Below are 56561 nucleotides of genomic sequence, written 5' to 3'. Positions count from 1 at the left end.
GCCCGAGCGCGAGCACGCGCCCGGCGAGCGCCGGCATGCCACCCGACACGCCTCCGACGAGAATCGAAAGCGGGCTGCGCCGCTTCAGCCACGCGGTGTAGACCACGAGGTCGAAGAAGAGGCCCGCACCGACCACCGCGAGGAATGTTGCAGAGATCATGCCCGCGAGCACGAGCCCTGCCGTAGACATGGAGGCCCCGAGAACAACGGCCTGGGACGCCGAGACCTCCCCACGAGGCAGCGGCCTGGACGCTGTGCGGTCCATCTTCGCGTCGATGTCGCGATCGAGCACCATGTTGAGGACCGTGCAACCGCTGATAGCGAGCGCGAGGGCGGAAATCCCGGTTACCAGCCTCGGCGCGTCCAGCGTCGGCGCGGCCGTCAGCACGTACGCACCCACCGCGGTGACGAGCAGAAGACCAGTCTGCTTCGGTTTCGTGAGCGAGAGCAGCGCCAGCACAAAGCGCGAGCCCGCCGCTGATTGCGAGGCCTTCACGACAGCTTGCTCGGTCTCTCCCATCCCGCTTCCCTCACCCTGCGTCACGCCGTGACCAACATCTCGTCGCGGACCGCCATGCACGGATGCGGCCCATCGTCGATGAGAAGCGCCTTCTCGTCAGCAGGCAGCAACGAGCGCTCGACGTCGCGGATGTCGTTGTTCGCGGCGAGCGACTCACGCATCATCACGAGGAGAAGATAGCGCCCTTTCGGGCTCAGCACCATCGTCTCAGCGTCCTCGTGGGCAATTGCGCCAACGGCCTTGAAGAAAGCGACCTCCCCCGCCAGCCCGAGCGACACGGGCACACCGAAGTCCCGCCTGAACGCCTGCTTGTCGAGCGAGAGCCCGAACAGCTCGCCCATGAACCGGTAGCGCATGCGGGCGAACCGCCCGAACGGCCGGCCCGCCTTCGCCACCGACATCCTGCCCTCACGGATCCTGCGCTCATAGTCTCTGAGCGAGAAGGTGTTGTGGTACACACGCCCGCCGAGAAAGGACATCGCGCCCGACCCGATGCCGAGATACTCCTCCGTATCGACGATGTACTCGTCGATCATGCTGTCGACGTCCTTGGAGAACGTCCAGGCGGACGACGGTTGGAACTCCGGAGCCAGCCCTTCGCACACGATCCTGTAGTAGTCCACCTCACGGACCAGATCGACCCTGCCGATGGTACGCTCGAGTTCGTGGCGCATCTTCGGCGAGACCATGAGCGGGTAGAACGTGGTCTGGTTCGCCCCTGTCGCCTTGACCATCTCGATGTCGCGCTCGAGGATCTCGCGCGTCTGAGACGGGAAGTTGAAGATCATGTCCACATTGAGCGAGTGGAACTTCCCTGCAGCGCGCTTCACGTGTTCGAAGACGACCTCGCCGCACCCGTACTTGTCGTAGCGCGCCATCTGGTGCAGCAGCGCGTCGTCGAACGACTGCACGCCCACCGACAGCCGTTGCACACGCGACCGCAGCGCCTCGATGTTCTCGTCTGTGATGTGGTTAGGGCTCGTCTCCGCAGAAACCTCACGGATGCCGGGGAAAAGTGTGCGTGCAAGATCTATGGTCTCGCACAGTTCGTCCACCAGTATGGTGGGCGTCCCGCCGCCGACGTATAGCGAGCAGAAGTCGTACCCGAGGTCCGCAGCCATCCGCATCTCCGCGCGCAGGTGCCGAAAGTAGCTGCGCGCGCGCTCCTCAGCGAACAAGAAGCGATTGAACGAGCAGTACGGGCACAGGCGTTCGCAGAACGGCACGTGCGCGTACAGGGTGTACCGATGCCCCGGCTCAGGCAGCGGCAGCCTCGACAGCTCGACCGGCTCGGTGCGCAGGTACGCCGGGCTCAAGATCCGCATCACAGACGTGAGAACGCGTTCAGATAACACGATGACCAGCCCCCAGATCCAGCCACGTGTCGGTGGCAGACGTCTCTTCGGGTGCTTTCGCCGCTACAGGCACCTTCCCTGCACGACGAGACACGGGGCGACATGGTACACCATGCCGCCCCGCTGCTGATGCTCATGGTCTACGCTACTCTGAAGGCGCCTCTTCAGCCGGTGGTTGCTCTGCAGCGAGACGGTCCTTCAGCTGCTGCTTGATGGTCGCGACCATCTCGGCCTGTGCCGGATCCTGCTCGCGAGCAGCCGACGTGAACTCGCCCAGCTTTTCGGTGGCCATGAGCGACATCAGCAGCCCGAACGCGTTCAGGCTCGCCACACCGCCTTCGCCTTCCTCGCCACCTGCCATGTTCACGACCGTCGACGGGACGATCGGGACCTTGGACGCCTCGATCGCCTGAGCGAGCTTCGACATGACGTCCTGGATGAGCTGGAGCTGCGGACCGCCGTATGCGCGCACCTGCTCGTCGATAGCGATGGCCTTTCCCACACCGACTTTCGCTTCCTTCTCCGCGTCCGCTTCTGCAAGCATCTTCACCCTGAGCGCGTCCGCTTCGCCGAGCTTCTTGACGCGCGTCGCCTCCGCTTCGGCCATCACCTGGACCTTCTTGGCGTCGGCTTCCGCTAGCAGCTTCACCTTCTCCGAGTCGCCAGCAGCAAGCGCCTTGACCCGGTCGGCGTCCGCCTTCGCGAGCGTGCGCACCCGTTCGGCGTCCTGCACGGCACGCTGCAGATCCGCGCGGGCCCGGTTCTCCTGCACCTGGATGTTGATCTGCGACTGGGTGAGCACCGTCTGCTGCTCGGCTGCTCGGCGACCGCTTGCGCTTCTCTCAGCTCGCGCTCCTTCTCTGCCGCAGCACGCTGCTTCTCGAAGGTCTCGAGCTTCTCGAAGGCGATCTGCCGGTCTCGCAGCTGCACGAGGATAGCCTCGATCTTGTCGTCACCTGGCTGCGAGTGCGGCGTTCCGATGAGAACCTCTTCGAGCTCCAGGTTGTAGTGCGCGAACTTCTCCTTCATCTCCACGGAGCTCGTGCGCTGGATCTCGGAGCGCTGCTGGATGAGCTCGATGAGCGTCTTGGTCTTCCAGAACGCAACATTGGCATCGCTCATCAGCCTAGCGCACGCCGCTGACATCTGAACAGAAGGCGTCAGGCGAGCCACCTGGCGACGAGGTATCCGACCGCTGAGACCGCGGCAGTGAGCGTCGTGCCCCACGCCAGGTCGACCACCGCGATCACAGCAGGCCACCCGGGAATCGTCGCAAGGTTCGTGATGTCGTAGGTTCCGTAGGCGACGAAACCGAGCAGCGCACCTCCCAGCACTGCCTTGCCAAGAGACCCCGCGTCCGCCGCTGGCATGACGACGAGCACGAGCGCACCGACGACGTAGATGAGATAGAAGAGCAGCGCGACGCCGAGATTCGGTGAGTCAGACATGAGAGGGCCGAGCTGCCTTCGATAGAAACGGTTCCCCATCGTGGTCAACCACACGAGATCGATGCCGAGCAAGGCGAGCAGCGAAACCACGTAGACGACGGCAAGCTTCCAGAAGGACATCTCGATCTCCTCTCAGACGAAGGACTCTTTCTATCTACCCGACAGGGTTGTTCAGGGAATGCCTCTCTCAAGAATCGACCGAGGCGTCTGGATCGCTGATTATTGGGTACTAAATCTGTAGACATTTAGAACATTGGAGGCGATAACGATGGCGCGGAACAACAGGCTCTTCGGGAAGCTTCCCGGACGTGTGTTGGCCGCCGTCCTCGCATTCCTGGTCGTATCGGCGTTCGCAGTGCCATCGTGGGCACTGCTCACCGTGCTGCTGCATTCAGCTCACGTCGGCGCGTCAAGCGAGACGTTCGCCTGGGGCTCCGGCAATGGCGGCCTGAGCGATCAGGTCGTGTGGCATTTCGTGCTGAACGGCATGGATCGCTCGACTCCTGAAGCGCAGCTCACCGTCACATTCCAGAGCGCTGGAACCAAGACGGTCACCGCGAGGAATGACGGTCAGACACAGCACTTCTACGTGGGCACTCCTGGCCACGACGTGCTCGTGAGCGGTTTTGCCGTAGCGGCGACCACGCAGGTGAACAACCTCGTGCTCAGCCACGTGTGGTACGACCGTAGCGAGGAGCCGGGCGATCCGGGCGACGGCGACACCGGCGAGGAGCCGGGCGACCCGGGCGACGGCGAGGAGCCGGGCGATCCGGGCGACGGCGACACCGGCGAGGAGCCGGGCGATCCGGGCGACGGCGACACCGGCGAGGAGCCGGGCGATCCGGGCGACGGCGAGGAGCCGGGCGATCCGGGCGACGGCGACACCGGCGAGGAGCCGGGCGACCCGGGTGACGGCGAGGAGCCGGGCGATCCGGGCGACGGCGACACCGGCGAGGAAGACTTCCTCCCGTTCACCGAACAGCAGCCCGGGAACGAGAACGAGGACTTCCTGCCCTTCACCGGCGGCGAGATCGCGCTGCTGCTGGCTGCGGCTGGAGCCGCAGCGCTCAGCGGAGCCGGGCTCCGCAGGCGCCAGAAGTCCGGTCGCTAGCGAGATCGTCGCACGTACAGAGAAAGGGCGGCCGCCAGGCCGCCCTTCGTTTCTTTGGTGCGGGTGAGAGGAGTTGAACCTCCACGGGGTTGCCCCCACATGGACCTGAACCATGCGCGTCTGCCATTCCGCCACACCCGCATCGTGAGTGCCGGAGCATAGTAGCACACTGATCGGGGCTGGTGAACAGGTTTCACGTAGCGCTTCTGCGCCTCGAACGCGCCTCTTACACAGAACGCGTGCTTGCGAGAGTGCGCACAAGGTCGTAGCATGGCGTCGTGGAACGCTATTTGCAGCGAGGGGACACGTGAGCAGGTCGCATCTCCCGAGAGCATTGTTCGCAGCGGCGTGCCTCATCGGCGCGCTCTTTGCGTCTGCCTCTCCTGCGCTCGCCTATGACGAGACCACTTCGACGATCCCCCCGCAACGAAGCGAGGAGAACTGCGGCGGATGCCATCAGCCGTACTTCACGGTCGGCACGGGCGTACACGGCAGTTACACCACCACCACGAGCAAGTGCCGCATGTGCCACACGGTGCACTTCGCGCCCGCCGACGGCGTGCTCCTGCTCCCAGCATCTACCGTCCAGGGGACCTGCTTCACCTGCCACGATGGAACCGGCGGCAAGGGCGTGTACGGCGCGATAGCGGCCCGGGGGCTTTCCGTCGGAGGCACGCATCGCACCGAGACCACGAGCACGGTCCCTGGCGGCGATCCTTCGACCGGCGGCAGCGCCGTGGAGTCCTTCCGAGGCCAGGGCGGGACCATGACGTGCACTGACTGCCACTCGCCACACGGCTCCGAGATCGTCACCGCGTTCCCGGGCGATCGACGGAGGGTCTCGGAAGAAGGGTACCCTCCGCTGACTCTCACGCGCATGCTTCGCCAGCGGCCTGGCGAGGCCACGCAAGCCGTTGCGGAGTACGGCTCGGACTGGTGTCTCGCGTGCCACCGGGGAAGGAGCTCTGCGCTTTCCACCACCCACAACCACCCGGCCGAGTCGGCTGCGACCACGAGCAACCCGTACGTGTACAGGAGTGCGGCGATCCTGGCCACGGACGCGCCGACCTCAGCTGTCGTGATCGGCGCCGTGGGTCAGACGAACCGCGGCTACCTTATGCCGTATCCGCGCCCCTCCCTGATGCAGGGCCGCTACCCGATCTGCCAGCAGTGCCACGAAGATACTCGCTACGTGGGCGAGCTCGTCTCCAACGGCACGCAAGGAGACGCCGCCACCTGGACGGTCAGCCAGGCCGATGGGACCGTGTCGACGGACAACCCGCGATTCCAGAACTTCCCACACGAGACGACCGGTTACCGCTTGCTCGTCGAGGCGACCACGACCGCCTACACCGACGACCTGTGCCTCAACTGCCATCCGCTCGAGCAGCTGCCGTAGCCCCGCGTCCGCCGGCGCCTGCTGCGCTCGCGCTACACTAGCGCGGGAGGCCGCTGATGGACGAACCCCTCATCCTCGATCGCTACCGACCGCTCGCCTCTCTTGGAGAAGGCGGCCACGCATCTGTCGTTCTCGCATTCGACACGAAGATGGCGCGGCGGGTCGCGGTGAAGCGCTTCTCGCTTTCTGGCGGAGGCGGACGACGTGGCGCCCTCGGCCTTGCAGAAGCGCGGACCGCAGCGATGCTCAATCATCCGGCCATCGTGACCGTGCACGAGTGGGAACCCACCCAAGACGGTGCGGTCATCGTCATGGAGCACGTGGACGGGGCGTCGCTCGCGGAGGTGCTCGACGAGCTCGACGGCCCGCTCGACCTCGACGAGGCGGCCGCGGTGGTGCAGGCGGTCGCGGACGCAGTCGCCTTCGCGCACGCCAACGGCGTCCTGCACCTCGACCTCAAGCCTGAGAACGTGCTGGTCGACCGGCGTGGTCTGGTGAAGGTGGCGGACTTCGGCATCGCGGCGCTCACGGGCGCGGACCGCGCAGGCCGCGCCCGCGGCGGCACGCCGGGCTACATGGCGCCCGAGCAGATCCGCGACGAGCCGGTGGACGAGCGTACCGATGAATGGGCGCTCGCAGCGCTCGCCTACGAGCTCGTGACCGGCATCGCGCCGTTCGACGCGGAGACCCCGGAGCGCTCGCTCGTGCGTATCGAAAGCGGCCGCGTCGAGCCGCCGAGCAGGATCGCTCGCGGGCTGCCCTCAGGCGTCGATCTCGTCCTCGCGCGCGCCCTCGCACCTGATCCGGCCGACCGCTATCCCGGCGTCGCGGCGTTCGCCACCGCGCTGCTCGACCACCTCGGCGACCCGCGCGCAGGCCGGGAGTCGCTCGCGGAGATCGTTGAGGACATCGTTGCGGACGAGGATCTCGCGACGGCTCGGTCCGGCGCGTGGGGCCTGCTCGGCGTCCGTGCGGCCTGGCTCGCGCGCAGTGCGGCCGCCGCGGCCTGCGCGTGGGCCGGGTGGGTCGGAGCGGCGCCTGTCGGCGGCACCGCTGGCGCAGCCGCCGCGGCGGGGCTGTGCGCAGTCGCGGCTGCCATCTCCCCGCCGCTCGGGCTCGCGATCGCGCTTCTCGCCCTCGCCGTCGGCGCGGGCGCCGCGTTCGGCCTCGCAGCAGGCGCAATCGCGGGGGCCCTTGCGGCTGCGTGGTGGTTCGGCGTCGCCCGCATCTGGCCGGAAGCCGGCTTCGCGCCTGCGGTGTCGCCAGCGCTCGCCGCCGTTCGAGCCGGAGCCGCCGCTCCTCTGGTGCTCGGCCTGCTCGCGGAGCCCGCGCCCGCCGCCCTCGGTGGTGCGGCCGCTGGAGCCGTCACAGCGCTGGCGTCCGCGCTGTCCGCGAACCCGCCGTCTGCGGCATCGGTCCCGCTCGGCTTCTTCGCGGACCCGTGGCGTACGCTGGATCCCGGGAGGATCGCGGGCCTCGACCTGCGGTTGCTGGCCGCGCTCACGGCCTCCTGGGGGATCGCCGCCCTGGCTGCCTCGCTCGGCGCACGGCGCAACACACGCGGCGGCGCGCTCGCGGGCGGCCTTGCCGGGCTCGTGCTCATGGGCGCTTCGCTCTTCGCGCTCTCGCCTCAGGTCCTCGCCGCCTGCGCCATCGACCTCGCCGTCGCCGGCGCTGCCGTGGTGCTCGCAGCGCGGCTTTTCGCGCCTCCTCGCGCCTGACGGCGTGACAGCCAGGCGACGGACGCGCGAGGTGTGGATGCTCCCTGCTATCATGCTTGTGCTGCCAGTGCATCGGAGGATGCGGCGATGGGCGTCCTAGCAGACTTCGAAGACCGCATAGCGCGAAGCATCGAGGGGCTGTTCGCGGGCGCGTTCAAAGCCCCCGTGCAGCCAGTGGAGATCGCAAAGGCCCTGGCGCGCGCGATGGACGACGGCCGCGTCGTGGGAGCAGGCGCCGTGTACGCGCCGACGTCGTTCACCGTGGCGCTCTCGGAGGAGGACGCCGACGAATTCGGCGAGTTCACGGCGACCCTCGCTGGAGAGCTCTCCACCTACCTCGCTGACCACGCGCGAGAGCAGGGATATCGGCTGCAGGGCAGGCCAGCGGTGCGGTTCGTCACGCACGAGGACCTCCGGCTGGGCAGGTTCCGCGTGGCTGCATCGCTCGCTCCGCATGAGGAGGCTCCCGCTCACGAGAAGCCGCGGTGCGCGCCTGGTCTGGCGACCGTGACCGTGGACGACTTCGACCACGACATCGTGCTCGACGGCGAACAGGTGCTCGTCGGTCGCCTCAAGGAGTGCCAGATCCAGCTCGACGACGCGAATGTCTCTCGCCGGCACGCTGCGTTCATCCGCCTGCCGGACGGGTGGGCCATCGAGGATCTCGATTCGACGAACGGCACGCGCGTGAACGGCCGGTCGGTCAGCCGTGCTCGGCTGCACGACGGGGACGTCATCGAGGTGGGCCTCTCGCGCCTCGTGTACCACGAGCCAAAGGAGTGAGCGGTGGCAGACGTCGTGCTGCTGTTCGGGCGGCTGCTCTTCTTGGCGCTGCTCTACCTGTTCCTCCTCGCGGCGGTGCGGACGGGGGTGGGGCTGGTCGCACCCGCACGCACCGCGGCCGCGCGCGGCGGGCTCGCCCTTGAGGTCGTCCGTGGGCCGAAGGAGCTTGCAGGCGTGCGCGTCCCGCTCGACGGACCGGTGATCATCGGCCGTTCGCCTGACGCCGACCTCGTGATCGCCGACGGCTTCGTCTCAGCGCTGCACGCCCGCGTGACCCCGGACGGTTCGGAAGCGCTCGTCGAGGACTTAGGGTCCACCAACGGCACGCTCCTCGACGGCCAGCCGGTGACGCGTCCGCTTCGCGCGCGCGCGGGCTCGCGCATCACGCTCGGCCAGAACGAAATCGCGGTGGTGGCATCGTGAACGCGGCGCGCCGACACGAGTGGTACGCGGGGGCGAGCGACATCGGGCTCGTGCGCGCAGACAACGAGGACGCGTACCTGATGGAGCCGCCGCTGTTCGCCGTCGCGGACGGCCTTGGCGGCCACCAGGCGGGCGAGGTCGCGAGCACCGTGGCGATGGAGACGCTGCTTGCGCACGCGCCGAAGCGGGCCGACGCGAAGGGGCTCGCGCGCGCCGTCCGCGCCGCCAACGCGGCCGTCATCGACGCAGCCGAGCAGGGTCGTGGCCGCGAAGGTATGGGGACGACGCTCACCGCCGCGATGGTCGAGGGCACCCGCATCGCGGTGGCGCACGTGGGTGACAGCCGCGCATACCTGCTGTCGCGAGGCGCGCTTACGCAACTGACGCAAGATCACTCCCTCGTGGCCGACATGGTTCGCTCGGGCACGCTTTCGCCCGAAGCGGCGCGCCGACATCCGAACCGCAGCGTCATCACTCGCGCGCTCGGCTCCGACCCCAACATGGTCGCGGACGCCTTCGAGGTGCAAGCCGCGGCCGGCGACCGGCTGCTGCTGTGCACCGACGGGCTTACCGGCATGGTCGAGGACACCGCGATAGCCGATATCCTCAGGACCGCACCGTCGCCGAGCGCGGCGGTGACGCGCCTGATCGCCGCTGCGAACGAGGCAGGCGGCCACGACAACATCACGGTGGTGGTCGTCGACATCCCAGCAGATGCGCAGCGCGAGCACGAGCCCGCCGGCGGGAGTCCGGGAGCGGCTGTGGGATTGCGGCGCGTTCGGGCAGCACGGCTGGCGTGGGCACTCGCGCTGGTGGCCGTCGTCGTCGCGAGCGTGCTCGGTGCGCGTGCGTACGCGCGCTCGCAGGCGTACCTCGTCGACGAGGGCGGCCGAGTGGCCGTCTACCGCGGCGTGCCCGGCGAGTTCGCCGGCGTCCGCCTGCGCTGGCTCGAGCAGGTGACGGACGTGCCGGTCGCCGCCCTCGATCCCGTCACGGCGGCCCGGCTGAAGCGAGGCGTGCGCGTCGAGGACCTTGCATCCGCGTTCGAGCTCGTCAGCGTCTACCGCGCACGGGCTTCTGTGGGGACCTCCCAGCCAGCGGAGCCAGCGCCCTCAGACTGAACGAAAGGCGTCCATGCGCTCTCGGCGTGACACAGAGCTCCTGCTCCTCCTCGCGGCGGCGCCCCCGGTGCTGCTCCTCTTCGCGCTCGTCAAAGGCGCGTCCGGCGGTTCGCTCGCCGTGCGCGACCTCGCCGTTCCAGCGGGGCTCCTTGCGGCCTTCGCTGCCGCGCACCTCGCAGCCCGGCGCTGGGCGCCCGGCGCCGATCCGGTGCTGCTGCCGGTGACGTTCCTGCTGACCGGCATCGGGCTCGCGTTCGTCACGCGGCTGGCCCCCGATGCGGCCGCGGCGCAGACGCGCTGGGTCTTCGCAGGCGTGGCCGTGCTGGTGGCCACGCTCGCTACGGTCCGCTCGATCGAGCGGCTCGCCCGGTACAAGTACACCATCGCGCTTGCAGGCATCGCGCTGCTCCTGCTGCCGGCCGTCGCGGGGGTGGAGGTGAACGGCGCCAAGCTGTGGCTGCGCGTCGGCGGCGTTTCGTTCCAGCCGGTCGAGGCCGCCAAGGTGCTCATCGTGCTGTTCTTGGCCGCCTACCTCGCCGAGAAGCGCGAGGTGCTGTCCGTCTCCACCACGCGGGCCTTCGGAGTGTGGCTTCCCCCGCTCAAGCACCTCGGGCCGCTCCTGCTCACGTGGTCGCTCTCGCTCGTCGTGCTCGTGGCCGAGCGCGACTTGGGTTCGAGCCTGCTTCTGTTCGGCCTGTTCCTCGCGATGCTGTTCGTCGCGACAGGCCGGCCGGGCTACGTCCTCGTGGGGCTTGCGCTGTTCGCCGCCGGTGCCGTGGGCGCGTACCTGCTGTTCGGCCACGTCGCCGCGCGCGTCGCCATCTGGCTCGACCCGTTTACCGATGCCGCGGGGCGCGGCTACCAGCTCGTGCAGTCGCTGTTCGCGTTCGCGGCAGGCGGCATGACGGGAACGGGTCCGGGGCGCGGGCTTCCTACGCGCATCCCGTTCGTGGACACCGACTTCATCTTCGCCGCCGTAGGCGAAGAGCTCGGGCTCATCGGCGCAGCGGGCCTCGTCATCGCGTACCTCGTGTTCGCGACGCGCGGCCTGGCGACCGCAGCGCGAGCGCGCTCGGACGTCGCGGCCTTCGTGGCCACCGGCGCCACCGTCGTCGTTGCGCTGCAGGCGTTCGTGATCATCGGCGGCGTCACCCGGCTCGTCCCGCTCACGGGCATCACGCTGCCGTTCGTGAGCCGAGGCGGGTCGAGCGTCGTCGCGAACTTCGTGCTGCTCGGGCTGCTGATGCGCGCGGGCGACGAAGGCACCGGCCGGGAGCACGCGATCGCCACCACCGGCGCGACGGGCGCGCTCGGGCGCATCGCGGTCGCACGTCGGCTCGCCACCGTCGCGCGCGTGCTCGCATTCGCGTTCGTGGCAGTCGTCGTGAACCTCACCTACCTGCAGGTGATCGCGGCGCCTGCGCTCGCGAACCATCCCGCGAACACCCGCCGCATCGCCGACGAGATCCGGCAGGAGCGGGGCGCCATCGTGACGCACGACGGCGTGGTGCTCGCGCAGTCCGTGCCCGCAGGACGCGCGTACGCGCGGCGCTATCCGGCCGGAGCGCTCGCTCCGCACGTCGTCGGGTACAGCAGCCCGACCTACGGGAGGGCCGGCATCGAGGCGGCGATGAACGACGTGCTCGCCGGCAAGCGGATCTTCGCAAGCCTGCGCGACCTCATCGACGCGATGGCCGGGACGCCGGTGGCCGGCAACGACGTCCGGCTCACCCTCGACAGCCGCGTCCAGCAGGCCGCGCTCCTTGCGCTCGAGGGCAGGCGCGGAGCCTGCGTCGTGCTCGATCCGCGCGATGGGCGCGTGCTCGCGCTCGCGTCCAGCCCTGGCTTCGACCCCGCGACCGTCGAGAAGGACTGGAAGCGGCTGTCGTCGGATCCGGCGGCTCCGCTGCTCGATCGCGCCACGCAGAGCCTCTACCCCCCGGGCTCGACCTTCAAGGTCGTCACGCTCACCGGCGCGATCGGCGCCGGCGTCGTGACGCCGTCGACCACGTTGCCTGCGCCGGCGCGCATCGAGATCGGCGGCGCGCCCGTGACGAACTACGGCGGTGACTCGTACGGCACCGTCACCGTGGAGCGCGCGACTGCAGCAAGCATCAACACCGTGTTCGCGCAAATCGCAGACAAGCTGGGAGCGGAGCGACTCGTCCGGACCGCCGAGGGCTTCGGCTTCGACGACAAGCCGCCATTGGAGCTCGCCGTCACCGCGTCTGTCATGCCTGACCCTGACGAGATGACGCGGTGGGAGACGGCGTGGGCCGGCGTCGGCCAGCCCGTGGGCGAGCACGACAGCCCGCCCGGCCCGCAGGCGACCGCGCTTCAGATGGCGCTCGTGGCCGCAGGCATCGCGAACGACGGCGTGGTGATGCGGCCGTACCTCGTCGAGTCGATCGCCGACCCGGCAGGCCGCGCTCTTTCCGTGGCACACCCGAAGCCGTGGAAGACGGCGTGCGACGCGAAAACGGCGAGCACGGTGCGCGACATGATGGTGGCCGTCGTGCGCTCCGGCTCCGGACGGCGCGCGGCCGTCCCGGGCGTCACGGTCGCCGGCAAGACGGGCACTGCCGAGGCCGGCAAGGGCGTCCCGACGCACGCGTGGTTCATCGCGTTCGCGCCCGCGGAGGACCCGCGCGTGGCGATGGCGATCGTGCTGGAGAACGCCGGTGTCGGCGGCCAGGTGGCGGCGCCGGCCGCCAAGCCGGTGCTGGAGACGGCGCTCAAGCAGGTGCGATAGAATGACGGCTGAGGGAACGCCCGCGTCGACGCGGGCCTGAGAGGCAGGAACAGCAGTGGACGACAGGGTCTTCGGACGCAGGTACCGCGTCATCGAGCGCATCGGCTCTGGGGGGATGGCCGAGGTGTTCAAGGCGGTCGACGAGGTGCTCGGCCGCACCGTCGCGGTGAAGGTGCTCCACCCGCAGTACGCGCAGGAGCCGAACTTCGTCGCACGGTTCCGCCAGGAAGCGCAAGCGGCCGCCAACCTGTCCCACCCCAGCATCGTCAACATCTACGACTGGGGGCGCGACGACGACACCTACTACATCGTCATGGAGTACGTGCGCGGCACCGACCTCAAGACCCTGGTCGAGCAGGAAGGCCCGCTCGATCCGCGCACGGCTGCGCAGTACGGCGCCCAGGTGTGCGCCGCGCTGTCGGTGGCCCACGGCTACGGCATCATCCACCGCGACATCAAGCCCCACAACATCGTCATCACGCCTGACGGCACCGTGAAGGTCATGGACTTCGGCATCGCGCGGGCAGGCAACACGACGATGACGCAGACCGGCTCGGTGCTCGGAACGGCGCAGTACGTGAGCCCCGAACAGGCCCAAGGCCGAACGCTCACGCCCGCGACCGACCTGTACTCCCTCGGCGTGACGCTGTACGAGGCGGTCACCGGCCGCCTCCCGTTCGACGGGGACACGCCGGTGGCGATCGCTCTCAAGCACGTCAACGAGGAACCCGTGCCGCCGCGCCGAGTCCGGCCGGCAGTGCCCCCAGCGCTCGAGGCCGTGATCATGAAGGCCATGCGGAAGAACCCCGCCGAGCGCTACGAGTCGGCCGCGGCGATGCGCGACGACCTGCTGCGCGTCGCGCGCGGCGAGGAGCCGGCGGCTGCGGGGACCGGTGCGCCCGCGATCGCCGAGACCTCGGTGCTGCCGAGCGTCGGCGCTGGGGGCGAGCAACCGCTTCCCGGCGGCCGGCCGCAGATCCGCCCCGTGCCCGATCGCCGCACGAATCCGTGGGCGTGGGCGGCGGTGGCCGCGCTCGTGCTCGTGCTCGGCCTCGGCGGCGCATGGGCGCTCGGCGCGTTCGGCGGAGGCACCGTCGCTGTGCCGAGCGTCGTCGGGATGAGCGAGGAGGAGGCGTCCGCGACCGTCGCGGCCGCCGGGCTTTCCATCGGCACCGTCACCACCGAGAACAGCGACGAGTACGAGCTCGGGCTGATCATGCGCCAGGATCCGCCGGCGGGCACGCGCGTGAAGAAGGGCACCGCGATCAACATCGTCGTGAGCGCCGGTGTCGCGATGGTGGAGGTCCCGAACGTGGTCGGGATGACCGAGGCGGACGCCATCGCGGCCATCGAGGGCGCGCAGCTCGAAGTGGCGCTGCCGATCGGCCGGGAGTACAGCAAGGAGGTGCCCGAAGGAGTCGTGATCTCGTCCGAGCCGACCGGCGGCGCGCAGGTGCCGAAGGGCTCGAAGGTCGCGATCGTGGTCTCGAAGGGCACGCAGCTCGTGAAGGTCCCCGACGTCACCGGCAAGACGAAAGCCGACGCGCAGCGCATCCTCGAGCAGGCCGGGTTCAAAGTGAAGGCCGTCGAGGCGTTCAGCGACGCGGTGGCCAAAGGGATGGTGATTTCGCAAGACCCGAGCCCAGGCGTGTCCCTCGACGCCGGCGGCACCGTGACGATCACGGTCTCGAAGGGGCCGGAGCAGGTGACCGTGCCCGACGTGACCGACATGACCGAGGAGGACGCGATCTCGACCCTCGAAGGGCTGGGGCTCATCGTGGACGCCGAGTACGTCGTGAGCCCGGACGTCGGCATCGTGCTCAACCAAGACCCGCTGCCCGGCACGAAGGTCAACAAAGGCTCGACCGTTCGGCTCACGGTCGGACACGCTCCGTAGGAGAGGCTCAGCCGTTCTCCTCTGCGCGCGAGGCCTCCCGAAGGAGCGTGATGACCTCCCTGTCGCTCGTCTGGGAGAAATCGTCGTAAAACGCACCGACGGCGAAGAAGTCCGCCGGTTCGGCCAGCGTCACCACCTCGTCCGCGCGCACGCGCAAGAGCCGCGCGGTGTCCGGCGGCGAGACCGGGACCGCTACCACGATGCGCGCCACGCCGTGCCGCTTGAGGTACTCCACCGCCGAGATCATGGTGAGCCCCGTCGCGAGGCCGTCATCGACCACCACGACGCTTGCGCCGCGCACGTCGAGCGCCGGGCGGCCGGCCCGGTACGCCGCCAGGCGCCGCGCGATCTCGGCTTTCTCGGCCTCGGCCGCCCGCTCCAGGTACCCGCGATCGGCCACCGCGTACGCGCCGAGCGTCACCACTCCGTCCGCGTCCACGGCGCCGATGGCGTACTCTGGGTTGCCAGGAGCGCCGATCTTGCGCGTGACGATCACGTCGAGCGGAAGCCCGAGGGACCGCGCCACCTCGGCGGCCACGACGACGCCGCCGCGCGGCAGGCCGAGCACGATCCAGCCGTCTTCGGCGATGCGGTCGCGCAGCGCGTGAGCGAGCAGCTTCCCAGCGTGATGCCGGTCGCGGAACATGGCTTCCCTCCACAGGCCGATGATGCCCGCTTTCGAGCCGGGCTAAGCGGGAGGCTCGAGGCAGCGGACGGGCGACGGACACGCTATACTGTCCGCCGTGCCCTCGTAGCTCAGGGGATAGAGCACAGGTTTCCTAAACCTGGTGTCGCAGGTTCGAATCCTGCCGGGGGCACCAGACGCCCGTGCAAGCCGGCGGTTCCCGCCGGCTTCTCGCATCTTCTGCAGCACCTCGCACCTGGTCGCTCGCGGCGCTCGCACGCCGCTTCGTGCAGGGAACGCTGCGGCTGCGCCGAATACTGAACTCTGGACGAGATTGCTCCGAAGGGGTTCTTATGGCGCACAGCACAGACGATCGCCGCACCCACCTGCACGTCCGTGCGCTCATGGCGAACACCAGCGATGCGCTCGTCGCCATCGGGCCCGACGGCGAGATCCGCATCTTCAATGAGACCGCGGAGAAGCTTCTGGGCCGCACGCGCAGCGAGATGGTCGGCAAACACTACAGCGCGCTCGGGCTTCCTGGCGTCGAGCGCGCCGTCGGGACGCTCCTCACGCCCCGCTCGAAGCGGCAGCCGCACGTGGTGCGGATCGTGCGGGACGGCCAGCTGCTGCACGCGACCGTCGCCCCCTACCTCTGCGGCGAGCGGCGCGCTGCCGTCATCACCATCCGCGACGAGACCCCGCTCGAGCAAGCGCGCAAGAAGGCCGAGGCCATCCTCGCGAGCACGGGCGACGGGCTGATCGTCTTCGACCCGGACGACGTCGTCACCTACGTGAACCCCACGGCGTGCTCGTTCCTCGGACTGAAGCCGAGACAGGTGCTCGGGAAACGCACGGATCTCGCCGACCTGCTCGGGATGCTCGCCGAGGACGGCTACGACCCCGCGGTCGACGGCTCGCAGATCCGGGAGGTCCGGCTCGAGAAGCCGCAGCACCGAATCCTCGACGTCCGCACCGACCCTGTGCTCGACGAAAGCGGCATCTACCTCGGCTACGTCGCGACGTTGCATGACGTCACCGCCGAGCGTGAAGTCAGCCAGATGAAGAACGAGTTCGTATCGACCGTCTCGCACGAGCTCCGCACGCCGCTCACCTCGATCAAAGGCTACGTCGACCTCATCCTCGACGGCGAGGCCGGCGAGATCAACGAGATCCAGCGCGAATTCCTCTCCATCGTCAAAGAGAACGCCGACCGGCTCGTCGACCTCATCAACGACATGCTGGACATCTCGCGGATCGAGAGTGGGCGGATACACCTCAAGATCCAGCCGATCGACGTCCTCGACCTCGCGCTGGACGTCGCCGGCACCTTCGCGGCCGTCGCGGACCGCTCGGGCCACAAGATCGTCGTCAAGGTCCCTGAGGGCCTTCCGCGCGTCGCCGGCGACCGCGACCGCGTGGGCCAGGTGCTCACGAACTTCGTGAGCAACGCCATCAAGTATTCGCCCCAAGGCGGCACGATCACCATCCGCGCGAAGCAAGACGGCGACATGGTGCAGGTGAGCATCACCGACCAGGGCATCGGCATCGAGAAGGAAGACCAGAAGAGGCTCTTCACCAAGTTCTATCGGGTCGACTCGTCGCTGACTCGTGAGATCGGCGGAACCGGGCTCGGGCTTTCCATCTGCAAGAGCATCATCGAGCTGCTCGGCGGCCAGGTAGGCGTCCGCAGCAGGCCTGGCAAAGGCTCCACGTTCTACTTCACCCTGCCGGTGGCGCCCAAAGACCTGGTCAGGACTCCGGGGCTCGAGGCGTCCGCCCTCGGCGGCAAGGTCCTCGTGGTCGACCGCGACCCGGAGATCGCCAACCTCGTGGAGACATACCTGTCCAAGCAAGGCTACGAGGTCGTGAAAGCGCACACGGCGAAGGAGGCCCTCGAGAAGGCCCAGCAAGAAGCGCCGCGCGTCATCACGCTCGACGTCATGCTCGATGACGCCGACGGGTTCGATCTGCTGCAGGCGCTCAAGGACGACCCGCGCACTGCCGAGATACCCGTGCTCGTCTTGTCGATCGTGTGCGACGAGGGCCGGTCGTGCCGCCTCGGCGCCGCGGAGTATCTCGAGAAACCGATCGACAAACAGCGGCTCGTCGGCATCGTGAACGCGCTCGTCGGATCCGTCGCCGCCCCGGTCGTGCTCGTCGTCGACGACGACCGCAGCATCGTGAACGTGCTGCGGGACACGCTCAAGACGCGCGGGTACTCCATCGTCGCGGCGTACGACGGAGCGGAGGCGATGGCGGCGATACGCAAGCGGAAGCCGGATCTCGTGCTGCTCGACCTGCAGATGCCGGTGATGGACGGGTACGAGGTGATCGAGGCCGTCAAGACCGACCCAGAGCTCAAGGACATCCCCATCGTCATCATGACCGCCTACCAGATCGACCGCTCCCGCATCGACATCCTCGGCATGGCGGAGCAGAAGGTCGACAAGCCGTTCTCCGCCGAGGAGATCGTGCGACGGATCGAGGCGCTGCTTGCCGCTGAGGAGGCCGCGCGATGAGCCGCATCCTCGTCGCAGACGACGAGCCGCACATCCTCAAGTTGGTGAGCTTCACGCTCAGCAACCACGGGCACGAGGTGCTCACGGTCGCGGACGGAAAGAGCGCGGTCGAAGCGGCCGAACGCGAACGGCCGGACCTGATCCTGCTCGACGTGATGATGCCGGAGATGAACGGGTACGAGGCAGCGCAAGCGATCAAGAGCAACCCCGCCACGAAAGACATACCGGTCGTGATGCTCTCGGCGAAGTCGCAGCAGTACGAGGTCCGCCAGGGCCTCGACTGCGGCGCGGAGGAGTACGTGTGCAAGCCGTTCACGCCACGCGCGCTCCTCGAGAAAGTGGATGAGATCCTCCACCGGACGTGAGGGAAGGGGCTGGCCATGAAGGGCAAGATCCTCGTCGTCGACGACGAGCCGAACATCCAGAAGCTGCTCACCGTGGCGTTGACGAACCGCGGGCACGAGGTCGTGGTCGCCTCGAACGGCGTCGAAGCGCTCGCGATGGTGGAGACCGAGAAACCGGACCTCGTCGTGCTCGACGTCATGATGCCGAAGATGGACGGCCACCAGGTGCGTGACGAGATACGGCGCCGTGGCAACCAGGTCCCGATCCTCTTCCTCTCCGCAGCAGGCACCTTCGAGGAGCAGGTCGAGCAGATGAAGGACGACAACGTCGACTACATCCCCAAGCCGTTCAAGCCTGCGGAGGTGGCCGACCACATCGAGGCGATGCTCGACCCGGTCCGTCGTGCCGAATTCGAGCGCGAGCGTGCGAAGCGGGAAGCGAAGCTCCACACGATCGTCAACATCATGCACCGCGACCGGGAGTGACCCGGCGCTGCACGTCACGAGAGAGGGGCGCCCGTGACACCGAAACGAATACTGGTTGCCGACGACAACCTGCAGATCCGCATGCTCGTGAAGGCCGCCCTGCGGCCGCTGGACTGCGAGATCTCCGAAGCCGTGGACGGAGAGGAGGCGCTGGAGCGCGCCTTCGCCGAACCCCCAGACCTCGTGCTGCTCGACGTCACGATGCCCAAGCTCGACGGCTTCGAGGTGCTTTCGTTCTTGCGCAAGCATCCACAGACGGCGGGCCTCAAAGTCGTGATGCTGACGACTGCGGCCCAGAAGGCCGACCTCCAGCGAGCGATCGAGCTCGGGTGCGAAGAGTACGTCGTGAAACCGTTCGAGCCGCGCGCTCTCCGGGAGACCGTCGGCCGCGTCATGGAAGCGGGGCGGTAGGCAGGCTGTCGCGCCGATGCGGCGCTCGGGGGTTGCGCGTGTGACGTGCATCAACTAGAGTTGGGCGGTGCGTTTCTCGCGGATCTCGAGACGAGGGGGCTCGATGAGGGGTCGCGCTCTTCGAGAACTGCCCGCTGTGCGTATCGTGGTCGCTCTTGCCTGCGCCGTCGCATGCGGTCTTTGGGCCTCAACGGCGTTCGCGTTCGATGAGACCACTTCCACGTACACGCCGGGTGTGGGCTGCTCAGACTGCCATAACCCCAACGGCACCACGGGCACGGGCACTCGTGTCGGCCCCCACTCGGGGTACAGCGCCACCACCAGCGCCTGCGAGTGTTGCCACACCGTTCACGACGCGCCGACCGCCAACAAGCTCCTTCCCGGCGAGACCATCAAGTCGACGTGCTTCACCTGCCACGACGGCACCACCACCCAAGGTCAGGGCGTGTACGGAGCCATCGAGGCACGGGGCGCGGTGGTGGGCGCTCAGCACCGTATCGAGACCACGAGCGTCGTTCCCGGCGGCAGCGCTTCAGATGGCGGCAGCGCCTCTATGGCGTTCTCGGGTCCCGGTCAGACCCTCACCTGCTCGGACTGCCACTCGCCGCACGGCTCCGAGATCGTCACCGCGTTCCCGGGCGAGCGCCAGCGCTCGTACTGGTTCCAGCGCGACTACCACGGCCTGCTCACCGTGCAGGTGCAGAGCCGCTTGCTCAAGCAGCGGCCAGGCGGCGTCGCGACGGCAGTCGCCGAGTACGGATCGGACTGGTGTCTCGCGTGTCACGCGGGGCGCGCCTCCGGGCTCTCGACGGTCCATAACCATCCCGTGGAATCGCTCCTCACAACGTCCAGCCCCGCAAACTACCGTCTGGCAGCCATCGTCGGACCAGGGCCGTATCCCACCGCTGTGACGACGATCGGCCCGATGGGCATCAACACCAAAGTCAGCGGGTACAACCGGGGCTACCTGTGGCCGTTCCCGAGAACGGGCGCGCAGCAGGGCCGCTACCCGATCTGCCAGCAGTGCCACGAGGACACCCGTTACGTCGGCGAGCTTACGGCCGACGGTACGCAGGCGACCCCTTCGACGGCGACCGTGACTGCGCCCGACGGTCGCACGGCGTCCGACAACCCGCGCTTCCAGAACTTCCCCCACGAAACGCTCGGGTACAGGATGCTCGTCGAGGCGACCACGACCGCGTACTCCGACGACCTCTGCATGAACTGCCATCCGGCAGCGCAGCTGCCGTAGCAGCTCAGCGCTCGACGCCGGCTCGCGTCCAGCGGCAGATCCGGGATTCGAGCGCCTCGAGAAGCTCGTAGATCGTCACGCCCATGAGCGCCATCACAACGATGCCCGCGAACATCTCCGGATACGCGATGCGCGTCCACGCGTCCATGATGTACCAGCCAAGCCCGTCTGTGCCCGCGACGGTCTCGGAGAAGAAGAGCACGGCGATGGCGGTGCCCGTGCTGATCCGCAGGGCCGTGAAGATGTCCGGCAGGGCTGCCGGCACCACGACGTGCCGGAACACCTGCCACCGCGTCGCCCCGAGCGACCGCACCGATAGGATCGCCGAGGGCTGGACCCCTCGCGCAGCGTCCCGGGCCGTCACGAGGATCTGGAAGAAGACGATAAGCGCGATGAGCGCGACTTTCGGCGCGTCTCCGATGCCGAAGAGCACGAGCAGTATCGGCAGGAACACCACCTTCGGGACCGGATAGCCCAGGAACACGAGCGGGCCTGCGACCGCATCCAGCCGCTTCGATCGCCCCATCGCCAGTCCCGCTGGCGCTCCCAGCGCAAGCCCGATGGCGGTTGCGAACACGACGCGCCACACGCTGATCCCCAGGTTTGGGAGGATGTCTGGCGTGAAGCGCTCCGCAAGCACGCGTGCGGTCTCGGCGGGCGACGGCAAGGCACGCGTGCCGAGCGCGGCGGCGACGGCCTGCCACACGACGAGCGCGAAGGCCGTCGCGGCAGCATATCCGGCGATGCGGGAGGCGGGCCGCTTCACGCTTCTGCCCTCCCCGCCTCGACGTTTGCCGCCTCGAACGCTCCTTCCGACTCCAGCATCCGCCTCAGCGTGACGCATCGGTGCAGGAACGTCTCGGTCGCGCGATACCCGGCCTGCCCCATCTCGGGGTTGTCGAGGACGGAGGCGACGCGTCCCGGCCTGGGCGTCATCACCACGATCCTCCTGCCCAGGAACACCGCCTCTTCGATGGAGTGCGTGACAAGCACCTGGGTGTGTCCGCGTTGCAGCCAGAGCTCGAGCAGGAGCTGCTGCAGGTCCTCGCGCGTGAGCGCGTCGAGCGCAGACAGAGGCTCGTCCATCAACAGCACGTCGGCCTCCAGGGCAAGCGCGCGGGCGAGCGCGACGCGCTGGCGCATGCCGCCGGAGAGCTCGGCAGGGTATGCGTGTCCGAAGCCGGACAGGCCGAGCCGCTCCAAGACGCCTGCCACGGTGGCCCTTCGCGTCATCGCGTCGACACCGCGGACCTCAAGCCCGAGGCCGGCGTTGTGCTCGACGGTCTTCCAGGGCAGCAGACCGAAGTCCTGCAGCATGAGCGCGGTGCGCTTGCGCGGACCGGAAAGCGCCTCGCCGTTGACGCGCACGCTCCCGGACGTCGGCATGACGAGCCCGGCGAGCGCCAGTAGGAGCGTCGACTTGCCGCATCCCGACGGCCCGATCACTGCGATCGGCTCGCCCTCGCTCACGCGCAGGTCGAGGCGGTCGAGCGCGACCACGGGCGCGGCGCCCGGGTAGCGCACCGTGAGCCCGTCGACCTCGATCCGCGCCATGGGGCAGCGCCTACCGAGGGATCTGCTGCACGAGGTCGCCGTACCCGAGGTCGCTTTTCAGCAGGCCCTTCGCTCGCATCCATTCGATAACCGGCGTCACCATCTGCTCGGTCGGCTGCTGCGCCTTCGGGTATTCGTTGACGGCGTAGGTTTCCTTGATGGGCTCAGGGAGCCGCGCCTTCTCGACGAGGAGCGCGCGCCAGGCATTCGGGTCCGAGTTCACGACGTCCACAGCCTCGTCCCAGGCATCCAGCAGCCGCCCGACGGTCACCATCCCGCCCGGCATGGCAAGGTACTTGTCGGAGACACCGAGCACGGTCTGCGTCAGGTTCTCACCTTCGGTATCGTCCGCGATGAGCACCGCTCCTTGCTTCTCGGCAAGCGAGAGCAGCGGCTCCGGAAGCGCTGCTGCTTCGAGCTTCCCGCTCATCAGGAGTTCGAGCCTCACCGGCACCTTGGGGACGATCTCCTTCTTCACCTTTTCGGCAGGAACGCCTGCGCTGGCCATGAGCTTGTCGACGACGTACTCCTGGATCGATGCGCTCGACATGCCGATCGGCGCCCCGGCGAGGTCGGCAAGCGTGGTCGCCTTCGACCCCGGCTTCGCGACGATGCCGAACCGTCCCTGCTTAGGCGTGGCTCCCAGCATCACCGTTGCGAGCGACACGGGGGATCCGCCCGCTTCGAGCATGGCCGACGCGATGATATCGCCCATGTACGCGTCGATCGACCCGGAGGCGAACGCCGCGTCACGCTCCTGGGCGGCCTGGAACGTGACGATCTGCACGTCGATGCCGGCCTTCTTGAAGAGCCCCCGCTGCTCCGCCACCCAAAGCGGCAGCGCATCTTCTGTGGGCAGCACGCCGATCCGGATGGGCGCGGGAGCCACCTCGTTGCTTCCGCCGTTTGCGGTCTGCTGCTTCTGCACGCATCCTGCGAGCCCCACGAGGACGCTCGCCGCCATGGCCGCTGCAAGCGCTCCTGCGATCCATCGTCTGTCCACGGATCCTCCTTCAAGAGGTCGTATCGGCACGGTCACTGGCACACGGGCCTGCGAAGGCGAATCTCATCGCGTACAGGGATCCGAGCGAAGCCCGGGACGACCTCGCCGTGATGATCCACCATCTCTCCCGCAACGAGCTCGTAGAGCACGAACCCTCGCCGCTGGTAGAAGTACAGCGCCGGGATGTCGTCGTTGGTGGTGGCGACCTTCACGAACGGGAGCCTGCGAGCGCGAGCCTCGTTCACCGCCGCCTCTATCAGCGCGGCGCCGACTCCAGAGCCCTGGTAGCGCGGGTACACCGTGAGCAGCACGATGGCAAGCTCGCCACGGTCGATAGCAAGCGAGATAAGCCCCGCGAAGCCGTCATCTGCGATCGCGACCACGTTGTCGCACTCCAGCACGTCGAACGTACGGCCGAACGCGTCGACCTCCGTCTCGCCCCATGCCTGGTCGCAGATCGCCTCGATGTCGTGGCGGTCCGAAGGCAGCGCAGACCGGACCTCGAACGCGACCTCGGCTCCCACCGCCCGGTGCGTCGCGCAGGTGACGGACATGTGCGCGTCGCCGAGCGGCAGGTCCTCGCCGCAGATCGCACAGCGATACTGCGGATACGGCAGCTCGACAGGGCCGTCCTCGTCTGCGGGGGCCATCGGTCCTCCTTCACGTCCTCATGCTGTCAGCCCCCATTATAGACACCGCTACCACCGCGAGACGTGTTCGGGTAGTGTAAGGCGCGGTCGTCGGAAGAAGGGGCGACATGACGCCGAAGACGCTGTGCGAACAGCACGAACGGACGCTTGCCAACGCCAAGATCCTGTTCACCGATGTGGACGGGACGCTCGTCGCTCCTGGAGGAGTGCTGCTGGCCGACGCCTCGGGTCGCCCTTCCGTGCGGACCGCTGCAGCAGTCGTCGAGCTAAACCGCGCAGGCCTCCCTGTCGTCATCACCACCGGACGCAACCGCATGCAGTGCACCGAGATCGCCCGCCTGCTCGGGTGGCAGGTCTTCATCGCCGAACTCGGCTGCGTCGTCCAGTTCGACCGGTACGGAGAGCCGTCATACCTTACAGGCGAGTGGCCCGACGACGCGCTGCGTGAAGACGAGACTCCCTGGGAGGCGATCGTACGCGTCGGCGCGCTCGATGCGCTCGCAGAGGCGTTCCCTGGGCGTATCGAGAACCACGATCCCTGGCACGTCGATCGCATCGCGACGCACGTGCTGCGCGGGAACGTCGATCTCGCCGCTGCGCAGGCCGTCCTCGACGCCCTCCCTCTGCCCATCGACATCATCGACAACGGCATCATCCGACCGCCTCGCCACACCCTGGTCGCCGTGGAGGAGGTGCACGCCTACCACCTCGTCCCCCGCGGGACGAGCAAGACGCACGCGATCTCCTTCGTGCTCGAGCGCCTAGGCCTCGAGCGCGAGCAGGCAATCTCGGTCGGCGATTCGGCGACAGACGTGGAGATGGCGGACGCGACCGCGTTGCTCGTGCTGGTCGCCAACGCGCTCGCTGACGAGGCCGCACTCACGGCCGCTCGCAGCCGCCCGAACGTCGCGGTCACGGAACACGAGCGCGGCGAAGGGTGGGCGGAGCTTGCCGAGGCGTGGCTCGCTGCCCGTTCGCGACGCACAGGCTGACGTTTTCCCAGCGCATGCGTTGCGCTCAGCGCGTGATGCGGTCTACAATCGGCGTGCCTCATGCGAGGCATTGACAGCATGAAAGGATCCGTTCCGTTCGGTGCGGCTCCTGTCCGAACACAGGCCACTGCCCGGAAATGTCGAGAGACGCCAATGGGTAGAACAGCCCTCTCCGGCTTAAGGGGACGGCTAACGTGGCTGGGGTGCGGGGCTTGATGCCCCGAGCGCTCGAGCGCTCCCTACGTCGGACAGTGCTCAAACCACAGACGAGGGAATGGACGGCGCAGCGCATCCGCTGCTGATTGCGCGCCCAGGCCCTCGTCGCTCGCGTCGACGGAGGGCCTTTCTGCTGTCAGGACCTGTAGCCGGACGAAGAGGACCTCTGTGAGACCGTTCAGTCAGTAGGTCCCCGCTCCCGCCTGCCGGGGGCGCGGGACCCGCGAGCAGGCCTCCAGGCGCGAGCCCGGGGGAAGGGAGCGACCGTGTTCTACTTGACCCGCATGCTGGGCAAGCCGGTGGTCGACGCTGCCGGCGAGACCATCGGACGCATCAGCGACATCGCCGTGGCCACAGGCGAGGTGTTCCCTCGCGTGACGGCCCTCGCGTTCCTCGGGCCGGGCAAGACGCCGTTCATGCTGTCGTGGCGCAAGTACGTGGATTCCATCGACGACGAGAAGGTCGTGCTCAACGCCACCAAAGACGCGCTCCGCTTCAGCTACCTGCAGCCCGACGAGATCCTTCTTGCGCGCGACCTGCTCAACAAGCAGATCGTCGACACGCAGGGCATGAAGGTCGTGCGCGTGAACGACCTCAAGCTCTCCGAGTCCCGCAACCAGCTCCGCCTGCTCGGCGCCGAGGTCGGCATCCGCGGCATCCTTCGCGGGCTCCATCCTGCCCTCGAGTCCTTCGCCGAGCGCATCGCAAAGGTGTTCGGCAAGGATCTTCCCGAGAACATCATCGCGTGGAACTACATGGATCTGCTTGAACGCGACCTGTCGCAGGTGAAGCTGTCTGTGACGCACAAGCGCCTGCACGAGCTGCACCCGGCCGACATCGCCGACGTGCTCGAACAGCTCTCCCCCGCGCAGCGCGCGAAAGTCTTCGAGCACCTCGACAACTCCCAGGCGGCCGAGACGATCTCCGAACTGGAAGACGCCTTCCAGGCGGAAGTCATCGGCGACCTCGGCACGCAACGCGCGTCCGACATCCTGGAGATCATGGACCCGGACGATGCCGCCGACATCATCGGCGACCTCCCGTACGACAAGGCCGAGGCGCTGCTGCGCCTCATGGGCGTGAACGAGGCCCGCGCGATCCGCTCGCTGCTCGGCTACCGCGAGAAGACCGCAGGCGGCATCATGACGCCAGAAGTCACGCGCGTCACCGAGAACATGACCGTCGGCGAGGTCATCGAGCACATCCGCAACGAGGCGTCGGAGAACGAGAGCCTGTACTACATCTACGTGGTCGACGCGGACGGAAGGCTGGAAGGCGTCGTGTCGCTCCGCGACCTCGTCCTGTCGGATCCCAGCACCAAGATCGCCGACATCGTCTCACGCGACGTCATCACCGCGCAGGTCGACGACGACCAGGAGACGGTCGCTGAGACGATGTCCAAGTACGACCTGCTCGCACTGCCTGTCGTCGATGAGACCGGGAAGCTGCTCGGCATCGTCACGGTGGACGACGCGCTCGAGGTCTTGGAAGAGGAGTCCGCAGAAGACCTCGAGCTCGCGACGGGCGCTTCACGTGAGCACGGCCCGCTCGCGACCGCGTGGTGGCTCATCGTGCGGCGGAACGCCTGGGTGGCTTTGTGGGCCGTCGCCCTGCTCGCTGCGGCGTCGTTCCGCAGTGACGCCGAGCTCTGCTCGCGGTTGCCTGCTGCGTGCAACCTCATGCTCGCCGCTGCAATCCTCTTGCCGATCGTCCTTCGCGCGGCTGACGAGGTCTCATCGCGCACGATCACCGAGCTCATCGACACCACCCCGGGCGGACAGCGGCCGTCGTTCGCCCGAAGGCTCTTCCGCGAAAGCGGCATCGGCGCTGCTGTCGCCGTGACCGCTGCAGCGGTGGCGTTCCTGTGGGTGGAGATCGGGGGCTCGGGAACCGACGCGTCGGCCGCGCTCTTCGCGCTCGTCACTGCTCTCGCCGTTCTTTTCACCGTCTTCTTCGGAAGCGCGCTCGGAGAGGCGGCCCTCAAGGCGAGCGATGCGGGCAAGACCCCTCCGGGCTCGCTTCTCGCCTTCGCCGCCATGGTCGCCGGAAGCACCGCGTACCTAGGGCTCGCCTACGCCCTCGGCGCCTGGATCGAGCTGGGGTAGCGCGTGCCGGGCACGGACGTCAAGAAGAAGGCAGGGATCCTCGCTGTTCTGGGCGTGATCGGTCCGGGCATCATCGCCGCTTCGGCCGGCAACGACTCCGGCGGCATCTCGACGTATTCGGTGGCCGGCGCACGGTATGGCTACACCATGCTCTGGATGATGCTCGCGATGACGCCGTCATTCGCCCTCGTCCAGGAGATGGCCGGGCGCATGGGCGCGGTCACGGGCAAGGGCTTCGCGGCGCTCATCCGCGAGCGCTTCGGCCTGCGGCCGACGTTCCTCGCGATGCTGTTGCTCCTCACGAGCAACGCCGCGACCACGGTGGCGGAGTTCGCCGGCATCGCGGCCGCGATGGAGCTGTTCGGCGTCTCGCGTCTGGTGTCGGTGCCGATCGCGGCGCTCGCGGTATGGATGCTCGTCACCCGCGGCTCGTACCGCAACGTCGAAAAGGCGCTGTTAGCGCTCTCGTCGGTGTTCATCTCCTACGTCCTGGCGGCGTTCCTCGCGCGTCCGGACTGGGGCGAGGTGGCACGCAGCTTCGTCACGCCTCACATCGTCCCGACCCAGGCGTTCATCGCGCTCGCCATCGGGCTCACCGGCACCACCATCGCGCCGTGGATGCAGTTCCTCGTCCAGAGCAACATCGTCGACAAGGGCACCACCATCAAGGAGTGGGGGTATGCTCGCTGGGACGTGATCGTCGGCGCGCTTTCAGCGAACCTCGTCGCGTGCTTCATCATCATCACCACCGGCACGGTGCTCCACCCTGCCGGCATCACCATCCAAGACGCGGGCGAGGCGGCCCGCGCGCTTGCGCCGCTGGCAGGACCCTACGCCGAGCTGCTCTTCTCGGTGGGCCTGCTTTCAGCGTCGGTCCTGTCGGCCGCGGTCCTGCCGCTCACGGCCTCGTACGCGATCTGCGAAGCGTTCGGCTGGGAGGCCGGGCTTGATCGCAGCTGGAGCGACGCTCCTGCGTTCAACGGCCTGTACACGTTCGTCATTTTCGCGGCCGCCGCCGTCATCCTCGTTCCGCGCCTCGACCTCATCGCGATCATGCTGGTGTCTCAGGTCGTCAACGGCGTGATGCTGCCGTTCCTGCTCATCTTCATGATGGTGATCATCAACGACCGCCGAGTCATGGGCCGCTACGTGAATAGCCGCCTCAACAACGTCTTCGGCTGGACGACCATCGTCGTCGTCATCACGCTGACGGTAGCGCTGCTCGCAATGACCACGCTCGGCATCGGCTAGGCTTCATGTCGCACCTTCGGTGTATCATGCGCTGCCGAGGGGGTGTTTTCCGTGGGCGATGAAGACTTGGCGCGAGCGAAGTCCGTGCTGCGGCTCAGGGGACGCGCAGCACGCCGCGCCATCACGCCCGAACAGCGGGCAGCGGCAGCAGAGAGAGTCGCGGCGATGGTGCTCGCGCTGCCTGAGATAACGAACGCCCGCACGGTGGCCGCGTACGGGGCGATGCCCGAAGAGCTCGACGTCCAGCCGCTCATCGAAGCGCTCTGGGGCATCGGCGTGTGCGTCGCCCTTCCGCGCGTCGTGTCTCCCACCGACGTCTCGCTGCACCGATACCGCCGTGGCGACGAGCTCTGCCGGGGGCCGTACGGCCTGAAGGAACCATGCCCCGACGCGCCTGCCGTCGCCGTGGAGGACGTCGACGCGTTCGTGGTCCCCGGCGTGGCGTTCGACCTCGCGTGCAACCGGCTCGGGATGGGCGCCGGCTACTACGACCGGCTGCTCGCGAAGGCGCGCCCCGACGCGCGCATCGTCGGCGTGGCCTACGACGAGCAGATCTTCATCTCGATCCCCTGCACGCCGAACGACCGCCCGGTCGACGTCCTCGTGACGCCGCGCGGCGTGTTCAGGCATCCGGGCCGAGGACTCACCACTTCGTCTTGATGGCCCCCACCTGCGAAAGCGGAACGAACTCGTACCCCTTCGCACGGAGTCGCCGTACGATGCCGGGCAGCGCGGTGATGGTCTGACGGCGGTCGCCGCCTCCATCATGAAGGAGGATCACGGCGCCCGGGCTGACCGCGTTCACGACCTCCGCCTCTATCTGAGCGGCGGTCTTGCCTTTTTGCCAGTCCTGCGGATCGACGGTCCACAACACCACGCGCAGGTTCTGCTTCACGGCTTCCCGATACACGGCGGCGTCAACGGCACCTCCGGGTGGACGCAGCCACCGCGGCGCCGTCCCGGTCGCCGCGGCGATCGCCCGGCTGGTGCCGGCGATCTCGCTCGCGAGATGTTCCGGATCCTGTGTCATGAGGTCCGCGTGGTGGTAGGTGTGGTTCCCGACCGCGTGCCCGGCGCGCAGCGTCCTGCGGACGATCTCAGGATGCGCTTTGACCTGCTTGCCAATCACGAAGAACGTAGCAGGGACGCCCTCGGCATCGAGGATCTTCAAGACAGCGTCGGTCTGGCGCGGCCAGGGGCCGTCGTCGAAGGTGAGCGCGACTTTCTTCTTGCGCTCGTCGATGACGCGTCGGAGCACCATGGGTTCGGCGGGGCGAACCGTCTCGCTCTCGACGGCGTCCCCGGAAACGGTCCCGACGACGATACGGCGCACGCCCGCGGCTCCAGGCGCGGCAAGGGTGAGCAGCGCGCCTTTGCCCACGATGCGCGTCGGGATCGCAATCGCCTCGAAGCGCTCCGCCGTGGCCTCGATGGCGTCCGGACCGCGCACGACACGGACCTCATCTCGCGGCTGCACGACCTCGTCGCCGGTCGTCGGCCGCTCGTTCAGGAGCACCCGCGCACCGCCGCCGCCGCCTCGCACGAGCACGCGCCCGTCCACGGCCGCACGCAGGTCGCCGCGCGCCGCCTCGACGCGCGGGCCGGCGAGCTCGGCTACGGTCGCGCCTGGGTGGACGCGCACCAGCACGCCGTTTACGCGAACGGGCACTGACGCGAAGGCGCCGTGCGCAGCGAGAACGACCACGGTCGCGGCAATCGCGGCGGCGACGCGCGACGTCGCGTGCAGGAAAGGGCTACGGGGTCTCACGGGGGCACACTATGACGCTATCGCGCAGACGCGTCCACCCGTGAGTGCGATCAGTCGCTCAAGCGTCATCTTCACCATCGAATCGGGCGTGCCGCCAGCGGGGTAGACCGTCTCGAAGCGCGTGAGCGACTCGTCGACGAGCACGGGCAGGCCGCTCGGCAGGTCGAACGGGCAGACCCCTCCGATCGCGTACCCGGTGGCCGCCCGAACCGTGTCGGCATCCGCCAGCGCCGCCTGCGCCGCGCCCATCTCCCGCGCGATCGCCTCCGCATCGCCGCGGCGGTCTCCCGCGACGAGCGCGAGCACCGGACGCTCGCCGTCTGCGACGAACACGAGCGACTTGACGATCTGCCCGAGCTCGCAGCCCATCGCGTCCGCGGCCATCTGCGCGGTCTTGGTCGACTGCTCGAATACGACGAGGCCGTCCGCCAGACCGTGCGACTCCAGGAATGCGCGCACACGTTCGGCCGACCTCGTCTTGCGCGTACCGCTCGTTGCACCACGCTCTCTCACAGAACGACCCTCTCCTCTCCTCGGCATACCGAGCGCAGCGTCGGAACCGGACGGCGCTCAGGCATCTTCAGCGGGATGCGCAGCGCCTCGAGCGCTGCTTCTAGGTTATCTGCCCACGCGGCAAGCGACCTCAGCTCGAGCTGCATCAGCGGCACTTCGGGATGCGGCCGCACGGCCGTGAAGCCCATCCGAAGCAGGAACTCCACGCCCACGAGCGGGGATATCGCGTAGTCCACCCTGCCAGCGGCGCCGTACGCTTGCACGATGCGCTCGCCGCGCTGGTACAGGTCGCGGAGCGCGGCGTGCATCAGCACCTTCCCGAGGCCGCGCTGCCGCGCCTCTGGAACGATGTGCATGCAGCAGACGAGCGCTGCAGATGGGTCCGGCGGACCGGACGGCATGTTCTGCGCCTGCGGCACAGCACTCGCAGGAGCGTACTTCACGAAGCCGAGCGGTGCACCGTCGTCGACGACGATCCGTCCGCAGCTCCCCCAGCTCTCCTCGATGCCGCGCATCCACGCGCTCACGCGCTCGGCGTCGCACACAGCGCCGCACTCGAGCGGCAACCGCTCCGGGCTTTCCCAGAACGCGCACCCAGCACAGTGCCCCGGGAGCAGCGCGCTTGCGCTCGAATCGAGCGGGCGGAACCTCCGTGCCATCGCCTGCCTATCCGTCCTCACGCGTCGCGTCCGAGACGGCCTTCTTCACCGCGTCTATCATCCGCCGGCCTGTTCCGCTCTTGAACGAACGGCCGACGGAGATGGCCGCGGACATGCCAGCATCATACGCTCGCTTCGCGGCCTTGGAGCCCGCGTCCTTTGCAACGGCCGCGCCGGCAGCGGCGACTTTCGCGACGCCGCCAGAGGCGCGCAGGTCCGTGTACTCGCAAGCGAGCCGCACTGCACCGTCCCGGAACCCGCTGATCGCGCTCGCGGGGGCCGAAAGCTTGCCGATCGAGACGTCGGCCAGCACCCCGGAGCTGATCTCCAGCGTCTCGACAGCGCCCGTGGTCCAGTCGAAGACGGCGTCCGCCACGCTGCCGACCGCCTCGCCCGAAGCCGTCGCCACCGGCATGCCCCGCCACTGCACCGTCTCGTCCCAGACCAAACCAATCTGCCGCTCGCTCTTCTCGATGCTCGGCAGCTTCTTGCCCTCGAAGACGATAGCGCCCCGCTCGACACGGCACTGCGCGATCGGCACGAACCTCTCGGCGCGCGGTACGAGCCCCCCTGCACGCGGCGGCCGCACCGACAGCCCGACCACCTGGGCCGCCTGCGGGTGGAACAGCACCTCGCCCACCGTCCCCAGCTCACGGCCTTCGGTGGACAGCACGGTCCGCTCCGCGATCTCGCTCAGCCGCACGTCGCGCACCTCCTCGTAGCAGGGCCGGCCGCAAGCGCGACCGGCCCCGGAAGATCTCGAAGACCTCGAAACGTCAGCTCAGCGCAGGCGCGTCCGCTCCCGGAGCCTCGGACTGCTCCGGCGCCTCCGTTGCCTTCTCCACGACGAGGTCGAGCAGCTCCTCGGCCTTCGACTCGGCCGTCGCCACGCTGGACTTCACGGCCTCTCCGACCTTGTGGACGGTCTCCTTCGCCGTCGGGGCGACCTCGACGACCTTCTCCTTGGCTTCCTTGGACACCGTCTCGACCTGCTCGCGCAACCTCGACCGCGCCGCTTCGAGACGCTCCCTCAGCTCTTCGGTCGTCTCTGTGGCCTTCTCCTTGCTCGAGGTGTACACCTCTGTGGCCTTCTCCTTGCCGGCCTCGTAGAGCTCCAGGCCCTCACCCCAGTACTCCTTGGCCTTCGCCGCGATGAACTCCCTGTTCTCCTTGCCGGACTTCGGAGCGAAGAGCAACCCGAGCGCCGCTCCGACGATGCCGCCGAGCAGGAAGGCGCCGAGGACGCTTTCTCCTCTGCGATAGTCGTACATGGTGGCCACCTCCGAGACTAGGACTCACGGGCAGAACCGTACAAGGACTATACCCATCACTCTACCGCATCGAGCGCCATCCGAACGAGCCGTTCGACCAAGTCCTGGAATCCAAGCCCCGCTGCCTGCGCCGCCATCGGCAGAAGCGACGTTTCCGTCATGCCTGGCGAGGTGTTGCACTCCAGCACGAAGGGGGCGCCGTCCTCGTCGACGACCATGTCCACGCGGCTCACGTGACGGCAGCCGAGGAGCTCGTGGACGCGCCGTGCGAGCGACCGGACGCTCGCAAGCGTCTCTTCAGGAAGACGCGCCGGCACGTAGTAGTCGGTCTCGCCAGGCGTGTACATCGCCGAGAAGTCGAACACCCCGCTGCGCGGCACCATCTCAACCGGCGGCAGGACCTCTGGCCCGCCGTCGCCGTCTATGACGGAAACGGCGATCTCGGTCCCGTCGATCCAGCGCTCCACGAGCACCGTGTCGCCGTACGAGAGCGCGTCCAGCAGCGCCGAAGGCAGTCCGTCCTCGCTCGTGACCTTGGTGAGGCCCAGAGCCGAGCCCTGGCTCGCCGGCTTCACCACGAGCGGGAACCCGCCCACGGCGTCGGACACGAGGTCGAGCGCCGTCGCGGCTCCCATGTGCTTGAACGACGCTGCGGTGAACGCGACCCATGGTGGCGTCGGTATCCCGTCTCGCCCGAAGAGCCGTTTAGACAGCGCCTTGTCCCACGCAAGCGCAGAAGCGACGACGCCTGGGCCGGTGTAGCGGATGCCGAGGAACTCGAGCAGCTCCTGGATCGTGCCGTCCTCGCCATCCTTGCCGTGCAGCGCCACGTACACCGCGTCCGGCTTCTCGCTCCTGAGCGTGGCGACGAGGTCCGGCGTCACGTCCAGCGGCACGACCCGATACCCGGCCTCGGCGAGGGCCTCGGTCACGCGCCGACCGCTCCTGAGCGACACCTCGCGCTCGAGCGAACGCCCGCCCATGAGCACCGCGATCTTCTCTTTCACCGCATCCGTCCTCTCACACCTGGCAACCGGCTTCTTGGAAGGCCCGATACAGCTCCAGGCGGTCCTCGAAGACCTCCGCGAGACGGCGCACGCCCTCGCGGATGTCCTCGGGCTCGGCGTAGCAGAAGGCGAGCCGCATGCAGTTCCTGCCCCGGCCGTCCGGATAGAACGCGTCACCGGGGACATAGGCGACGCCGCGCTCAACCGCCTCAGCAAGGAGCGGTTTCGTGTCGATGAACGATGGCAGCTCGACCCAGACGAAGAATCCGCCCTGCGGGCGCGTGTACGCGACTTCCGGCGGCAGGTGCTCAGCGAGCGCCGACAGCATGGTGTCGCGTCGCTGGGCGTACGCCTCCGTAAGCGACGCGAGCACCCGGCGCCACCGCGAACCTGCGAAGTATCGCTCGGCGACTGCCTGCGAGAACTCGCTGCCGCACAGGTCGGCCGCCTGCTTGGCGAGCAGAAGCTTCTGGAGGATCGGCCTGGGCGCGCACACCCAGCCCAAGCGCAGCCCGGGCGCGAAGATCTTCGAGAGCGTTCCGAGGTAGATGACATCTTCGTCCAGCGCCTTGAGGGGCTTGCAGTGGCCGCCCTCGAACCGCAGTCGCCCGTACGGGTCGTCCTCCACCACCGGGACCTCGTAGCGCCTGGAAAGCTCCACAAGGCGTCGCCGCCGCTCCGGCGAGAGCGTGACACCCGCGGGGTTCTGGAAGTTGGGAATCGTGTAGATGAACTTCGCGCCGCGCGGCCCCAGCCGCTCGAGCTCCTCTTCCAGCGCATCGACGCGCATGCCCGCGGCGTCCATCGGCACACACACGATGCGCGGTTGGTACGCCGAGAAGGCCTGCAGTGCACCGAGGTAGGTCGGCCCTTCGGTGATGACGACGTCGCCAGGATCCAAGAAGACCTTCGCGACCAAGTCGAGCGCCTGCTGGGCGCCCGCCGTGACGATCACGTCGTCGGGCTTCGAGCGGATGCCGGATTCCGCCATGAGCTCCACGAAGATGCGCCTGAGCCCCGGCCTGCCCTCAGAGGAGCCGTATTGCAGTGCGGTGGCGGCGTGGTCGCGCACCGCCTCCCGTGCGGCGCGCGCGACCGCGTCGCCCGGGACCTTCGAGACGTCGGGCATCCCTCCCGCGAAGGAGATCACGTCAGGGCGAGTTGCCGCGCCGAACAGGTCGCGCACGGCTGAGGACCGGACCGAGGCCATGCGTTCGGCGTAGGTCCCGTCCCACCTGTCGAACACCACTCGTGCGGTTCCCATCGTGCGCTCCCTGACCCTGGCGCATCCGCCCTGAAACGACAACGACGACCCTCGGACAGGGCGAGGGTCGTCGCGGTACCACCTGTCTTCGTCCGGCGCTCGCGTTCCGCCGGACCTCGGCATCCGGGGATATCGGCCCGGACCGCCCGCTTCCGACTGCTCCCGGGAGCCGTCCTGGCGGGGGACATGCGGAGGGGTGGCTGGGCTGATGGCGCCCTCTTCCCTCACATCCACGCATATTCGGGCGTGTGCGCCCCTATCGTGCGCGTAACCTTACCGCGCGCACGCACGGCGGTCAACCACGCTCACGACGCCTGCCGTGCGCGAAGCGAGCGGAGCCGAGCGGTCTCGGCGACCACGTCGGGCGCATCGCCTGCGCCCAAGAGGTGCTGCATCACTTGGTTCGCAAGCTTGATCGAGCCCAGGCACACCAGGTCGTCGTCGTACTCCACCGAGACCCGGAAGACTCCTTTGCCGTCCCGCTTGAAGTCCCACCGCGTCTTCCCCTTGAGCGTCCGCGGCGAGCCGGACAGCGCCATGATCTCCATGATGACGTGCTCGAACAGGTGCGGCACTTCCGTGTCCGCGATCTCTTCCGCGAACGGACGGCCGCTCGGGTTGTCGCACCAGTGCATCTCGAGCGACGGCAGCACCCGAAGCGCGCGATCGGCCAGCCCAGGCACGCTCGAGGTGCGCATCGTGCCTGTCTCGTCGACGCCGACGACGACGTCGACGCGATCAGGACACACGGTGACTGCGTGGACTTTCATCGCTCCCCCTTCAAGACCCGCTCACGCGCAACGGCGCCGTGTTCCCAGGTAGTACGCCGCGCCCAGTGCGACGACGACGACCACGAGCGCCCCCACCGCGATTCGCGTCGTCTCCTGTGCGGCGATCCTTCGCGCTTCGGCCTTCGCCATATCCTCGATCCTTCGCGCCTTCTTGCGCAGGTCCTCAACGGTGATCGTACGCTCGACCTCGCTCATCGCTGCATCGTCCTCGCTTTCACGACAAGGAATGCGCTCGCACCCAGAAGATAGACGCCGCCCACAAGCGCGAGCGCGCCAGGGTAGGTGATGCGTTCGCCGAGCGCGATGAACGCGGCGATTCCGAGGAGGATCAGGCCGAAGGCCGCCAGCAGCGCAGCGGCGAGCGCAGACGCCAGAGTCAGGCCGAGACGCTGCAGCGGCACCACGACCTTCTCGCGCACTGTCGCCTCCGCCTCCTGGCGGAGCCAGTCGACGACGACTTGCAACAGGTCGGCGACGGCGTCGATGATCGACGCGTGCGCCTCCTCGCCGGCGCGAGGTTCGGCCGGGGTGTCGTCTCGTGCAGTGTCGGACATGCGCGCCTCCGTTCGGGAACCGCTAGGTACATACCCGAACGGAGGCGCGCATTCGCACGGATCAGCGCACGATCCTCCAGCGGATAGTCCCGACGCCGGAGAAGCCGAGGGCCTTGGCCGTTCCGGGGCCAAGGTCGAACGTGCGCCCACGGACGTACGGCCCACGGTCTTTCACCACGGCGATCACACGGCGTCCCTTGTACTCGATCTCGACCTTCGTCCCGAATGGGAGCGTCCGGTGCGCAACCACCATGCTCGTGGGGGTGAGCGTGCCGCCGCCGGCCATGGTGTGGCCGTAGAATCCGGGACCGTACCACGACGCGCGGGCGGTGCGCCAGCCGCTCGGCTCTGACGCTTGCTTTCGCTGCGCTGGACGGCGCTTCACTGCAGGCTTGGCCTTCGGCTTCGCGATGGGGGTCGCCGTCTTGAGCGCCACGGCGGCAAGAGCGGGTGTGGTGGGGGCGCCTGCCGCCTCGACGGAATCGGACTTCGCCTCGAGGACCGTGGCGGCAGTGGCCGGCGCTTGCGAGAGCGTCGGGCGTTCCTCGATGGCGGACAGGCCGGCAGCCGGCGCAAGGCCGCTGCCGATGACGAGCGCGACAGCCAGAGCGACCGCTCCGACGCCGCCCGTCACAGGGACAGACATACTTCGTACCTTCACGCAGAACCTCCCGGTCCGGCTACAGGACAGGCGGCTCACCGGGCATGGATGTTCCACGGAGGTGGAAGACGAGGGGAAGAAGGGGGAATAGCTGCCTCGTACCCGGCCGCTGGATCGGCGCGCTCGCCGCCTTGGCCACACAAGCATCAGCTATGCTGTTCGGTGTGGACCTGATCCGCTGGGCACCGCTGCACCTCAGTGCGATGCGCAGCATCGTGCCCGATTTCGCGTCTCGACGGCCTGGCGCTGGTCCGCGGGTCCGGCCGGAGGCCGTTCCCACGCCAGGCGCGTCCTTGCCTAGCAACAGGGGCGCATTCTACCTGGAAAGCGGCGTCCTGTCCAATCTGGCCGTGCTTGAGAGATCGTGCGGCTGGCGCCCTCAGGGGGTCTGAGTCGCCCCTCCCGATGCGCCGGACAGCGATTCGAGCACCCTCCCGAGCTCTCCGATGTGTTTCCCGTAGGCCGCCCAATCGCCTGCTCGCTGGGCCTCCATCGCGGCTTGGTACAGCTCCGCCGCACGGGCGATGGTCGCGCTCGGCGTCTCGCCCCCGCCTTCGCTGGGCGCGGACGCCCCGAACACCCCCGCGAGCGCCGCAGGAAGGTCCGGTTGCATGGCAACCTTGTCGCCGTACGCGACGATGACGCGCGTGAGCTGGGGCATCGCGGTCTGCTCGGCCTGGAGGTAGAGAGGCTGGATGTAGACGATCGAGTCCTTGATCGGGATGACCAGCATGTTCCCGAACAGCACGTTGCTTCCGCGCTGGCTCCACAGCGTCAGCTGCTGCGAGATGGTGGGGTCTTGGTTGATGCGTGCGCTCACCTGGTTCGGGCCGAGCACCAGCTTCTGCTTCGGGAACGTATAGACGATCCGCCGCCCGTAGGAATCGGCATCAGACGACGCCGCCATCCACCCGATCATGTTGTCCTTGTTCCGCGGGGTGAACGGCAGCATCATCATGAAGTCGGTCTTGGGCTCCTGCGGCAAGCGCATGAGCACGTAGAACGGCTCCATCGCCGTGCCGCCGTTCTCGCCGGGCAGCGCCCACTGGTCCTCCTTGTTGTAAAAGACGCGCGGGTCTTGCATGTGGTAGGTCTTGTACGCCTCTGCCTGAATGCGGAAGAGCCCCTCAGGGTACCTGAGGTGCGCGCGAACGCCCTGGGGCATGTCGCTCGCGTCTTTCACGAGGCCCGGGAAAATCCTCCGCCACGTCGCCAGGAGCGGGTCGGCTTCGTCAATCGCGTAGAAGGTCGTCGTGCCGTCGTACGCATCGATCGTGATCTTCACGGAGTTGCGGATGTAGTTCACCCCGCTGATGCGCTCAGAGTAGGGATAGCGGTCAGACACCGTGTAGCCGTCCAGGATCCACACGATGCGGCCATCGATGACGGCCGGGTACGGGTCGTCATCCACGGCGAGCCACGGCGCCAGCTCGCGCACACGCTCCTTCAGCGATCGTCTGAAAAGCACCTTGCTGTCGGACCGGATGTAGTCGGACAGCAGGAACTGCGGCGAGGAGAACCGTAGCGCGAACGCGAGACGTCGCAGCGGGCCACCCACCTCGACGCCGCCAGAGCCTGCGTACCGCGTCCCGGCGTTCTGATCGCCCACGGGGTAGTCGAACTCTTCGATGTCGGTGTCGACGACCGCGTACGCGTCGGTGAGCTCGCCGAAGTACACCGCGGGCTGCATGACCTTGAGGTCGGTCTTGGTGGCGGGCGGGATGTCTCTGACGATGAACTGCGGGAGGCCCTGGCCGCTCACCTCGTTCACGGGGCTCACCACGACGCCGTATCCGTGCGTGTACACGAGGTGCTCGTTCACCCACGTCTTCGCCTGCTCCGCGAGACGGCTCGTGTCGAGCTCGCGTGCGGCGACGAGCACCTGGCGGAGCGTGCCGTCGATGACGTACCGGTCGACGTCCACGTCTGCGAAGTCGTAGTACGGGCGGATGCCCTGCAGCTGCTGGTACGACTCTCGCGCGATGCCCGGGTCCCACAGCCGGACGTTGCTGATCGTCTCCGCGCTCGCTGCGATGTCGGTGGCCGTCAGGCTCTCCTCGGCCGGGAACGCGCGCACATGCACCGCGTCGAGCCCGAACGCCGTGCGCGTCATCGCGATGTTCCGTTTGATGAACGGCTCCTCGGCCGCGATCTCGTTCGGCGCGACGCGGAACTGCTGGACGAGCGAGGGGTAGACGCCGCCGACGAGCACGGACGCGGCAACCCACACGCCCAGCGCCATGGCCGGCAGGCGCCATCCTCGGAAGCGGATGTTGACGATGAGGGCGAGGCCGCACGCGATGGCGACCACGATGAGGATCTGGTACGCCGGGATCTGCGCGTGGACGTCGGTGTACGAGGCGCCGATGACCTGGCCTCGCGGCGAGAAGTCGAGTTCGAAGATGTCGAGCCAGTACTTGAACGCCTGCACGACGATCATGAGGCCACCGAGCACCGACAGGTGCGCCTTCACGTGCGGGTCGAAACCCTTCAGGCGCGCCCAGGGCCGCAAGGCTCCGGAGAACAGGTGCGCTGCGGCCGTCAACAGGAGCGTCACGAACAGGACGCCCATCACCCAGTCCGCGACGGCCCGCAGAGCAGGGGCGGTGAAGAAGAAGAACGAGAGGTCGCGCCCGAACTGCGGGTCGACCTTCCCGAACGGCACCGCCGACAGCGCGAGCCGCACGGTCGCCCACTGCCGTGAGGCGCCGTCGGCAAGCATCAGCGCGACGACCGCGCACGCAGCAAGCGCTGCCGCTCCAGCGAACCGCTCGACGCGACGCTTGAAGTCCTCGAGCGCCATCTCGAGACGGTACGACGCCTCGTCGGTGGCCCGCAGCACTGCTCGGGGCCGAAGCTTCCAGGCGATACGGACGTTGAGGTACGTGGTGACGAATGCGACGACGAGCGCGACGCCAAAGACGGCCCACTTCGAAACGAGACGTGTCCAGAACACGGCCTCGTGTCCGAGCTCGTGGAACCACAGCACGTCCGTGTAGAACCGCGCCACGGCTCCACTGAAGCCGAAGACGAGCAGGAGGACCGCGAAGAGCCAGGCGGCCCGCTTCGCGGTCGCGCTGCTGGTGCTGCGCTCCACAGGAATCACCCTTCCTGAAGCAGGCGGCGGGCGACGACGCCCGCGTCGTCGAGGTCGACGCAGTGCACGACTTCGCGGCCGCCCGCCTCGCTCGGGTCGCTCAAATCGATCTCGGGACCGTCGACGAGCACGCCCGCCTCGTCCGCCACGATGCGCACGCGCGGCGACCGCGCGTCGCCGACAGACGGCGCCACGACGGCCGCGAGCTCGCCCGTGCTCAGCCGCACGACGCACCCAGGAGGATAGACACCCATCATCCTGATGAACAGGCGCACGAGGCCCGGGTCGAGAGCGGAGCCCGCGTTGCGCACGAGGATGCCGATGGCCTCGTCCCGCCGCCTCGCTGCGCTGTACGAACGCCGCGAGGTCATTGCGTCGTATGCGTCTGCCACGGCCACGATGCGGCTCGAGACGTGTTGAGCGGTCGCGTGGAGCGTCGGGTAGCCGGTGAGGTCATAACGCGCATGGTGCTCGAGCACCATGATCGCCGCCGCTTTGTCCAACCCCGGCGTCAGCATGATGTTCTCGGCTCCGTAGATCGGGTGATGCCGGATGAGGGCCCACTCCTCGGTGGTCAGCGGGTCGGTCTTGTTCAGCACCTCGAGCGGGACCATCATCTTCCCGATGTCGTGCAGCAGCGCCCCTGTGCCGAGCGTCGAGAGGAACCGCACGTCGTTCGTGATGCTTGAGCCGAGCGCGATGGACAGGATGGCGACGTTCACCGAGTGGTAGAAGGTGTACTCGTCGAACCGCTTGAGGCTCGCGAGCTCCAGCATCGCGAACCGGTTCTCCAGCACAGAGGAGACCAGGCTCCGGACGACGCTGCGCACGTGCCCCGCGTCGATGACCTGGTTGCTCCGCAGGATGCGGTCGATCTCACGGATGAGGTCGAGCGCGTCGGTGTAGACGGCCCGGGCGCTGCTCGGCCCTCCAGCGACTGTCGAACCGCGCTGTACCGCGACGGCACGAATCTCGATGCCCTCGACGCCGCTTCGCCGCGCCAGTTCCGCTGCGCCGCCTTCAGCGATGATGCGGGCAGGGTCTTGCGCGATCACGTCTGCGAGCTTGAGCACGTCTTCGAGCGTCGCCCCGCGCTTGATGACGATGCTCCCGGCACCGATCGCGGTGAGGTCGCGGGTGAGCTGGTCGAACAGCATGCTTTCCTCGAGCAGCATCTGCTCGCCGAGAAGCACCTGGTCGTCGTAGAAGACGAGCGGGACGTCGACGCCTTCCTCATGGTAGCGGCTCGCGACCGCGAGCAGATCGCTCGCCGCTTGTGCAACCGAGGGATGGCCGATCGGGTACAGCTGGCGGGCTCGCCTGAGCGCGTGCAGGCGCGCAAGGACGTCGCGCGCGCGTGAGAGCTGCTTGGCGGAGAACACAGGGACGCCTTGGCGGCCTTCCGCAACCGGCGCGGCCGGCTCATCGTCGGCAGGGCGGGCGCCCATGGCTTCGCGTACAGCGCCCTGTTCGGGACCGCGCTCGTCGATCCGTGCGGCCTCTTCCTCGGCGAAACCGGTCTTCTCCTCGGGCATCCGCCCGTTCTCATCGCTCATCGCTCACCGTCCGACGACGTCTCGCTCAGCGCTCGTACTGCCTGCTCGGCCGCGGCCGCCACCGCTCTATCTCTCTGGGCCCTGAGCAGCCCTCCTCGCCTGCTCGCCAGCTGCTCCAGCACAGGGACCGCTTCTCGGGCGCCAAGACGGACCAGCGCTTCGATCGCCTCGACACGGGGCGCCACGTCCCTGTTCCCTGCGCCTGCCCCTCGCGCGACATCTGCCAGCGCGTGCGCGGCGCCTCGCACACCGAGCGTGCCGAGGTAGCGCGCGACGAGAGCCACGTTCTGGGCGTCGTCGTCCTGAAGCGCCGCAACCAGGAGCTCTTCTGCGTAGCGGTCACGGACAGACGCCAGCGCCCGGACGGTCTCGCGCCGCACGCGTGCGTCGGCGTGCCGGAGCGTCCGCGCAAGGTACGGCAACACCGCAGGATCGCGCGTCGAACCGAGGATCGCCACGACGTTGCGGACGAAGTACCACCGGCCGTCTTCGACGTGCTTCCCGAGCTGCTCGACATGGCTGGAGGCGATGGCCGATATCATCTCGACGAGCGCCTTTCGCGCGGCCATGTCCTGCTCGCTCGCAAGCACCTCCAAGAGCGGGTCGATGCTGACGTCCCCGAGCATCCGCACGAGACGGGCGCAGGCGGCATGCTGATCGGTGCCGGGTTCGGCGAGCCGGGCCGCTTGGCAGAGGTGGGAAAGCCGTTCTGCCGTGGCGATGCTCGAAAGCACGGCGTGCACTCTGCCTCGCGCCTCCTCGGGCACTCCCTCGTCGCTCCTGAGCGCCGCGAGCGCAGCCACGGCCACCGCTACCGCCTCGAACTCGTCGCGATCGAGCAGCACGGGAAGCCCGTCCTCGACGAGCGCCAAGAGCGACGCGAAGGTCTCGGGACGACGCTCCAGCGAAAGCAGTCTCACGAGCGTCTTGAACACGTCCGCGTCCGACAGGCCAGCGGAGACCTCCTGCCGCAGGCGCGCCAGCTCCGGGTCGGCGTCCGCCACCGACTTGGTCACGCCCAAGTCGACGAGACGCACCGCCTCCTCGATGTCCTTCGGGGCAGTCGTGCCCCGCCCTTTCGGCGTCTCGATCCTCTCCGGCAGCGCCCGCGCGGCGAACCCTCGCGCGGTCGGTTCGGGTATCCCGGCCTCCACCAAGGCGCGCACCGCTGCTTCGGCGACCTCCTGCCGCGAGTGGATGCCGATCAGCGCGAGGTTCAGAAGCGCGCGCGACAGCCCTTCTTTCGACGCCGCATCGCCACCGGCGCCTGCCACGAGTGCGGCGCACAGGTCGTCGAGGGCTATCTGCGAGAGCAGCGCTGCAACGTTCTCGTCGACGCGCGCCCGGGGCAGCAGGTGGTCCGCGATGAGCCGTGCTCGTGTGTCCTGATCGAGCGCCATCACCGCCTCTGCTGCCGACCGATCGAGCTGACCCTGCTCCTCGTCGATGTCGCCGGAGATCGCGCGCGTCATGGCGAAGATGCGGTCTGCGAGCCGCGAGACAGGGTCCGCTGCGGCCTGCGCCGCAACGTGCTCAAGGTAGGCGCCGACCAGCTTCGGTTCGAGCAGGAAACGCACCAAGACGCGCTGGTCGCGATGGTGCAGGTCCCGGACCGAACCGAGCAACCTGTCGATGGCCTCCGGCCCGGGAGGCCATGCCTCCTCGGGCTCTGAGACCCTGTCCGTGAGCTCCGCCTGTTCCGCTTCGCCCGCGTCGACGACCTTCGTCTCCATCTCGCCCACGGTGATCTGGTGCACACCGTGGTCCCACAGCCACGAGGAGAAGCCGCCTTGCTTCTGGATGTCGCCGGGCTCGAGTGTCACTCCCTGCAGGAACGCAGCGATCTCCTCGGGCGTGACACCTGTGTGGAACCGCACGTCGCCGATGCCATGCCGGAAGGACTCGCGCGCGAAGTTCACGAACGCTTGCTGGCCTGGAAGCGCTTGCAGCCCCTCGAAGAACAGCCCGTCTCTGCTCACGACCATCCTGACGGTAGGGTTCTTGCGCTGCAGCGGGCGGAGCTTCTCGACGACGAGGCGGGCGTTCTGCTGGGGAATGCTGCTCGAAGGCGGATACAGCCGCACCGCCTTGTAGGTGACAAGCAGCTGCTTGACGAACGCTTCGATGTCGCCCGGTGCGCGCTTCGGTGCCTTGCTGTCCGCCACAGCCCTGCCTCTCGTCCCCTCGCTCTGCCGTGTGCGCCGCTCTGATTATGCCCTGTCTTCCCGCCGGGTGCTATCATGCGCCGCATGGCCACCACCGACGCTCGCCCTCGCATCGTGCTTGCGTCTGCGTCTCCCCGCAGACGGCGCCTCATCGAGTGGCTCGGCCTGCCGGTCGAGATGCGCTCGCTCGGCATCGACGAGCCGCTCGACCTGTCGCTTCCCCCGGAGGAGCTCGCGGAGCACCTCGCCGCATCGAAAGCGCTCGCCGGAGCGTGGAGCGCAGGCCCTCACGACCTCGTCTTGGGCTTCGACACGATCGTGGTGCTGGACGAGCGGATCCTCGGCAAGCCGGGCTTCGATAGCGAGGCGCGGCAGATGCTTCACGCGCTTTCCGGCCGCCACCACGAGGTCGTGACGGGCGTGGCGATCGTGATCGGCGGCCGCCTGGCGCGCTCGTTCGCCGTGACGACCGACGTGGAGATGCATGCCCTCGGGGATGACGAGATCGAACGGTGGATCGCCCGTGGCGAACATCTGGGTTGTGCGGGCGCCTACAACATAGAGCATCACCTCGCGCGCGTGACAGAGGACGAGTGTTTCCAGAACGTCGCGGGCCTCCCGCTGTGCCACCTGTACGCGGAGCTCGCCACCGGCGCGTTCGGCGACCTCGTCGGCATCACGCCGCCGGTCGTCCGGTGCGACGCCGCGCTGGCCAGGACCTGTCGCCTGGGGCCGAGGCTCTGCGGCCTCATTCCCTGAGCGCGACCACGATGACGCTCTCGTCCTCCTCGGGGCAAAACGCGCTGAAGTCGTGGGCGCCGTAGAGCTCGACGTCGCGGAACCCGGCCGCCTGAAGCTCCGCGACGAGCAGCTCGTGCGGAAGAAGCGCGTGCACCGACCTTCGGCAGGAAAGACGCCAACCGCCGGACGCGTCGGCCTCGAGCGACCGGCTCCACGCCTCAGGCGAAAGCGCGTCGCGGACCTTCGGGTCGCGCACGAGCGTGACGAAGTCGAAGTAGAGCCGCCCTGCGCTCGCGTCGGCGTCCATCACCCGCAAGAAGAACGCGTCGCCGTCGTCCGTTTCGCGGAAGACCGGCGGCACGGTGCGCACGCCGTTCGCAACGATCCTGTGGTGGTTCAGCAGGTGCAAGACGAGCAGGCCGCCTGGCCGCAGAGCGCCGCGGAAGTCCTCGACGGCGCGCCGTAGCCCCTCGACGCCGTCGACGTGCGGAAGCGCGTTGCCGGTGCAGGTGATGGCGTCGACCGGAGCGCCGAGGAGCCGGCAGACGTCGCCGAATGCGCCGCGCACGACGCGCACCCCCACACCGACTCTCGACGCGTGCTCGCGAGCGCGCTCGAGCATCTCCTCCGAAGGGTCGATCGCCCAGACCTCAAGGCCCCACGACGCGAAGAGCGCAGCGTGCCGTCCGCTTCCGGCTCCCACGTCCGCGACCGAGCGCACCCTGTAGCGCTCGAAGAGCGTGCGGAAGAACGGGCCTTCGCGCTGGAGCCGCCGCTCCCAGTCGACGAGCACGTCGTAGTCGCCGGCACGTCCGTTCATCGCAGCTCCTCCTCATCGAGCGAGAAGATGCGCACTGCATTCCTGCGCAGGATGGTGTCGCGCTCCCGCTCGCCAAGCCCGATCTCCTCGAGCGTCCGCCGCTGCTGGTACGCGATCCAGGAGCGGTACGGCGCCGTGGTGCCGGAGTCGGTGCCGAACAGGATCCGCTCCGGACCGAGCGCGAGCAGCGCGCGCTCGAAGACCTGCGCGAGGGTGAAGCCGTGCGGATCGTAGTCCATCCAGTTGTTCGTCCCGGAGGAGTCCACGCACACGTTGTCGCACTGGTATGCCAGACGCAGCGTTTCCGAGAAGTACCCCGCGCCGAAGTGCGCAATCACGAACGTGATCTCGGGGAAGTCGCGCGCCACCGGCGACAGGTCTGTCGGGTCCGCGTATCGCAAGTCGCCTGTCGGCCCGATCGTGACGCCGTAGTGGACCGTGATGGGGCACGCAAGCTCCGCAGCCTTCTCGAAGAACGGCCGGCACGCTGGGTCCGAGAGGTAGAAGTGTCGGTTCACCGGGAGCAGCTTGACGCCGCGGAAGCCCGCGGCCATCTCGCGTTCGAGAAGGACAGCCGCTCCGGAAGCCGTCGGGTCGAGCGTGGTGAGCGCGAAGATGCGCCCCGCTGCCGCGCGGACGAACCGGCGCATGTACTCCGAGTCCTCGAAGACCGACATCACGACGGCTTTCGCGATCCCCGCTTCGTCGAGGCGATGCGCGTACCACGCGGCCATCTCCTCGGGCGCGAGGTCGGGCAGCGGCTCGCCTCTGCGGCCCAGGCGCCTCGTCTCGAGCGCACGCGCGAGCGGCTCGGGAAGCGCTCGCCCTCGCTCCACTTGCTCGAGGAAGAGTCCGCGCGCGAACAGGTGGACGTGGGCGTCGACGACGTCCCCCGGAACGGTGCTGCGGCCGGCCATCGACGCTCCCGCGATCACGCCAGCTGCCCGGCCCCCTGCTCAGGCTCTTCCGGGACGACGAGGGCCATCACGAGGTAGGCGATCACTGCCCCACCACCGTTCACGAACACCGCGAAAGCGAGGAACGCGAGGCGCACCAGCGTGGGATCGACCGAGAAGTACTGCGCAAGGCCCCCGAGCACGCCCGAGACCCACCTGTCGTGGCGTGAGCGGTAGAGCCGCGTCCCTGCTGAGGGCACGTGCGGCCCGGCGTCACGAGAGGCCGCCACGATGAGGAGCGCGCCGATGACGACGAGTGCGATCGCGCTCCGCGCGGCCCACATCGTCTGCCACCACACCCACACGGCGCTCGGGACGAGGCCGGCTTTCTCGGCGAAGGCCCACACGCCCGCCGCGATGACGATCGCGCCGACGATGACCAGCGCTTCTTGCCGGGGTCTGCCGTTCTCAGCCATCTTCACACCTCGCTCAGTAGAGTTCGATCGCGACGCTGCTCAAACCCGCCTGGATCTCCACGTCGAAACGGTCCGCCGCCTGCTCTGGCCCGTGCTCGTACGTGCGCACACCGCTCGCGTCGCTCGTCCGCTCGACCCCGCCCGCCTCGTCGGACTCGAACGACACCAGCCCTCCTCGGACCATCACCCGGAACGCAGCGTCGCGCGGGAACCTGAGCGTCACCGACGACACGCCCGTGTGGATCTCGACGGGAACCACGCCGTCTGCCTCACCGAACGTCAGCGTCGATTCCGAGACGCCCGCGTCGATCCGCGCTCTGGTCAGGCGCAGCTCGGTGAGGTCGGCCTCGAGCTGGCCTGCGCCGGCCTCGATCGTCAGGTCCCAGGGCAGGTCGCGGCTGAGCGCCACGTCGAGCTCGGCCGAAGGGGCCCTGCCTGTCCACAGCCACGGGTGGGAGCCGAGCGAGGTCTCGACGCGCGCGGTGCCGTCCTGGCGGCTGACATCGAAGGTCGGGACGAACGGCGAGCGGCCCGAGGCCGCTGCAAGCGCTTCGCCCGCCTCGACGGACACGCGGCCTGCGCCCCCACGAACGACGGCGACCCCTCGCATCACCGATGCAGATGCGGGCTCCACGAAGGAGAAGTCCTCTGTGGCTCCCGAAGCGGTCCGCTGCGCTGGCGCCACCCCGATACCGCTCGCTGACGCGAACACCGCATACAACAGGCCCGCGAGCACGACGAGGCTCGCCGCAACGCGGACCCACTCGCGCCCGAGCCCTTTGCCGAGGATGTCCAGACCGGCTGCGATGATCAGTAGCGGCCAGAGCGAGAAGACGTCCGCCCAGACCGACCACGACAGCGCGCCCAGCGTGTTGGCGAGCAAGACGCTCCCGAGCGCGACGACCGTGAGCCCTTCGACGACCCGCTTCGCACGCATCATGACCGCACCCCCCTCACGACCATCCTCAGGCCGACGAGGATGAGAAGCACCGGCCAGAAGCGCCAGAGCTCGACGTCGACGAACCGGGCGACAAGCAGCGCGACGCCTAGTGCGACCAGCACGACGCCCGCCCAGGTCGTGCCGCGACGGTACGAGCGCTCAGACGGCACGGCCGGCGCTGTCGCAGGCGGTGCGGAGGCTGGCGCCGCGGCGCGGTCTTCGGCGTTGGCAGGTGGTGCGCTCGGCTGCTGCGGCTCGCCGGACGATGCGTCGTCCGGGGCCTCCGGGACGACCGCCGCCATCACCAGATACGCAAGCGCCATGCCGCCGCTCGTGACGAACAGCAGCGCCAGTGCCGCCAGACGAACCAGCACGGGGTCCCACCCGAAGTGCTCGGCCAGTCCTCCGCACACACCAGCGATCATCCGGTCCGAGCGGCTACGGTACAGCCTCTCTGCCATCGGATCCCCCTTCCTTCTGCTCGCTGGCGCTCACGTCGGCAGCGTCGCCTCGCCGCACGGAGATCCGCAGCCGGGAGATCCTGCGGCGACGCATCGCCTCCACCCGCGCGGTGAATCCCGGTCCTTCGATGGTCTCGCCAGGAGCAGGGATGCGCCCGAGCTCCGCGAGGACCCACCCCGCCACGGTGTCATACTCGTCCGACTCAGGCAAGTCCACGCCGAGCATCTCCCGCGCGTCCGACACCGGCAGCTGCGCATCGACGAGCCACTCCCCGTCGCGCACGGGCACCACGTAGCGCCGGTCCCGATCGAACTCGTCTGCGATCTCGCCGACGATCTCCTCGACGATGTCCTCGATCGTGATGATGCCTGACGTGCCGCCGTACTCATCGACCACGATCGCCAGGTGCGTGTGCGCCGACCGCATGTCGGAGAGCAACGCCAAGATGGGCTTCGTTTCCGGGACGAACATGGCCGGCCTCACGATCTCCCCCACGCGCCGGAGCCGCTCTCCGCGGGTCATCTCAGAGATCAGGTCCTTGAGCAGCAGCACGCCCACGATCGAGTCGGGATCGCCCCGGTGGACAGGCATCCGTGAGAAGCCGGTGCGCTGGAACAAGCCGACGGCTTCCACAACCGTCACGTCTTCCGGGAGCATCGCCACGTCCACCCTCGGCACCATGACCTCGCGCGCGACCGTGTCGCCGAGTGCAAGGATCCCGTGGATCATGCGCTTCTCTTCATCAAGCAGCGTCCCTTGCTCGGTCACGAGGAGCTTGATCTCCTCCTCGGTCACGCCCGGCCGCACGGCGCCGCGTGGGACGCCGAGCGCGGCGGCGACGAGGTCGGTGCTCCGCGCGAGCAGCCACACGAGCGGCGCCATCACGGCCTGCAGCACGGCGATAGGACCAGCGACCGTCTTGGCCACCGCCTCCGCACGGTGGAGACCGACACGCTTGGGCGCAAGCTCGCCGAACACGAGCGTGAGGTACGAGACCGCAAGCGTCACGAGCATGACGGCGAGCCCGCCGGATATCCGCGCCACCCACGCAGGACCCGCCGCCTTGAGCCAGCGCGCGAGCGGCATGGCGAGCGATGCGGTGGCAACGGCCGACGCGCCGAAGCCGATGAGCGTGATGCCCGCCTGGATCGCTGCGAGGAAGCGCGATGGGTCTTCGGCTACCCTCAGCACCGCGGCGGCCCGCTTCGATCCCTGTTCCGCCTCGGCCTTCAGCGCTGAGCGGCGGGCGCTCACGAGCGCGATCTCCGCAGCAGCGAACACGCCGTTCGCCGCTATGAGGAGAAGCACGATCAGTGCTTGAGCGATGTATGCGTCCATGCCGATAAGAGTACCGTAACGTCCCGCGAGCATAACCGGCGGCATCGGTCTGTACGGCACGACGCCGTTCGGACACAATGGAAGCGTCTGACACGACGCGGAGCGTAGGACATGGCGGGACCCGAACGTCCACAAGCGCTCGAACATGCGGTGCGCGCGCTGTCCACCGCACTGAAGACCGCGCGCTTGTATCCTCCGGCCTCGCCCATCCCGCAGCAGTCAGCGCGCTCGGCGTCCGACGCGCTTCTGGCTGCGCTTCACGACAGCGGGCTTCCCGCGCTTCCGTTCACGCTCGCCCGCGACGGGCTTGCGCTCGCGGGCTCGGACTCAGCGCTTGGCGCTCCCGACGTGGCCGAGCTCCTCGCGTCCCACGGCATCGCCGAGATCGTCTTCACGCCCGAACTATCCGATGGGGACGTCACCGCCTTCCTCGTGACCGCGTTGCGCGACCCCGAAGAGGTCCTGCGGCAAGGCGGGCTTGCCGCAGCGCTCGAGGCCGCCGGCGTCGAGGGCATCCGCGTCTCAGAGGTGGCCATCACCGTCGTCGACCAGCGCGCAGGCGAGCAGACGCCTGACTTCGACGACTTCTTGGCGTCCATGGCCGGCGACGTCTCCGCGATCTCCTCGTGGCTTGCGTCGATGAGCGGCAAGGACCCCGCAGCGCTCGCGGAGGGGCTTGCCGCTCTCGCGCAGGCCGCAGGCCCGAATGGCTCGACGACGGTCGCCGACACGCTCGCGCACGCCTTCGACGGTCTGTCGCAGGACGCGAAGGACGCGCTGTTCGCCGCGGCCGTGCGGGAAGAGACCGCGGCGGCGGTCGTCGGCCCCGCACTCAGTCGTATCGACTCCGCGAAGATAGCCCAGGCGCTCGCCGCCGGTGCGGCGGGCGCGAACATGCTCTCGCTTTCCAATGCGCTGGCCAAGCTTCCGCTCGGCGAACGACTGGGAAGCGTGCTCGCGGACCTGAAGCCCACGCTCGAAGCGCTTGGGAGAAGCGGGACCGAGATCGGCTTCATGGAGCACATGCTCGAGGTGCGCTCACGCGCCGAGCCCGAGGTACCGCTCATCGACCTCGAGGCCGGCCACCGCGACGCTGCCCTGCGCGCCGAGGAGGCTTCGGCTGCGATCGAGACCATGCGCCGCGACGTGGCCCATGCCGCAGAGGCCCTCCCTGAGCGCTCGGTCCGCCTGATGCTCGATATGCTCGACCGGCAGACCGACTTCGAGATGTACTGCAAGATCCTCGACGGCCTCGCCTCCACGGTCCCCGTGCTCATCGCGACGCGGCAGCTCGGCCTCGCGCGGTCCGTCCTCCAGCAGCTCTCGGCGCGGGAACAGCGCACAGACCTCCCGTGGCCGGAGCTGTCGAACCGCATCACCGGCGCGATCGCCCGCGCGACGGACACGCACGCGATGGAAGAGCTCCTGCACGCGGTGGCGGACGACCAGCGGCTCGCTCCGGACGCGAAGTCGCTGCTCTCGCTCGCTACGCCGGACTCCGCTGCGGAGTTCGTGCGCGCCGCCCTGGCGTCGCGCGACCCGGAAGCGCTTGGAGCAGCGCAGCTCGTGTTGGGTCGCCGCATCCTCGACGTGGCCGCCGCGCTCGCACCGTCGGCGCGGTGGTTCGAGGCCGGGCAGCTCGTTCGCTTGCTCATGGAGGCGGGCGACGAGCCGCGTGCGCGCGCCGCGATCGAGGCGCTTGCGTCGCGGCCTGATGCTCAGACGCGCCAGGAGGTGGCGCGTGGGCTCGGAGCAGCGAGTGCTCCGCACGCCGTCCGGCTGCTGCAAGCGCTCGCGAAGGACCCCGCTCCCGAGGTGAGGGCGGCCGCCGTCCGCGCGCTCGGCAGGAGCCCCGCTCCGGGCGCAGCATCGGCCCTCGCGCAGCTCTTCGACGAGCTCGACTGCGACGGGAAGGACTTCTCCGCGTGCCGGGAGATCATCCAGGCGCTCTCGCGTTGCCCCGATGACGAGAGCGAGGCCGTGCTGCAACGCATCGCGAACCGCAAGGCGCTCATCAAGCGCGGGCACTTCTCAGAGGTCGTCGACTGCGCGCGCCAGGCCCTTGCGGCCAGAGCGCGAGGAGGTGTGTCGCCGTGACCCGTGAAGCCGTGGATCTCGTCGCGGCGCTCTCGACGGCGCGCAGGGCGGCGCACCTGTACCCGCAGACGCACCCCTCGTACGTGGAAGCGATCGCGAGCTTCACCAATGCGGTGTCCGCCTGCGTGGCCGCTCGTCCGTGCACGCTCGCTGTGTACGCTGGCCGCCTGTACCACGAGAACGCGCCGCTTCCCTTAGACGTACCTGCCGTCCGATCGCTTGCCGAGACGTTCGAGTCGCACAACGTCGAGAGCGTCACATTCCACCCGGACGTCGCACAGCACGAGCTCGTCGCACTGCTCGAGGCCCTCAGCGCCAAGCCCGAAGCCGGCTACGACCTGGCCGCCGAGCTGGAGCGGGCTGGCGTCGTGGGCGTGACCATCGGCGTCATCGCGGATGAAGACGCCCAGAAGGCCGAGGAGCGGAACCGGAAGAAGGAACAGGACCGCGCGCTCTACCACCGCCTTCTCGCGCTGATGCAGAGATTGAGCGAGCAGGTCGCGCGGCGCGGCGAGCCCGACCTCGAACAGGCGGGCATCTTGGTGGAAGGCGTGCTCGCACGTCTGATGGAAGACTCCGCCGCCGTCCTCGGGCTTACCACCATCGCCTCGGCGAGCGAGCCGTCGCTCTTCCACGCCATCAACACGATGGCGTACGCGCTCGTCATGGGGGCCGAGCTCGGGATTCCGGAAGAGGGGCTTGCCTCCTTGGGTATCGCCGCGCTCTTGCACGACATCGGCAAGGTGCCGTTCGACCTCACCGACCCTGAACAAGCGCAGCGTGCGGAGGTCCTGCACCCCTCGCTCGGCGCTGAGATCTTGAGCCGCCTGCCAGACGCAGACCGGACCCCGATGCTGGTCGCGTACGAACACCACATGGGGGTCGACGGCTCAGGCCACCCCGACCGCGAGGCAGGCTACGTCACCCACCCGTACAGCCGGCTCGTGGCCATCGCGAACCGCTACGACCATCTCGTCACCCCGAAGCCGCACGGACTTGGCCTTTCCCGGGACCGCGCGGTGATCCAGGTGCTCCGCGAAGGCGGGGCGTCGCTCGACCCTATGTTCACGCGGCTGCTCGCAAAGGCGTTCGGGGTCTTCCCTGTCGGGTGCGTCGTCCGCCTGTCCGATCAATCGGTCGGTGTCGTGATCGCGCCAGGACCGTCGCCGCTCACGCCCCGCATCCAGCTCCTCTTCGAGCCGGACGGGACAGAGACCGAGCGTGGGCGCACTCTCGAACTCGCAGGCTCAGGGCTGGATATCGTCGAGGTGCTCGACCCCAGGAGCCTGGCGCTCGATGTCTTTGAGCGCCTGTGAGGTCGCTGCTGCTCGCGCTACATCTCGGAGTGCGGAGCGATCCGGTACAAGACCAGCGCGATGAGCGCGAGCCGCCGGTTCCGGTCCTGGCACGCGCGAACGAATTCCGCGACCGTCTCCCGCATCTCCGGCGTGGGCTTGTACCGGATGAGGCCGCCTGCGACCGAGAGGATCCTCGCATCTTGCAGAGCGGCGACCTCCGGCTCGATCTCGTCTGCTTTCCGGCCGAGCCGCGAAGCAAGGCCGTTCAGGTCGAGAACCGCGTCCGGGTTGCGGTAGAAGAAAACAAGGATGTCCCAAGTCAGAAGCGACCTCACGTGTCGCTCCACGAATTCGGTGACCTTCGGACCCAGGACTCCTTCGAGATCGTACACCCGCGACCCTTCCAGTGCTGGGTGCGGTGACGCACCCGCCCCTCGCCTGCTGCAGCCTGCGCCGATGCGCTGTCTCCCTCGCTGCGTCGACATAGAGTGTATCCGAACGGCACCATGAATCAAATGGTCCGGTACGAGCGGCATCTCTCGTGGTGTATGCGGTCAGGTGCGGTACCGAACGGCACGACGAGCGGCGAGCTACTCGGACAGCGTCCCCGGTGAGGTCTCGGGTCTCACAGGGAAAGCCACGATGGGTCCGCAGCGGCGAACTCCTTGAACGCGTTGGGGGGAACGGCCCGGGAGAAGACGAAGCCTTGCGCCATGTCGCACTTCAGGGCCTTGAGGTAGCCGAGCTGCTCGGCAGTCTCCACGCCTTCAGCGATAGCGAGCGAATCGAAGCTGTGCGCGAGCGCCACCATCGCCGCCACGAGCGCAGCGTCCTGTGCGTGCGTGTCGATCTGCTTCAAGAACGACCGGTCTATCTTGAGCTCGCTGAACGGCATGTCGCGCATCCTGCTGAGCGACGAGTACCCGGTGCCGAAGTCATCGAGCGCGACTCGAGCGCCCATCCCCCGCAGGATACGCAACACCTCGGCCGCAGTGTCTGGGTCTTCCACGATCGCGGTCTCCGTCACCTCGAGCACGCACCTGTCGGGACGGACTCCCGTGTCGGCGATCGCGTCTCTCACGTGTTCGACGACCTCGCCCGAGCGCAGCTGCCGCGCACTCACGTTCACCGAGACCCACACGTCGTCGAGGCCCTCGTGGGCCCACTGGCGCATTTGCCTGCACGCCTCGTGGATAACCCAGGCGCCGACGTCGGAGATCAGCCCTGTCCGCTCCGCGACCGGTATGAACGTGGTCGGCATCACGAGGCCGTGACCGGGGCGCTCCCAGCGCAGCAGCGCTTCTGCCCCCGCGACCGTGCGGCGATGCACGTCGATCACCGGCTGATAGTGCACCACGAGCTCGCCGCGCTCGAGCGCCTGCCGGAGTCCTTCAGAGATGTCGGCCGCCTGCTCTGCTTGTTCTGCGAGCATCGGGTCGAATACCCGGTAGCGCGCGCGGCCGGCCGCCTTCGCGGCCTGAGCCGCCGCCTCTGCGCGCGCGAGGGCGATCTCGATGTGCTCCGGCGCCCCTTCGAGAGCCGCTAGACCGATGCTCACCGTCGCCCGCACGCGATGCTGGCCGATCGTGCAGGGCTCGCTCGTCACGCGCAGCACGCGCTCGGCCGTCTCTTCTGCCTCACGCGCGCCGCCGGGCGCGTCGAGAAGCGCGACGAACTCGTCCGCCCCGAAACGCACGAGCGCGTCGCGGGGCGAGAGCGCCTCTCGCAAGCGGGCGCTTGTCGCGTCGAGGACGGCCTCGGCCTCCACGTGCCCTACCTGCGCGACCACGGAGCGGAAGCGGTCGACGTCCACGAACATCAGCCAGGGCCGTTCAAGGACCCTCGATGCGGCTTCGAGGGCAGAAAGGGCGCTGCGCCTGCTTTCGTGCAGCGACAGAGGAGCGCCTCCCGCCGCGTCGGCCACCGGAAGGAGCGCAAGCACGACGACAGAGCGCCCTGCGTGCACGGCGTGCGAGGCGCTCACGACGATCTCGGCCGCGGCGCCGCTCGCCGACCTCACGACGACGGGGGCCGATGGCCCGTTGTCTGCGCGCAAGAACGCCTCGGCCGCGTCACGATCCCGCTCGGCGAACAGCTCATGGAGGTTCGCTGCGCTCAGCGCGTCCTCGTCCACGCCCAAGAGCGACGCCGCTCGGCGGTTGGCCCGGACGATCGCACCAGTCGCGCGATCGACCGCCAGGAGACCGCAGGGGGCGGCGTCGAATACTGTCGTGTCGATGTCTGCGCCCATCGAGCCCTGTATTCCCTTCCGGCCAGGCGGAGCAACCGCGCCGCGCGGGAATACTAGGCGAAAGAGAGAGCGCTTGTCCGTGACCCGGGTCACCGGCCAGATGTTGTCAGGGAGGACGCTGTGTTCGAGCGTGCGGTGATATGCACCGACCTCACGCAGTCCTCCGCAAGCGTCGTTGCGTGCGCCGGCGCGCTCGGCGCCCTCGGCATCCAAGAAGTCGTCCTGGTGCACGTGATCGACGTTGCCGCGACGAACGCAGGGAGCCTTCCTGGGAGCGGCGTGTTCGAGCGTCAAGCCGAAATCCTCGAGCAGGCCGGTTTGCACGTGAGCGTGGACGCCGCGCTCGGGTACCCGGCGTTCGAGATCGAAGCGGTGGCGGACGCCCACCGAGCCGAACTCATCGTCGTCGGATCGCACCGCAAGGGCCTCTACCCGGCCACGTTCTCGGGCAGCACATCCTCTGACGTTCTGCGGATCGCGTCGCGCCCCGTGCTGCTCGTCGCGTTGGAAGCGCTCGGGGGCCCTGACCGAAGCCGGCAAGCATGCTCCCGGCTCCTCGCTTCGGCGCTCTTCTTGACGGACTTCTCAGAGCAGTCCGAGCTCGCAGCGCGCTACCTTATCGCCCTCGCTCGCAAGGGGCTTCAGCGTGCAGAGCTCCTGCACGTCGTGCCGCTCGGCGAGCAGCACCCGCAGCTCCGTGCCCGGTCTGCCGGAGAACGGCTCGAGCCGTTGGCCGTCCGCTTGTCTGAGATGGGAGTATCGGCCGAGCCCCGCATCGCTTTCGGCAGCGTCGCCACCGTGGTTGCCGAACGGGTCCGCACGGACGAGCACACGCTCGTCGTGGTAGCGCCTCACGAGCCCCCGCCCGGTTCTTCTATGCTCGATAGCGTAACGAATGCCGTCATCCGCAACACTGCAGCGCCTGTGCTCGCGATTCCGCCGAACTGCCTGCGCGAGCCGCGCCTCTAAGGCGTGGGCAGCACGTGCAGCACCACCGCGAGAACGTGGCAGGCGCTTCCTGCAAGCACGAACAGGTGCCACACCATGTGCATGTACCGGACGCGCTTCGCCAGGTAGAAGATGGTGCCGAGCGTGTATGCGGCGCCACCGGCAGCCAGAAGCGCGACGCCTCCCGGGTGGAGCGCCGCTGACAGCGGGCGGATGACCACGACGACGAGCCAGCCCATCGCGAGGTAGACGACCGTCGAGACCCACTTCGGCCGGTAGACCCAGAACGACTCCAGCGCGACGCCGAAAAGCGCGAGGCCCCAGATCACGCCGAAGAGGACAAGCCCGCCTTCGTCTCGCAGGGTGACGAGCGTGAACGGCGTGTAGGTGCCAGCGATCAAGAGGTAGATGCTGGCGTGGTCGAGCACCTTCAGCACGTGCCGGGCCCGCTCGTTCGGGATGCTGTGGTACAGCGTCGAGGCCGCGTACAGCAGAACCAGCGTCACGCCGAACGTCACGGCGCCCGCAATCCGCCACGGATCCTTGCTGAACGCGCTCAGGACCGCGAGGGCCACGAGCGCCGCCAGGCTGAGCGCAACGCCGACGCCGTGCGTCACAGCGTTGGCGATCTCCTCGCCCACCGAGTACTCTCTGCGCCGTTCAGACCTCGCCGACCCGTCGCTTGCTCTCCCTGGAGCGCCCTCGTCCATGCCGCCTCCTGCTCGTTGCGCGAACACGCGCCGCGCGCGCCTGCGTCTTGGTACTGTAGCAGCACACGGCTTTGGAGACGCGATGTGCGAGTTCTGCCACAAGCACGGCGACGGCCAAAAGTGGTACTTGGCAGCGGCCTCGTACGCCGCTGACTTGCAAAGCGACCTGGAACGACGCGGCTACCTCGTCGAGTTCGTGAGCGGCTTCGACGAGCGCATGCGCCGGACCGTGCCGCTCCTCGAACGTCTCCGCGTCCTGCCGAAGCCGCTCGGCGACGCGGTCCGGACGGCGTCGAGCCGACGCATGCAGCGCGACCACTTCGGGCAGCCTGTGACG

At 68.5% G+C, this 56561-nt stretch carries 55 protein-coding genes, 2 tRNA genes and 1 riboswitch (2 of these 58 only partly in view); of the genes, 24 read left to right on the top strand and 33 right to left on the bottom strand.

The window, feature by feature from the left end; translation table 11 throughout:
* From MX659_RS01390 to MX659_RS01380, 3 genes are all read right to left on the bottom strand, one after another.
* Positions 1 to 520, bottom strand: partial view of a protoheme IX farnesyltransferase gene (locus MX659_RS01390; protein ID WP_267191700.1) — the 5' portion only. The gene continues 392 nt to the left of window position 1, outside the view; the window shows 520 of its 912 coding nt (coding positions 1-520); the start codon lies at positions 518 to 520; its stop codon lies beyond the left edge, outside the window.
* A gap of 20 nt (positions 521 to 540) precedes the next feature.
* Positions 541 to 1875, bottom strand: coding sequence for a coproporphyrinogen III oxidase family protein (locus tag MX659_RS01385; protein WP_267191699.1), 1335 nt, complete (start codon positions 1873 to 1875; stop codon positions 541 to 543).
* Positions 1876 to 2020: 145 nt separating this feature from the next.
* A complete protein-coding gene (locus MX659_RS01380; RefSeq protein WP_323745443.1) occupies positions 2021 to 2677 on the bottom strand; it encodes a hypothetical protein in 657 nt (218 codons plus the stop codon).
* A 29-nt stretch (positions 2678 to 2706) separates the two neighbouring features.
* Between MX659_RS01380 and MX659_RS09065 the strand changes: the two genes are divergently transcribed.
* Entirely contained in the window at positions 2707 to 3018 is a 312-nt protein-coding gene (locus tag MX659_RS09065; protein ID WP_323745442.1) for a hypothetical protein, read from the top strand.
* A gap of 17 nt (positions 3019 to 3035) precedes the next feature.
* Here the strand turns inward: MX659_RS09065 and MX659_RS01375 are convergent, their stop codons facing one another.
* Entirely contained in the window at positions 3036 to 3443 is a 408-nt protein-coding gene (locus tag MX659_RS01375; protein ID WP_267191698.1) for a DUF2177 family protein, read from the bottom strand.
* Between the two features lie 148 nt (positions 3444 to 3591).
* Here MX659_RS01375 and MX659_RS01370 point away from each other — a divergent pair, with 148 nt between their 5' ends.
* The gene (locus MX659_RS01370) at positions 3592 to 4434 is read left to right on the top strand and encodes an ICP22 family protein (RefSeq protein WP_267191697.1); all 843 of its coding nucleotides are present in this window, start codon (positions 3592 to 3594) and stop codon (positions 4432 to 4434) included.
* Between the two features lie 55 nt (positions 4435 to 4489).
* On the opposite strand, the gene MX659_RS01365 is transcribed toward MX659_RS01370, so the two are convergent.
* Positions 4490 to 4575 (bottom strand) — tRNA-Leu (locus MX659_RS01365).
* Between the two features lie 166 nt (positions 4576 to 4741).
* Here MX659_RS01365 and MX659_RS01360 point away from each other — a divergent pair.
* The 7 genes from MX659_RS01360 to pknB all read left to right on the top strand — a co-directional run bounded on the left by MX659_RS01360 (position 4742) and on the right by pknB (position 14530).
* Positions 4742 to 5833, top strand: coding sequence for a cytochrome c3 family protein (locus MX659_RS01360; RefSeq protein ID WP_267191696.1), 1092 nt, complete (start codon positions 4742 to 4744; stop codon positions 5831 to 5833).
* A 56-nt stretch (positions 5834 to 5889) separates the two neighbouring features.
* Positions 5890 to 7554 (top strand): serine/threonine-protein kinase, encoded by a 1665-nt coding sequence (locus MX659_RS01355; RefSeq protein WP_267191695.1) that lies wholly within the window; start codon positions 5890 to 5892, stop codon positions 7552 to 7554.
* Positions 7555 to 7641: 87 nt separating this feature from the next.
* Entirely contained in the window at positions 7642 to 8337 is a 696-nt protein-coding gene (locus MX659_RS01350; RefSeq protein WP_267191694.1) for an FhaA domain-containing protein, read from the top strand.
* Positions 8338 to 8340: 3 nt separating this feature from the next.
* The gene (locus MX659_RS01345) at positions 8341 to 8760 is read left to right on the top strand and encodes an FHA domain-containing protein (RefSeq protein ID WP_267191693.1); all 420 of its coding nucleotides are present in this window, start codon (positions 8341 to 8343) and stop codon (positions 8758 to 8760) included.
* The gene (locus tag MX659_RS01340; protein ID WP_267191692.1) at positions 8757 to 9881 is read left to right on the top strand and encodes a Stp1/IreP family PP2C-type Ser/Thr phosphatase; all 1125 of its coding nucleotides are present in this window, start codon (positions 8757 to 8759) and stop codon (positions 9879 to 9881) included. Before MX659_RS01345 ends, MX659_RS01340 begins: the two co-directional genes overlap by 4 nt.
* A gap of 13 nt (positions 9882 to 9894) precedes the next feature.
* Complete coding sequence (locus tag MX659_RS01335) at positions 9895 to 12633, top strand: FtsW/RodA/SpoVE family cell cycle protein (RefSeq protein ID WP_267191691.1); 2739 nt, start codon at positions 9895 to 9897, stop codon at positions 12631 to 12633.
* Positions 12634 to 12688: 55 nt separating this feature from the next.
* The gene (gene pknB, locus MX659_RS01330; RefSeq protein ID WP_267191690.1) at positions 12689 to 14530 is read left to right on the top strand and encodes a Stk1 family PASTA domain-containing Ser/Thr kinase; all 1842 of its coding nucleotides are present in this window, start codon (positions 12689 to 12691) and stop codon (positions 14528 to 14530) included.
* Between the two features lie 7 nt (positions 14531 to 14537).
* Here pknB and MX659_RS01325 read toward each other — a convergent pair whose 3' ends face one another.
* The gene (locus tag MX659_RS01325; protein ID WP_267191689.1) at positions 14538 to 15176 is read right to left on the bottom strand and encodes a phosphoribosyltransferase; all 639 of its coding nucleotides are present in this window, start codon (positions 15174 to 15176) and stop codon (positions 14538 to 14540) included.
* A 99-nt stretch (positions 15177 to 15275) separates the two neighbouring features.
* Here MX659_RS01325 and MX659_RS01320 point away from each other — a divergent pair.
* The 6 genes from MX659_RS01320 to MX659_RS01295 all read left to right on the top strand — a co-directional run bounded on the left by MX659_RS01320 (position 15276) and on the right by MX659_RS01295 (position 20170).
* Positions 15276 to 15351, top strand: a tRNA-Arg gene (locus MX659_RS01320).
* Between the two features lie 157 nt (positions 15352 to 15508).
* Positions 15509 to 17677 carry a response regulator gene (locus MX659_RS01315; protein ID WP_267191688.1) on the top strand — a complete coding sequence of 723 codons (2169 nt, stop codon included), beginning with the start codon at positions 15509 to 15511 and terminating at the stop codon, positions 17675 to 17677.
* Positions 17674 to 18042 (top strand): response regulator transcription factor, encoded by a 369-nt coding sequence (locus MX659_RS01310; protein ID WP_267191687.1) that lies wholly within the window; start codon positions 17674 to 17676, stop codon positions 18040 to 18042. The genes MX659_RS01315 and MX659_RS01310 overlap by 4 nt, the downstream gene beginning before the upstream one ends.
* Positions 18043 to 18057: 15 nt before the next feature.
* On the top strand, positions 18058 to 18507 hold the full coding sequence (locus MX659_RS01305; protein WP_267191686.1) for a response regulator transcription factor: 450 nt from the start codon (positions 18058 to 18060) through the stop codon (positions 18505 to 18507).
* 33 nt (positions 18508 to 18540) lie between these two features.
* Positions 18541 to 18918: a response regulator gene (locus MX659_RS01300; protein ID WP_267191685.1), complete on the top strand. Its 378-nt coding sequence runs from the start codon at positions 18541 to 18543 to the stop codon at positions 18916 to 18918.
* A gap of 103 nt (positions 18919 to 19021) precedes the next feature.
* On the top strand, positions 19022 to 20170 hold the full coding sequence (locus MX659_RS01295) for a cytochrome c3 family protein (protein ID WP_267191684.1): 1149 nt from the start codon (positions 19022 to 19024) through the stop codon (positions 20168 to 20170).
* A 4-nt stretch (positions 20171 to 20174) separates the two neighbouring features.
* Here MX659_RS01295 and MX659_RS01290 read toward each other — a convergent pair whose 3' ends face one another.
* The 4 genes from MX659_RS01290 to MX659_RS01275 are packed head-to-tail and all read right to left on the bottom strand — an operon-like array spanning position 20175 to position 23377.
* Complete coding sequence (locus MX659_RS01290; protein WP_267191683.1) at positions 20175 to 20936, bottom strand: ABC transporter permease; 762 nt, start codon at positions 20934 to 20936, stop codon at positions 20175 to 20177.
* Positions 20933 to 21724: an ABC transporter ATP-binding protein gene (locus MX659_RS01285; protein WP_267191682.1), complete on the bottom strand. Its 792-nt coding sequence runs from the start codon at positions 21722 to 21724 to the stop codon at positions 20933 to 20935. Before MX659_RS01285 ends, MX659_RS01290 begins: the two co-directional genes overlap by 4 nt.
* 10 nt (positions 21725 to 21734) lie before the next feature.
* Positions 21735 to 22727 carry an ABC transporter substrate-binding protein gene (locus MX659_RS01280; RefSeq protein ID WP_267191681.1) on the bottom strand — a complete coding sequence of 331 codons (993 nt, stop codon included), beginning with the start codon at positions 22725 to 22727 and terminating at the stop codon, positions 21735 to 21737.
* A 32-nt stretch (positions 22728 to 22759) separates the two neighbouring features.
* Positions 22760 to 23377, bottom strand: coding sequence for a GNAT family N-acetyltransferase (locus tag MX659_RS01275; protein ID WP_267191680.1), 618 nt, complete (start codon positions 23375 to 23377; stop codon positions 22760 to 22762).
* Positions 23378 to 23484: 107 nt separating this feature from the next.
* On the opposite strand from MX659_RS01275, the gene MX659_RS01270 reads away from it, so the two are divergent.
* The 4 genes from MX659_RS01270 to MX659_RS01255 all read left to right on the top strand — a co-directional run bounded on the left by MX659_RS01270 (position 23485) and on the right by MX659_RS01255 (position 28601).
* Positions 23485 to 24369, top strand: a complete 885-nt coding sequence (locus tag MX659_RS01270; RefSeq protein WP_267191679.1) for an HAD-IIB family hydrolase — start codon at positions 23485 to 23487, stop codon at positions 24367 to 24369.
* A gap of 85 nt (positions 24370 to 24454) precedes the next feature.
* A riboswitch (M-box (ykoK) riboswitch) is annotated at positions 24455 to 24650 on the top strand.
* Positions 24651 to 24851: 201 nt separating this feature from the next.
* Positions 24852 to 26690 (top strand): magnesium transporter, encoded by a 1839-nt coding sequence (locus tag MX659_RS01265; protein ID WP_267191678.1) that lies wholly within the window; start codon positions 24852 to 24854, stop codon positions 26688 to 26690.
* A 3-nt stretch (positions 26691 to 26693) separates the two neighbouring features.
* The gene (locus MX659_RS01260; RefSeq protein WP_267191677.1) at positions 26694 to 27941 is read left to right on the top strand and encodes an Nramp family divalent metal transporter; all 1248 of its coding nucleotides are present in this window, start codon (positions 26694 to 26696) and stop codon (positions 27939 to 27941) included.
* A 51-nt stretch (positions 27942 to 27992) separates the two neighbouring features.
* Entirely contained in the window at positions 27993 to 28601 is a 609-nt protein-coding gene (locus MX659_RS01255) for a 5-formyltetrahydrofolate cyclo-ligase (RefSeq protein ID WP_267191676.1), read from the top strand.
* On the opposite strand, the gene MX659_RS01250 is transcribed toward MX659_RS01255, so the two are convergent.
* The 14 genes from MX659_RS01250 to MX659_RS01185 all read right to left on the bottom strand — a co-directional run bounded on the left by MX659_RS01250 (position 28585) and on the right by MX659_RS01185 (position 43247).
* Positions 28585 to 29709: a polysaccharide deacetylase family protein gene (locus MX659_RS01250; protein ID WP_267191675.1), complete on the bottom strand. Its 1125-nt coding sequence runs from the start codon at positions 29707 to 29709 to the stop codon at positions 28585 to 28587. The two genes, MX659_RS01255 and MX659_RS01250, sit on opposite strands and share 17 nt — an antisense overlap.
* Before the next feature lie 9 nt (positions 29710 to 29718).
* On the bottom strand, positions 29719 to 30222 hold the full coding sequence (locus MX659_RS01245; protein WP_267191674.1) for a YbaK/EbsC family protein: 504 nt from the start codon (positions 30220 to 30222) through the stop codon (positions 29719 to 29721).
* On the bottom strand, positions 30219 to 30881 hold the full coding sequence (locus tag MX659_RS01240; RefSeq protein ID WP_267191673.1) for a GNAT family N-acetyltransferase: 663 nt from the start codon (positions 30879 to 30881) through the stop codon (positions 30219 to 30221). Before MX659_RS01240 ends, MX659_RS01245 begins: the two co-directional genes overlap by 4 nt.
* Before the next feature lie 7 nt (positions 30882 to 30888).
* The gene (locus MX659_RS01235) at positions 30889 to 31584 is read right to left on the bottom strand and encodes a PRC-barrel domain-containing protein (RefSeq protein ID WP_267191672.1); all 696 of its coding nucleotides are present in this window, start codon (positions 31582 to 31584) and stop codon (positions 30889 to 30891) included.
* Between the two features lie 73 nt (positions 31585 to 31657).
* Complete coding sequence (locus MX659_RS01230; protein ID WP_267191671.1) at positions 31658 to 32152, bottom strand: YtxH domain-containing protein; 495 nt, start codon at positions 32150 to 32152, stop codon at positions 31658 to 31660.
* Positions 32153 to 32208: 56 nt separating this feature from the next.
* Complete coding sequence (locus MX659_RS01225; protein WP_267191670.1) at positions 32209 to 33159, bottom strand: D-alanine--D-alanine ligase family protein; 951 nt, start codon at positions 33157 to 33159, stop codon at positions 32209 to 32211.
* A gap of 13 nt (positions 33160 to 33172) precedes the next feature.
* Positions 33173 to 34423 (bottom strand): aminotransferase-like domain-containing protein, encoded by a 1251-nt coding sequence (locus MX659_RS01220; RefSeq protein WP_267191669.1) that lies wholly within the window; start codon positions 34421 to 34423, stop codon positions 33173 to 33175.
* Positions 34424 to 34728: 305 nt separating this feature from the next.
* Positions 34729 to 35193, bottom strand: coding sequence for a cyanophycin synthetase family protein (locus tag MX659_RS01215; protein ID WP_267191668.1), 465 nt, complete (start codon positions 35191 to 35193; stop codon positions 34729 to 34731).
* A gap of 21 nt (positions 35194 to 35214) precedes the next feature.
* Entirely contained in the window at positions 35215 to 35409 is a 195-nt protein-coding gene (locus MX659_RS01210) for a hypothetical protein (RefSeq protein ID WP_267191667.1), read from the bottom strand.
* On the bottom strand, positions 35406 to 35768 hold the full coding sequence (locus MX659_RS01205; RefSeq protein WP_267191666.1) for a hypothetical protein: 363 nt from the start codon (positions 35766 to 35768) through the stop codon (positions 35406 to 35408). Before MX659_RS01205 ends, MX659_RS01210 begins: the two co-directional genes overlap by 4 nt.
* A 61-nt stretch (positions 35769 to 35829) precedes the next feature.
* The gene (locus MX659_RS01200; protein ID WP_267191665.1) at positions 35830 to 36414 is read right to left on the bottom strand and encodes a septal ring lytic transglycosylase RlpA family protein; all 585 of its coding nucleotides are present in this window, start codon (positions 36412 to 36414) and stop codon (positions 35830 to 35832) included.
* 394 nt (positions 36415 to 36808) lie between these two features.
* A complete protein-coding gene (locus tag MX659_RS01195; RefSeq protein ID WP_267191664.1) occupies positions 36809 to 39526 on the bottom strand; it encodes a UPF0182 family membrane protein in 2718 nt (905 codons plus the stop codon).
* 5 nt (positions 39527 to 39531) lie between these two features.
* On the bottom strand, positions 39532 to 41082 hold the full coding sequence (locus MX659_RS01190; RefSeq protein ID WP_267191663.1) for an HD-GYP domain-containing protein: 1551 nt from the start codon (positions 41080 to 41082) through the stop codon (positions 39532 to 39534).
* On the bottom strand, positions 41079 to 43247 hold the full coding sequence (locus MX659_RS01185) for a HEAT repeat domain-containing protein (RefSeq protein WP_267191662.1): 2169 nt from the start codon (positions 43245 to 43247) through the stop codon (positions 41079 to 41081). Before MX659_RS01185 ends, MX659_RS01190 begins: the two co-directional genes overlap by 4 nt.
* Before the next feature lie 75 nt (positions 43248 to 43322).
* Between MX659_RS01185 and MX659_RS01180 the strand changes: the two genes are divergently transcribed.
* A complete protein-coding gene (locus MX659_RS01180) occupies positions 43323 to 44006 on the top strand; it encodes a Maf family protein (RefSeq protein ID WP_267191661.1) in 684 nt (227 codons plus the stop codon).
* Here the strand turns inward: MX659_RS01180 and MX659_RS01175 are convergent.
* Genes MX659_RS01175 through MX659_RS01150 form a run of 6 tightly spaced genes read right to left on the bottom strand, consistent with a single transcriptional unit; the run spans position 43996 to position 48890 of the window.
* On the bottom strand, positions 43996 to 44808 hold the full coding sequence (locus MX659_RS01175) for a class I SAM-dependent methyltransferase (RefSeq protein ID WP_267191660.1): 813 nt from the start codon (positions 44806 to 44808) through the stop codon (positions 43996 to 43998). The two genes, MX659_RS01180 and MX659_RS01175, sit on opposite strands and share 11 nt — an antisense overlap.
* Entirely contained in the window at positions 44805 to 45725 is a 921-nt protein-coding gene (locus tag MX659_RS01170; RefSeq protein WP_267191659.1) for an amidohydrolase family protein, read from the bottom strand. The genes MX659_RS01175 and MX659_RS01170 overlap by 4 nt, the downstream gene beginning before the upstream one ends.
* Positions 45726 to 45739: 14 nt before the next feature.
* Positions 45740 to 46180 (bottom strand): PspC domain-containing protein, encoded by a 441-nt coding sequence (locus MX659_RS01165; protein ID WP_267191658.1) that lies wholly within the window; start codon positions 46178 to 46180, stop codon positions 45740 to 45742.
* A 13-nt stretch (positions 46181 to 46193) separates the two neighbouring features.
* Positions 46194 to 47120, bottom strand: coding sequence for a LiaI-LiaF-like domain-containing protein (locus MX659_RS01160; protein ID WP_267191657.1), 927 nt, complete (start codon positions 47118 to 47120; stop codon positions 46194 to 46196).
* Positions 47117 to 47581 carry a PspC domain-containing protein gene (locus tag MX659_RS01155; protein WP_267191656.1) on the bottom strand — a complete coding sequence of 155 codons (465 nt, stop codon included), beginning with the start codon at positions 47579 to 47581 and terminating at the stop codon, positions 47117 to 47119. Before MX659_RS01155 ends, MX659_RS01160 begins: the two co-directional genes overlap by 4 nt.
* Entirely contained in the window at positions 47559 to 48890 is a 1332-nt protein-coding gene (locus MX659_RS01150; RefSeq protein ID WP_267191655.1) for a hemolysin family protein, read from the bottom strand. Before MX659_RS01150 ends, MX659_RS01155 begins: the two co-directional genes overlap by 23 nt.
* Positions 48891 to 49031: 141 nt before the next feature.
* Here MX659_RS01150 and MX659_RS01145 point away from each other — a divergent pair, with 141 nt between their 5' ends.
* Together MX659_RS01145 and MX659_RS01140 are read left to right on the top strand one after the other, a co-directional pair.
* Positions 49032 to 51017 carry a HEAT repeat domain-containing protein gene (locus MX659_RS01145; protein ID WP_267191654.1) on the top strand — a complete coding sequence of 662 codons (1986 nt, stop codon included), beginning with the start codon at positions 49032 to 49034 and terminating at the stop codon, positions 51015 to 51017.
* Entirely contained in the window at positions 51014 to 52333 is a 1320-nt protein-coding gene (locus tag MX659_RS01140) for an HD-GYP domain-containing protein (protein ID WP_267191653.1), read from the top strand. The genes MX659_RS01145 and MX659_RS01140 overlap by 4 nt, the downstream gene beginning before the upstream one ends.
* 17 nt (positions 52334 to 52350) lie before the next feature.
* On the opposite strand, the gene MX659_RS01135 is transcribed toward MX659_RS01140, so the two are convergent.
* Both MX659_RS01135 and MX659_RS01130 read right to left on the bottom strand, forming a co-directional pair.
* Positions 52351 to 52707, bottom strand: a complete 357-nt coding sequence (locus MX659_RS01135) for a hypothetical protein (RefSeq protein WP_267191652.1) — start codon at positions 52705 to 52707, stop codon at positions 52351 to 52353.
* 233 nt (positions 52708 to 52940) lie between these two features.
* Positions 52941 to 54566: a sensor domain-containing protein gene (locus tag MX659_RS01130; RefSeq protein WP_267191651.1), complete on the bottom strand. Its 1626-nt coding sequence runs from the start codon at positions 54564 to 54566 to the stop codon at positions 52941 to 52943.
* A 120-nt stretch (positions 54567 to 54686) separates the two neighbouring features.
* Here MX659_RS01130 and MX659_RS01125 point away from each other — a divergent pair, with 120 nt between their 5' ends.
* On the top strand, positions 54687 to 55535 hold the full coding sequence (locus MX659_RS01125; protein ID WP_267191650.1) for a universal stress protein: 849 nt from the start codon (positions 54687 to 54689) through the stop codon (positions 55533 to 55535).
* Here the strand turns inward: MX659_RS01125 and trhA are convergent.
* Positions 55532 to 56224 (bottom strand): PAQR family membrane homeostasis protein TrhA, encoded by a 693-nt coding sequence (gene trhA / locus MX659_RS01120; protein WP_267191649.1) that lies wholly within the window; start codon positions 56222 to 56224, stop codon positions 55532 to 55534. The two genes, MX659_RS01125 and trhA, sit on opposite strands and share 4 nt — an antisense overlap.
* A gap of 82 nt (positions 56225 to 56306) precedes the next feature.
* Here trhA and MX659_RS01115 point away from each other — a divergent pair, with 82 nt between their 5' ends.
* Positions 56307 to 56561: the 5' portion of a 4Fe-4S dicluster domain-containing protein gene (locus MX659_RS01115; protein WP_267191648.1), read on the top strand. 585 nt of this gene lie beyond the right edge of the window; the window shows 255 of its 840 coding nt (coding positions 1-255); the start codon lies at positions 56307 to 56309; its stop codon lies beyond the right edge, outside the window.

The organism is Parvivirga hydrogeniphila, assembly GCF_023371205.1.
Lineage (GTDB): Bacteria > Actinomycetota > Coriobacteriia > Anaerosomatales > Anaerosomataceae > Parvivirga > Parvivirga hydrogeniphila.
The sequence above is the reverse complement of the archived record's forward strand: the minus strand, read 5'-3'. Positions and strand labels throughout refer to the sequence as shown.

What these genes read in the sequence shown, in the direction of transcription:
- MX659_RS01375 (WP_267191698.1), bottom strand. Translation starts at nt 3,443, where the DNA reads ATGTCCTTCTGGAAGCTTGCCGTCGTCTACGTGGTTTCGCTGCTCGCC.
- MX659_RS01370 (WP_267191697.1), top strand. Translation starts at nt 3,592, where the DNA reads ATGGCGCGGAACAACAGGCTCTTCGGGAAGCTTCCCGGACGTGTGTTG.
- MX659_RS01355 (WP_267191695.1), top strand. Translation starts at nt 5,890, where the DNA reads ATGGACGAACCCCTCATCCTCGATCGCTACCGACCGCTCGCCTCTCTT.
- MX659_RS01350 (WP_267191694.1), top strand. Translation starts at nt 7,642, where the DNA reads ATGGGCGTCCTAGCAGACTTCGAAGACCGCATAGCGCGAAGCATCGAG.
- MX659_RS01335 (WP_267191691.1), top strand. Translation starts at nt 9,895, where the DNA reads ATGCGCTCTCGGCGTGACACAGAGCTCCTGCTCCTCCTCGCGGCGGCG.
- MX659_RS01325 (WP_267191689.1), bottom strand. Translation starts at nt 15,176, where the DNA reads ATGTTCCGCGACCGGCATCACGCTGGGAAGCTGCTCGCTCACGCGCTG.
- MX659_RS01315 (WP_267191688.1), top strand. Translation starts at nt 15,509, where the DNA reads ATGGCGCACAGCACAGACGATCGCCGCACCCACCTGCACGTCCGTGCG.
- MX659_RS01310 (WP_267191687.1), top strand. Translation starts at nt 17,674, where the DNA reads ATGAGCCGCATCCTCGTCGCAGACGACGAGCCGCACATCCTCAAGTTG.
- MX659_RS01305 (WP_267191686.1), top strand. Translation starts at nt 18,058, where the DNA reads ATGAAGGGCAAGATCCTCGTCGTCGACGACGAGCCGAACATCCAGAAG.
- MX659_RS01295 (WP_267191684.1), top strand. Translation starts at nt 19,022, where the DNA reads ATGAGGGGTCGCGCTCTTCGAGAACTGCCCGCTGTGCGTATCGTGGTC.
- MX659_RS01285 (WP_267191682.1), bottom strand. Translation starts at nt 21,724, where the DNA reads ATGGCGCGGATCGAGGTCGACGGGCTCACGGTGCGCTACCCGGGCGCC.
- MX659_RS01275 (WP_267191680.1), bottom strand. Translation starts at nt 23,377, where the DNA reads ATGGCCCCCGCAGACGAGGACGGCCCTGTCGAGCTGCCGTATCCGCAG.
- MX659_RS01270 (WP_267191679.1), top strand. Translation starts at nt 23,485, where the DNA reads ATGACGCCGAAGACGCTGTGCGAACAGCACGAACGGACGCTTGCCAAC.
- MX659_RS01240 (WP_267191673.1), bottom strand. Translation starts at nt 30,881, where the DNA reads ATGGCACGGAGGTTCCGCCCGCTCGATTCGAGCGCAAGCGCGCTGCTC.
- MX659_RS01230 (WP_267191671.1), bottom strand. Translation starts at nt 32,152, where the DNA reads ATGTACGACTATCGCAGAGGAGAAAGCGTCCTCGGCGCCTTCCTGCTC.
- MX659_RS01220 (WP_267191669.1), bottom strand. Translation starts at nt 34,423, where the DNA reads ATGGGAACCGCACGAGTGGTGTTCGACAGGTGGGACGGGACCTACGCC.
- MX659_RS01215 (WP_267191668.1), bottom strand. Translation starts at nt 35,193, where the DNA reads ATGAAAGTCCACGCAGTCACCGTGTGTCCTGATCGCGTCGACGTCGTC.
- MX659_RS01210 (WP_267191667.1), bottom strand. Translation starts at nt 35,409, where the DNA reads ATGAGCGAGGTCGAGCGTACGATCACCGTTGAGGACCTGCGCAAGAAG.
- MX659_RS01205 (WP_267191666.1), bottom strand. Translation starts at nt 35,768, where the DNA reads ATGTCCGACACTGCACGAGACGACACCCCGGCCGAACCTCGCGCCGGC.
- MX659_RS01200 (WP_267191665.1), bottom strand. Translation starts at nt 36,414, where the DNA reads ATGTCTGTCCCTGTGACGGGCGGCGTCGGAGCGGTCGCTCTGGCTGTC.
- MX659_RS01190 (WP_267191663.1), bottom strand. Translation starts at nt 41,082, where the DNA reads ATGAGCGATGAGAACGGGCGGATGCCCGAGGAGAAGACCGGTTTCGCC.
- MX659_RS01180 (WP_267191661.1), top strand. Translation starts at nt 43,323, where the DNA reads ATGCGCCGCATGGCCACCACCGACGCTCGCCCTCGCATCGTGCTTGCG.
- MX659_RS01175 (WP_267191660.1), bottom strand. Translation starts at nt 44,808, where the DNA reads ATGAACGGACGTGCCGGCGACTACGACGTGCTCGTCGACTGGGAGCGG.
- MX659_RS01170 (WP_267191659.1), bottom strand. Translation starts at nt 45,725, where the DNA reads ATGGCCGGCCGCAGCACCGTTCCGGGGGACGTCGTCGACGCCCACGTC.
- MX659_RS01165 (WP_267191658.1), bottom strand. Translation starts at nt 46,180, where the DNA reads ATGGCTGAGAACGGCAGACCCCGGCAAGAAGCGCTGGTCATCGTCGGC.
- MX659_RS01160 (WP_267191657.1), bottom strand. Translation starts at nt 47,120, where the DNA reads ATGATGCGTGCGAAGCGGGTCGTCGAAGGGCTCACGGTCGTCGCGCTC.
- MX659_RS01155 (WP_267191656.1), bottom strand. Translation starts at nt 47,581, where the DNA reads ATGGCAGAGAGGCTGTACCGTAGCCGCTCGGACCGGATGATCGCTGGT.
- MX659_RS01145 (WP_267191654.1), top strand. Translation starts at nt 49,032, where the DNA reads ATGGCGGGACCCGAACGTCCACAAGCGCTCGAACATGCGGTGCGCGCG.
- MX659_RS01130 (WP_267191651.1), bottom strand. Translation starts at nt 54,566, where the DNA reads ATGGGCGCAGACATCGACACGACAGTATTCGACGCCGCCCCCTGCGGT.
- trhA (WP_267191649.1), bottom strand. Translation starts at nt 56,224, where the DNA reads ATGGACGAGGGCGCTCCAGGGAGAGCAAGCGACGGGTCGGCGAGGTCT.